General features: G+C 41.9%; 36 protein-coding genes and 1 pseudogene. 24 read left to right on the top strand and 13 right to left on the bottom strand.

Going from position 1 to position 40,472, the window contains the following annotated elements:
• Positions 1 to 176 precede the first annotated feature (176 nt).
• Positions 177 to 1,202 carry an NAD(P)H-dependent flavin oxidoreductase gene (locus Q1J64_RS05770; protein WP_301108129.1) on the bottom strand — a complete coding sequence of 342 codons (1,026 nt, stop codon included), beginning with the start codon at positions 1,200 to 1,202 and terminating at the stop codon, positions 177 to 179.
• 73 nt (positions 1,203 to 1,275) lie between these two features.
• Between Q1J64_RS05770 and Q1J64_RS05765 the strand changes: the two genes are divergently transcribed.
• Both Q1J64_RS05765 and Q1J64_RS05760 read left to right on the top strand, forming a co-directional pair.
• Positions 1,276 to 1,605 (top strand): CHY zinc finger protein, encoded by a 330-nt coding sequence (locus tag Q1J64_RS05765; protein ID WP_367183397.1) that lies wholly within the window; start codon positions 1,276 to 1,278, stop codon positions 1,603 to 1,605.
• Positions 1,606 to 2,065: 460 nt separating this feature from the next.
• Positions 2,066 to 2,740 carry a VanZ family protein gene (locus Q1J64_RS05760; protein ID WP_301108128.1) on the top strand — a complete coding sequence of 225 codons (675 nt, stop codon included), beginning with the start codon at positions 2,066 to 2,068 and terminating at the stop codon, positions 2,738 to 2,740.
• 315 nt (positions 2,741 to 3,055) lie between these two features.
• Here Q1J64_RS05760 and Q1J64_RS05755 read toward each other — a convergent pair whose 3' ends face one another.
• A complete protein-coding gene (locus Q1J64_RS05755; protein ID WP_301108127.1) occupies positions 3,056 to 3,739 on the bottom strand; it encodes a hypothetical protein in 684 nt (227 codons plus the stop codon).
• 123 nt (positions 3,740 to 3,862) lie between these two features.
• On the opposite strand from Q1J64_RS05755, the gene Q1J64_RS05750 reads away from it, so the two are divergent.
• Both Q1J64_RS05750 and Q1J64_RS05745 read left to right on the top strand, forming a co-directional pair.
• The gene (locus Q1J64_RS05750; protein ID WP_301108126.1) at positions 3,863 to 6,070 is read left to right on the top strand and encodes a YhgE/Pip family protein; all 2,208 of its coding nucleotides are present in this window, start codon (positions 3,863 to 3,865) and stop codon (positions 6,068 to 6,070) included.
• A gap of 47 nt (positions 6,071 to 6,117) precedes the next feature.
• Positions 6,118 to 6,474, top strand: a complete 357-nt coding sequence (locus tag Q1J64_RS05745; RefSeq protein ID WP_301108125.1) for a hypothetical protein — start codon at positions 6,118 to 6,120, stop codon at positions 6,472 to 6,474.
• 13 nt (positions 6,475 to 6,487) lie between these two features.
• Here the strand turns inward: Q1J64_RS05745 and Q1J64_RS05740 are convergent, their stop codons facing one another.
• Positions 6,488 to 6,895 (bottom strand): YugN family protein, encoded by a 408-nt coding sequence (locus tag Q1J64_RS05740; protein ID WP_301108124.1) that lies wholly within the window; start codon positions 6,893 to 6,895, stop codon positions 6,488 to 6,490.
• 128 nt (positions 6,896 to 7,023) lie between these two features.
• Here Q1J64_RS05740 and Q1J64_RS05735 point away from each other — a divergent pair, with 128 nt between their 5' ends.
• Both Q1J64_RS05735 and Q1J64_RS05730 read left to right on the top strand, forming a co-directional pair.
• On the top strand, positions 7,024 to 7,779 hold the full coding sequence (locus tag Q1J64_RS05735) for a YflT domain-containing protein (protein ID WP_301108123.1): 756 nt from the start codon (positions 7,024 to 7,026) through the stop codon (positions 7,777 to 7,779).
• An 89-nt stretch (positions 7,780 to 7,868) separates the two neighbouring features.
• Positions 7,869 to 8,090 (top strand): hypothetical protein, encoded by a 222-nt coding sequence (locus Q1J64_RS05730; protein ID WP_301108122.1) that lies wholly within the window; start codon positions 7,869 to 7,871, stop codon positions 8,088 to 8,090.
• A 51-nt stretch (positions 8,091 to 8,141) separates the two neighbouring features.
• Here the strand turns inward: Q1J64_RS05730 and Q1J64_RS05725 are convergent, their stop codons facing one another.
• From Q1J64_RS05725 to Q1J64_RS05710, 4 genes are all read right to left on the bottom strand, one after another.
• On the bottom strand, positions 8,142 to 8,639 hold the full coding sequence (locus tag Q1J64_RS05725; protein ID WP_301108121.1) for a TspO/MBR family protein: 498 nt from the start codon (positions 8,637 to 8,639) through the stop codon (positions 8,142 to 8,144).
• 51 nt (positions 8,640 to 8,690) lie between these two features.
• The gene (locus Q1J64_RS05720; RefSeq protein WP_301108120.1) at positions 8,691 to 10,265 is read right to left on the bottom strand and encodes an amidohydrolase; all 1,575 of its coding nucleotides are present in this window, start codon (positions 10,263 to 10,265) and stop codon (positions 8,691 to 8,693) included.
• Positions 10,266 to 10,367: 102 nt separating this feature from the next.
• Entirely contained in the window at positions 10,368 to 11,702 is a 1,335-nt protein-coding gene (glnA, locus tag Q1J64_RS05715) for a type I glutamate--ammonia ligase (RefSeq protein ID WP_301108131.1), read from the bottom strand.
• A gap of 251 nt (positions 11,703 to 11,953) precedes the next feature.
• The gene (locus Q1J64_RS05710; protein WP_301108119.1) at positions 11,954 to 12,112 is read right to left on the bottom strand and encodes a DUF3307 domain-containing protein; all 159 of its coding nucleotides are present in this window, start codon (positions 12,110 to 12,112) and stop codon (positions 11,954 to 11,956) included.
• 117 nt (positions 12,113 to 12,229) lie between these two features.
• Between Q1J64_RS05710 and Q1J64_RS05705 the strand changes: the two genes are divergently transcribed.
• The 3 genes from Q1J64_RS05705 (at position 12,230) to Q1J64_RS05695 (ending at position 15,580) form a co-directional block, all read left to right on the top strand.
• Positions 12,230 to 13,381, top strand: a complete 1,152-nt coding sequence (locus Q1J64_RS05705; RefSeq protein ID WP_301108118.1) for an HD domain-containing phosphohydrolase — start codon at positions 12,230 to 12,232, stop codon at positions 13,379 to 13,381.
• The gene (locus Q1J64_RS05700) at positions 13,365 to 15,188 is read left to right on the top strand and encodes an adenylate/guanylate cyclase domain-containing protein (RefSeq protein ID WP_301108117.1); all 1,824 of its coding nucleotides are present in this window, start codon (positions 13,365 to 13,367) and stop codon (positions 15,186 to 15,188) included. Before Q1J64_RS05705 ends, Q1J64_RS05700 begins: the two co-directional genes overlap by 17 nt.
• An 86-nt stretch (positions 15,189 to 15,274) precedes the next feature.
• Positions 15,275 to 15,580, top strand: a complete 306-nt coding sequence (locus Q1J64_RS05695; RefSeq protein WP_301108116.1) for a YunC family protein — start codon at positions 15,275 to 15,277, stop codon at positions 15,578 to 15,580.
• A gap of 111 nt (positions 15,581 to 15,691) precedes the next feature.
• Here the strand turns inward: Q1J64_RS05695 and Q1J64_RS05690 are convergent, their stop codons facing one another.
• The gene (locus Q1J64_RS05690) at positions 15,692 to 16,939 is read right to left on the bottom strand and encodes a peptidase U32 family protein (RefSeq protein WP_301108115.1); all 1,248 of its coding nucleotides are present in this window, start codon (positions 16,937 to 16,939) and stop codon (positions 15,692 to 15,694) included.
• Between the two features lie 12 nt (positions 16,940 to 16,951).
• Positions 16,952 to 17,866, bottom strand: coding sequence for a peptidase U32 family protein (locus Q1J64_RS05685; RefSeq protein ID WP_367183398.1), 915 nt, complete (start codon positions 17,864 to 17,866; stop codon positions 16,952 to 16,954).
• A 294-nt stretch (positions 17,867 to 18,160) separates the two neighbouring features.
• On the opposite strand from Q1J64_RS05685, the gene Q1J64_RS05680 reads away from it, so the two are divergent.
• Positions 18,161 to 19,096, top strand: coding sequence for a DUF5692 family protein (locus Q1J64_RS05680; RefSeq protein WP_301108113.1), 936 nt, complete (start codon positions 18,161 to 18,163; stop codon positions 19,094 to 19,096).
• Positions 19,097 to 19,252: 156 nt separating this feature from the next.
• Entirely contained in the window at positions 19,253 to 20,149 is an 897-nt protein-coding gene (locus Q1J64_RS05675) for a putative glycoside hydrolase (protein ID WP_301108112.1), read from the top strand.
• 126 nt (positions 20,150 to 20,275) lie between these two features.
• Here Q1J64_RS05675 and Q1J64_RS05670 read toward each other — a convergent pair whose 3' ends face one another.
• Complete coding sequence (locus tag Q1J64_RS05670; RefSeq protein ID WP_301108111.1) at positions 20,276 to 20,512, bottom strand: YczO family protein; 237 nt, start codon at positions 20,510 to 20,512, stop codon at positions 20,276 to 20,278.
• 30 nt (positions 20,513 to 20,542) lie between these two features.
• Complete coding sequence (locus Q1J64_RS05665; RefSeq protein ID WP_301108110.1) at positions 20,543 to 20,740, bottom strand: hypothetical protein; 198 nt, start codon at positions 20,738 to 20,740, stop codon at positions 20,543 to 20,545.
• Between the two features lie 820 nt (positions 20,741 to 21,560).
• Here Q1J64_RS05665 and Q1J64_RS05660 point away from each other — a divergent pair.
• Both Q1J64_RS05660 and Q1J64_RS05655 read left to right on the top strand, forming a co-directional pair.
• Entirely contained in the window at positions 21,561 to 25,397 is a 3,837-nt protein-coding gene (locus Q1J64_RS05660; protein WP_301108109.1) for an AAA domain-containing protein, read from the top strand.
• 18 nt (positions 25,398 to 25,415) lie between these two features.
• Positions 25,416 to 26,147 (top strand): hypothetical protein, encoded by a 732-nt coding sequence (locus tag Q1J64_RS05655; protein ID WP_301108108.1) that lies wholly within the window; start codon positions 25,416 to 25,418, stop codon positions 26,145 to 26,147.
• A gap of 87 nt (positions 26,148 to 26,234) precedes the next feature.
• Here the strand turns inward: Q1J64_RS05655 and Q1J64_RS05650 are convergent, their stop codons facing one another.
• Positions 26,235 to 26,408: a hypothetical protein gene (locus tag Q1J64_RS05650; protein WP_301108107.1), complete on the bottom strand. Its 174-nt coding sequence runs from the start codon at positions 26,406 to 26,408 to the stop codon at positions 26,235 to 26,237.
• Positions 26,409 to 26,720: 312 nt separating this feature from the next.
• Here Q1J64_RS05650 and Q1J64_RS05645 point away from each other — a divergent pair.
• The 4 genes and pseudogenes from Q1J64_RS05645 to Q1J64_RS05630 form a co-directional block, all read left to right on the top strand.
• A pseudogene (locus tag Q1J64_RS05645) lies at positions 26,721 to 27,008 on the top strand (KGG domain-containing protein); the annotation flags it as partial.
• A gap of 194 nt (positions 27,009 to 27,202) precedes the next feature.
• Positions 27,203 to 27,760, top strand: a complete 558-nt coding sequence (locus Q1J64_RS05640) for an integrase (protein WP_301108106.1) — start codon at positions 27,203 to 27,205, stop codon at positions 27,758 to 27,760.
• Between the two features lie 201 nt (positions 27,761 to 27,961).
• Positions 27,962 to 29,335, top strand: coding sequence for a sodium-dependent transporter (locus Q1J64_RS05635; protein ID WP_301108105.1), 1,374 nt, complete (start codon positions 27,962 to 27,964; stop codon positions 29,333 to 29,335).
• Between the two features lie 165 nt (positions 29,336 to 29,500).
• The gene (locus Q1J64_RS05630) at positions 29,501 to 30,145 is read left to right on the top strand and encodes a 3D domain-containing protein (RefSeq protein WP_301108104.1); all 645 of its coding nucleotides are present in this window, start codon (positions 29,501 to 29,503) and stop codon (positions 30,143 to 30,145) included.
• Between the two features lie 87 nt (positions 30,146 to 30,232).
• On the opposite strand, the gene Q1J64_RS05625 is transcribed toward Q1J64_RS05630, so the two are convergent.
• On the bottom strand, positions 30,233 to 30,859 hold the full coding sequence (locus Q1J64_RS05625; protein ID WP_301108103.1) for a superoxide dismutase: 627 nt from the start codon (positions 30,857 to 30,859) through the stop codon (positions 30,233 to 30,235).
• A 255-nt stretch (positions 30,860 to 31,114) separates the two neighbouring features.
• Here Q1J64_RS05625 and Q1J64_RS05620 point away from each other — a divergent pair, with 255 nt between their 5' ends.
• The 7 genes from Q1J64_RS05620 to cax all read left to right on the top strand — a co-directional run bounded on the left by Q1J64_RS05620 (position 31,115) and on the right by cax (position 40,127).
• Positions 31,115 to 33,055, top strand: a complete 1,941-nt coding sequence (locus Q1J64_RS05620; protein WP_301108102.1) for an alkaline phosphatase family protein — start codon at positions 31,115 to 31,117, stop codon at positions 33,053 to 33,055.
• Positions 33,056 to 33,267: 212 nt separating this feature from the next.
• Entirely contained in the window at positions 33,268 to 34,293 is a 1,026-nt protein-coding gene (locus Q1J64_RS05615; protein ID WP_301108101.1) for an ABC transporter ATP-binding protein, read from the top strand.
• Positions 34,268 to 35,287, top strand: a complete 1,020-nt coding sequence (locus Q1J64_RS05610) for an ABC transporter ATP-binding protein (protein ID WP_301108100.1) — start codon at positions 34,268 to 34,270, stop codon at positions 35,285 to 35,287. The genes Q1J64_RS05615 and Q1J64_RS05610 overlap by 26 nt, the downstream gene beginning before the upstream one ends.
• Complete coding sequence (locus Q1J64_RS05605) at positions 35,284 to 36,912, top strand: ABC transporter substrate-binding protein (RefSeq protein WP_301108099.1); 1,629 nt, start codon at positions 35,284 to 35,286, stop codon at positions 36,910 to 36,912. The genes Q1J64_RS05610 and Q1J64_RS05605 overlap by 4 nt, the downstream gene beginning before the upstream one ends.
• 100 nt (positions 36,913 to 37,012) lie before the next feature.
• Positions 37,013 to 38,017 (top strand): ABC transporter permease, encoded by a 1,005-nt coding sequence (locus Q1J64_RS05600; protein ID WP_301108098.1) that lies wholly within the window; start codon positions 37,013 to 37,015, stop codon positions 38,015 to 38,017.
• 17 nt (positions 38,018 to 38,034) lie between these two features.
• Positions 38,035 to 38,931, top strand: a complete 897-nt coding sequence (gene nikC, locus Q1J64_RS05595; protein ID WP_301108097.1) for a nickel transporter permease — start codon at positions 38,035 to 38,037, stop codon at positions 38,929 to 38,931.
• Positions 38,932 to 39,101: 170 nt separating this feature from the next.
• Positions 39,102 to 40,127 carry a calcium/proton exchanger gene (gene cax / locus Q1J64_RS05590; protein ID WP_301108130.1) on the top strand — a complete coding sequence of 342 codons (1,026 nt, stop codon included), beginning with the start codon at positions 39,102 to 39,104 and terminating at the stop codon, positions 40,125 to 40,127.
• Positions 40,128 to 40,472: the final 345 nt, after the last annotated feature.

Genomic DNA, 40,472 nt, shown 5'->3' with positions numbered 1-40,472 from the left:
TTGACTGCTTGTTTCAGAAGTTCTTGTTCAAAAGCTTCTTTATGCTGAGCTAAAAATTCTTCTGCTGTATGTTGGTTAAAAGAGCTGCTTAACATCCTGCTCACCTCGAAATATTGTTTAAGATATGAGTATTTACCCCTAATATACTAAAAGATAAACATAAAATTAATAAATGTTTAGGAAAATGTTTTAATGTCAGCTAATGCTTCAATTATTTCCTTTACACTGCCCGCTTTGCACAGATGCACATTCTCACCCGCCCATAATGACAAATACTCTGATTTACCTTGTTTAGCAGCAGCGCTTCTAAGCGGTTTAGTTAGATCGTTTTGGTATGGATAAGGCGCAATCGGTAAGTTCTCCATTTGTTCAATGAAAGAATTTTTTATGCCGCGAGCTAATTTGCCGGAAAATACTTTTGTCAGAACGGTAGACTGTTTTTCGGCTTGAAGCAGTGCTTCTTTGTAATGTTGATTGGCACCACTTTCATTTGTCGCGAGCAAAACGGTACCGATCTGAACTGCTGTAACTCCTAATTTCAGCAAGCGGTCAACGTGCTCCTTTGTTGCAATGCCTCCCGCAGCGATTATCGGGATTTGAATAGTTTCCAAAGCTTCATTTAGTAGCTGATTCAATGGAATTAATTCCAGCTCTTCACCGAATGAACCTCGATGTCCGCCTGCCTCGCTACCTTGAATAACAACTGCATCCAACCCTGCTTGTTCTACCAGCATTGCTTCGTTCAAAGTTGTCGCAGTTCCGATCAGGTAGATTTGATGTTGTTTTAATCTGTCAATGATTTCTTGACTTGGCAGACCAAACGTGAATGAACACACCGGAACATTTTCTTCGATAATCACATCGATCTGTCCTTCAAACTCACTGGATGAAAATGCAGGTTTGCTGTCTGAAAGCCCCAGCTGATTGGCGATAGGCTGCAATGCATGGGTTGCTTTTTCAATTTGATCTTCACTTGCTGCGGTCTCTTCTGGAACAAAAAGATTCACTTGAAAAGGTCTGGAAGTCAGTTGTTTCACTCCCTGAATAAATTGTCGTGTATCTTCTGCAGAAAGGTATCCGGCACCGATAGAACCGAGAGCACCCGCTTCTGAACAAGCAGCCACAAACTCAGGTGTCGTGACGCCTGCCATAGGTGCTTGTACGAGTGGATATTTTGATAGAGTAGTTACTGTTTGCTGCAAGTAATTCTCCTCCTAAGAAGTCGCAATTTTCATGTTATAATTAAGTGTATCAAATGAGAGGGGCGGAAACCAAGTGAGAGAGCCCGAAATTGAGGTTTATGGTCTGATAATAGACGACGAAACTAGATGTGTACACTACTATACAAAGGCGGATCGCATAGCAATTAGGTTTTACTGCTGCCAAAACTATTATCCTTGCTATGAGTGTCATGAAGCAACGGGCTGTGGCAAACACGCTGTCTGGCCCTCTGATCAATTTGATGAAAAAGCAGTGCTTTGCGGAAGTTGCGGGTATGAACTGACGGTGAATGAATATTTTAGCAGCCATTATCGATGCCCGACCTGTCATTCAGGATTTAATCCTGGGTGCAGTGTACATAGAAATCTATATTTTGCCGGATAAAAATAGGTCTTTATTGTATTAATATTTGAAGTTCATTAATTCTCTCAAAGATGGTGAAGGAATCTTTGGTAAAATTAGTAAAAGATTTGCATTCTTCTACGTAAAAGAAGGGAGAGTAATCTTTATTAAATAAACTGGCCATTCAGTCGAAGAGTGGTACTTAATATTTAAGCCATTTTTACAAAACAATCGATTGCTGTGGAAAGAGAGTTTCACCGATGATGATAATCAAACAAAAATAAATAGGAATAAGATTAGACAGAATCTATTTGTTCAAGCGAATTCCTATTTCCTAAGCAATATCAATAAATGAATAATAGTTAATTATCGGGAGAAATAGCACCGATTGCTAGGAGACTAGCACGTTCGGTGTGGAGCAGGGGAAAAGCTGGAGATAACTCAAATGCTTACCTATTGCCAACATTTGCTTAAAACTTGGAAAGAATAGAGGGTAATGAACATGAGGATCAACAAGTGGTACAGCTTGATTGCTGCGTCTTTGCTTTATTTTATTTACTCATACAAAAGGGAAATCTACGTCGGAGCTGGTTTCTTAGATTATTTAAATCTAATAGTGAATTACGGAATTATCCTTGCTTTAGCTGTCGGGCTTATTAGAAAATCAGCAGTTAATAACATCATAGAGCAAATCATTTCATTCGGTTTTGTGCTATATCTGTTTGTTTTGCATCGCTTTGTAACTATCATTTACATCCCTTATTATTTTACTCAAGAATATATAGGGAATCCCTATATAAATTTTGACCGAATTAATTTAATCCCTTTTAAAACTATATATAATGATTTATTTGGAACGATAGTTGCCCCTGTAACAGTTATGCAGACTTTTGGGAATTTATTTTTGTTATTGCCACTTGCATTTTCTTTATTGGTACTACAAATTGTAACAAAGAAGAGAAAGGTAGCTATTATTGTATTCTTCACGACATTGTTTATCGAGACATTTCAACTGGTCGAAAATTTAATTGAATCAGGGTATCTGTATTCAGAAGGTGGAGGACGTGCAGTAGACATTGACGATCTTATATTAAATACACTCGGTGGCATAATTGGAATATTCCTATTTATATTTTATCAAAAAGTGTTTATGAAAAATAAGCTTCTAAGACATTAACAAAGAGTGTAAATTAGATTTCTTGAATTACAACAAAAGGTGCGATTATGGCAAAAGATTCACTTCTGGATACTTAGTTGATTGGAGCGGAAGCCAGCGAAAGGCAAAGATATGCTCCCAACGCTGCGCTTATGCTTGGAAGAGCCGTTCTTCGTAACGGCCCTTCCTGCGGGAACAGCAAATTTATTTGCGAATAAAAGCCAAGCGACTGAGGCCGTGCCCGCGGAAAGTGTCCGGCTGCAGCGCAGATCAACAGTTTCAAGCCGCTATCTAGCTAATCAGGCGCGATTGTGGGCAAGTAATACAAACCCTCTGTCAGTATTCCCACCTATTCATTTCCTCTTCAAGAATTGCTTTCATTCGGTCAGATGCTTTACCTCCATATGTCATGTAGCCTGTTTCCGGCCAATACAGCGATCTTGTCATGGAACCGTCCTCCAGTTCAATACTATAGAAAACGCGTTTACCTTCAGATAATTCATATTCCTCTTTATAAGGAAGAGCCAGTAATTCCTCGATAAATTCTGCAGTATGTTCTTCCGAGAATTCTCCGACCAAAGATAAATCTTCTTCACTCTGTAAAATCACACGTTTTACTTTCCCTTGTATATCCAGGAAGTCACCGATCGTTTCAAAGTTCCCTGCTTCCGATACTTCATACACTTTTCCGTCTGCAAAAATTCGGAGATCAGGATCATACCCTTTAATCTCATAAAGCTTGGTTCCTTTTGGCAAGTAAGCGGCATCTCCGTTTTTGGATCTATGATTTGCTCCCGCATGGCCGTCCAGCTTGTATTTTACTTTCCCGACTTCTGCTCCGGTTTCCCAATCCAAATCAAGCTCATTCGTCTCGTAGTTTGCACTGTACGTGTTGTCATTCCACTTTACAAAATCCACCCAGTCAATAGCAGAGTTCAGGGGAGAAGGCAGTGGATTGGAAATGTTACCAGAACAGCCTGCAAGCAATACTACACTGACGATCATTATCCATTTCTTCATTCGGCATCACTCCTTTGACAAGTGGACGCAGAATATTGAAAAAAGTTACACTAATTATCCTGGAATAGCTGAGTTATGGGTATAGTAGCAAGTAATAGGCTATATAAGGAAGAGGGAGCGCCAATGAAAGTAAGCTGGACTATTTTCAAAATGGATTTGAAACATATAAGCAAGAACTGGGTAGCGGCGATTCTAATCGGCGGTCTGACAATTTTACCGTCTTTATATGCCTGGCTGAATATTTATGCGGCATGGGATCCTTATTCCCACACCGATGCGCTGCCCGTTGCGGTTGTTAATGAAGATACGGGCGCGATGATCCGTGATGAAGAAATTGATGTCGGCGACCAGCTGATACAAAATTTGAAAGATAATCAAGATATGGACTGGACATTTACCACCAGAGAAGAAGCAATGGTCGGGGTAGAGTACGGTGATTATTTTGCAGCCATTTTTATTCCGAAAGACTTCTCAGAGAAACTTGGTACGGTCGTCACAGGGGATCCTGAAAAAGCAGAAATCGAGTATTACGTCAATGAAAAACTCAATTCCATTGCACCGAAGATTACCGAAAAAGGGGCCTCTGTTATCGTCGATAAAGTGAGCAGCCGTTTCATTTCGACAGTTAACGGTGTGGTGCTTGATTTATTCAATGAACTTGGTCTTGAAATTGAAAAAGACTTGCCGGATATTAAAAAGTTTGAGGACTATGTATTTGAGATTCAAAAAGAATTGCCTGGCATTCATCAGACGTTGGAAGGGATTGCGGCGGATGCAGGTTCTGCCCAGAAAGTCATTCATCGGGCGCAGAAGATGATGCCTGAAGTGCAGAAGACCACTTCGGAAGGTATGCAAACGGTAAATGAGACAATTAGCCAGCTGACAGCCGCTCAGCAGCAATTAAATGCAGCGGCGCCTAGAATTAAAGCGGATCTTGAGAAAATAACTGCAATCACCAAAGATACCAATGCGTTCTTGAAAAAAATCCAGCAGACTGAGCTTGATTTCACAGAGTGGGACCAAGCGAAGAAAAGTCTGGATGAGCGGGTGACGGGAAGTATAGGAAAGCTTGGGGGACTTGAGGCAGATCTTAATCAGGTGAAGGATCTGGCGTCAAAACTGAAAGAAGCAAAAGATCAGCAGACAGGCGTGATTGATCCTGAAGCACCTACTATTAACACACCGATCAATGCAGCTTTAGAGAAAATTGGGAACTTGAAAAATCAAATGGTGGAAATCCAGACGAATGCACGGACAATTGATACCTTGGTGCAGGACGAGCAGAAACGTGTGAAAAATGGTGTGAATGATCTGCAGAAAATTGCAGTGGATACATCGTTGAAAGCTGATTCATTCTTACAAGAGTATACGGAAACGATTGAGCCTTTTGTTCGGCAGGAAATTACGCAGGCGTTGAAGACATTAGGCAGTGCAAAAACTTTGCTGACAGAAGTGCAGCAGACGATTCCTGAAGTGCAGCGAATACTCGTTGATACGGAAGGGAATCTGACTGACGGTAAACAGCAAGTGGAGAAAGCGCTCAATGAGTATCCATATGTGTTTGGGAAAGTAAACCAACTGGCTGACCGAATTGAAAGCATTCAAGGCGAGACGGATCTCAATGAAATTATCCACCTTCTTCAGAACAATCCGCAGGCTGAAAGAAGTTTCTTTGAAGAGCCGATTATCCTTAATGAAAATAAATTATTCCCGATTAAAAACTATGGAACAGGTATGACGCCATTCTATACCGTGCTTGCCATTTGGGTAGGGTGTCTTCTATTGATTTCATTATTATCGACAGACATTCACCGGGAAGGACAATTTACAGCGAAGCAAGTTTATATAGGAAGATTGTTTACGTTCGGCCTGATCGGTCTGATTCAGACGCTTATTGTGACAGTGGGAGATATTTTATTGCTGGGGGTTACTGTGAAAGCACCGTTGCTGTTTATTCTATTCGGCCTGTTGATCAGCATAGTTTTCATGTCGATCGTCTATACGTTAGTTTCGGTGTTTGGTGATATAGGAAAAGCGATGGCTATTGTGATGCTCGTCTTGCAGATTGCAGGATCGGGCGGTACGTATCCAGTGATGCTGTTGCCGGAGTTCTTTCAGTGGATCAATCCAATTCTTCCGTTTACATATGCGATCGATTTAATGCGTGAAGCAGTAGGAGGAATTGTTTGGGCACGTGCTATAAAGGATTTAATTTTTCTCATTGTCGTTGGAATTATTATGTTAACATTTGGCTTCTTATTGAAGCAGAAAGTGAATAAAGCGACGAATCAGCTGCTTGCTAAGTCGCGGGAAACAGATTTGTTTCATTGAGATTCAAGAGGGAAAGATAAGTAAAAAGCCGAAAGTGAGGTATGTTGATGAAGCAGACAGATAATATAAACGATTTGCTGGCATTTACAGAATCAGTGCAAGATGGGACAGTATGGATCTATCAGGGGAATTATGAGTTGGAGGAGCCGATTATGTCCGATGAAGATACAGCGGGAAGAGAACCCCTGCAAGTGATACAGGTGCTGGTCGAATCGGGCAAAGAGAATAATCTCTATGAGTTTGTATTTAATTCTGCAGCTGAACTGGAAGAGCTGACGAATGAACTACAGCCGGTTTATGAAAAGTTTTCAAAACAAGTGCTTGATTTGGATTCCATGAATGAAAAAATTGTGGAACTGAAAGAGGGAGCAATTAAAATAGGGAAACGCCGCATTCAAAATTGAATGCGGCGTTTTCTTACTCCAGAAATTCCAGAAACTCTTCAATCGCGAATTCGCCTGCGGTTTCCCATCGACTTTTATCGCGTATTTGCGCGTCGCGGTCAAGCGGTTCCTGAAATTGATTGAACGAGCCGCTGACTAGCGAGCTGCTGTCTTTATCCAATCCGGTATTGACGACATGTTTGATGACATAGGGCTTTTTAAATTTGATTGACGTTTGATAGTCATCTAACTCACCCTCGTAGACATCAAAAGGTACTCGTAAATAAATTGTTTCTCCGCCTTCTCTGTGCAAGATCGAGTCAAATGAACCTTGATGATAGTCCCAGCCTCCGCCAAAATGGTAGCCATGGTTCACAGCTTTATCCCGCAAAACTCCAAAGGAGGCAAGCTTACCTTCAATATTTGTATCCAATTCCAGCATCTTATCACCTCTACTATTCAGAATTCCTATATTGGCTCAAGATTATACATTTCATTCGAAAGGTTTCTAAATTTGTCAAGCGGGTAAATTACAAACACAACAGTTAACGAACTTAGGAGGAGATTTACATGGCTACTAAACGATATATGGGTATGTACTTTGATGAAACAGAACTGGTGCGACGTATGGATGAATTGAAGAGGGAAGGCTGGCCAGAAGATCATATATACGTGGTGGTAAAAGACGAAGATCAGCTGACAATGGTTAGAAGCCGGACAGATGCTGAGATTAAATCGGCTACTGATTCATGGTGGGATCGATTCATGGGCTTCATTTCAGGAGAAGATCATGTACACCGAATGGTTGACGGACTGGACTTCGGACCTGCCGAAACAGAACAGTATTATCGCGAGATCGATCAGGGTGGAATGCTTCTGTACGTTGACCAAGGACAAGTCAGTCAGCGTTTTATGAAGAATACAGATTACTACAGAGTCAACCGCAATGGAACTGACGTGAATTTGGGAGCCAACGGGCTAAGTGTGACGGATCAAGAATTGAATGGCGGGGATCCCGCATTTCGGTTAAATGAAACGCTTCCCAATCAAAGCATCAGAAGTGATAATGAATATGGACGTGTTGGCGGCGAAGCAGTAATGGAACGTCCTGTCGACCAGATAGTTTATTCGGGTGAACTGGATAATCTGCCTGAGACGGAATTAGAGCAGGAGCGCGGTCTATCGGAGAATGAAATGTTGTTTGAGCGTGAGCAACGTCTTGCTGAAGACGAAGTGAAGATGCACCAAAGACGAATGGAAGAGATGGAAGCCGAGCGCGTCAGAGAAGAAACATTAAAGCAAAGACTGGATGAAGATCGGATCTAAATTAAGTAATCATTTATCGTGGTTTATTGTACACTTTCTGCTTATGCTGTAAAATAAGAGATAAGGAACAGCCAGGAAGGAGAGAGTGTATGTTAAAGCATCCGGGGATCGCCGCAGTGCTGAGTTTTTTCTGGACTGGTGTCGGACAAATTTATAACGGACAGATCTTAAAAGGGATTTTGCTTATTATACTGCAGAGTATCAATGCATTGTTAATGTTTGTTCTCATCGGTTTCGTTACGTATCCGATCGTTTGGATTTGGGGTATGTATGATGCCTATAAAACAGCAGAGCGTATGAATAGAGGTTAGTAGAAATAACAAAAAGCGTCCCGCCGATGATTTCATGGCTGGGACGCTTTTTCATTTATTCAATTTCCAGGTAGAGTAATTCAAAGTTAAAGCGTACAGTACCCAGCCTATATACGGCACCATCAAAGCGCCTGCCGTGCGGTCTGTCTTATTGAACTCATAAGCCGTCAGTGCGATAGCGCCCAATAAGATTGTCATCTCTACTAATGCGGTTCCACGAAGATTCCACTTGAAGAAGAGAAAGGACCACAGGAAATTAAGGCCAAGCTGGACGTCATACAGCTGGGTCGCATCATCCTGTTGCCGCAGCTGCGCCTGTTTTTCCTCCACGCGATAATTCGCAACACCCATCATCGTATAAAGCACCGTCCACGCAATCGGGAATACTGATCCTGGAGGAGAAACAGAGGGTTTTTCCAGTTTGGCGTATTGCTCCTGTGTATTGCGGTTTGCCAGCCATCCGACGATCGATCCGCCTACTACAGGAATCAGCACATTGCGCGTCAGTTTTTTCCAATCAGTTTTACCATTTACATTCAGCAGTTCCACAGTAAAAACTCCTTTTTGGAGAGTTTTCCCTAACTTCTTTGTAATAAACTATCAGCCACGCGATTTGTACATAATTTCCCCGGCAACGACTGTCATATAAACAGGAATATCCGGTATTCTATCCACGTCCGCTGCAAATAAATCTTCAGAAAGTATCGTAAAATCAGCGTCAAAGCCTTCTGCTAAACGACCGCGTGAAGCAGCTTTGCCGATTGTGGCGGCAGCTCCTGAAGTGAACAGCTGAACGGCTTGATAGCGGCTGAGTTTTTCATCCGGTAAATAGCCTTCGTGCTTTTCATCGGGCTGACGTCTCGTGATTGCGGCATGCATGCCAAGCAAGGGGTTTGCGTCCTCAATCGGCGCGTCTGAACCCCCACCGACAATGAATTTTCTGTCAATCAGCCGCTTCCATGCATATGCCCAGTCCATTCGTTCCATTCCGAGACGATCTTTGATCCATGGGAAATCAGAAGGGACGAAAGCGGGCTGGATATCCAAGACGATTGGAAGCTTTTCCATCCGCTCAACCAAGTCGTCACGAAGCAGACAGACATGGATAAAACGATCACGCTTGCCGGCAGGCGCAGGATATTTTTCAATCACATCCAGTGCTTTTTCAACTGCCAGGTCACCGATCATATGTATCGCGACTGCTTCACCGTAACTGCGCGCCAGTTTCACTAGCTCTTCCATTTCTACATCCGTCAAAACAGTAGTGCCCGTATTATTAGGTTCATCCGTATAAGGCTCGCTCAGCAAAGCTGTACTGCCGCCGAAAGCTCCGTCAATGAAAAACTTCATTTCACCCGGTTCTGCCCACGGTTCATTGTACGTTGTCCCATCATCCATTAACTGCTGGAAGACGCTGAAATGCCGCAATAGATGCGCGCGGAATTTACGTGGTCCTCCCAATACATTTGTAAATGCCTGTAAAGGAGTATGGTAATTGCCGTAATAGCCCAAGTCATCTGTCACGACGCCTGTTAATCCAACAGACAGCAAATGATCAACCGATGTCTGTAGCGCTTTTGTAACATAAGCTTCACTCGGATCAGGTAATAACTCCAGAACCCGATGCATTGCGCCTTCTTTCAACAGTCCTGTCGGTTCACCTTTTTCATCACGCTCAATCACGCCGTCTTCTGGATCTGGCGTGTCTTTTGTGATGCCGGCAAGTTCCAGCGCTCTCGAATTAACAATCGCCGCATGCCAGCATGTTCGCTTCAGCAACATAGGTGACTTTGTGACAAGATCGAGCTCATAACGTGTGAAGATTTTTTGATCAGGAAAATTATTTTCATCCCAACCTTCTCCAATGAACCACTCATCTTCTGGCAAATCTTTGTAGGCTCCTAGCAGCATCTCCATTAATTCATCAGAAGAAGCATCGTTAGAAAGATCCAGCCTCAGTAGCTTCTCTCCCTGACCAATAATGTGCATATGATTGTCGATGAAACCGGGGAAGACGACTGCACCCTGTAAGTTGATTTCCTGCTCAGCATTTATTTTTAATTGTTCATAGGAACCGGTTGCAATGATTTTTTCATTTTCTGTTACAAGTGCTTCTATTGTATGTCCTTCATTTTGCATCGTATAAAACAGCGCGTTATGCCAAATCGTCTTCATGCCGATTCCTCCTCGTATCTACTATAGTAAACTGCAGACGTTGAATGAACAATAGAAGCGATTACACATAGAAAAAAGCGACCGCCGCAGCAGTCGCTTTGCTTAATACATTTTCATATATCTTTCAATTTCCCATGGGTGTACAGTAATTCTGTAGCTTTCCCACTCTCTGTGTTTTGCTTCAGTGAAGTTCGCGCAGATATGTTTGCCTAGGGCATCCTGTATGACCGCATCTTCTGACAAAGCAATTAACGCATGATCTAAGTCAGTCGGCAGCATACCAATATTATTTTCAGCAAGCTCTGCCGGTTTCATTTCATAAATATTACGATCTACCGGAGCAGGCGGCTGCAGCTCGCGCTTAATTCCGTCGAGACCAGCCTTTAAGATGGCTGCCATCGCTAAATACGGATTGGCAGAAGAGTCAACCGAACGAACTTCGACACGAGTGCTCATGCCGCGTGATGCAGGAATCCGTATGAGTGGACTGCGGTTCTGTGCGGACCAGGCAACATAGCAGGGTGCTTCATAGCCAGGAACTAAGCGTTTGTAAGAGTTGACGGTTGGATTGGTGATTGCCGTGAACCCGCGTACATGTTCTAGTACGCCCGCCATAAACTGATAGGCGGTTTCGCTCAATTGACGTTCGCCTGCTTCCTCAAAAAAGACATTTTCTCCGTCTTTGAATAACGATACATTACAATGCATCCCTGAACCGCTAACGCCGTACAACGGTTTCGGCATAAAGGTTGCATGCAGCCCATGTTTGCGAGCCATCGTTTTGACAACTAATTTAAACGTCTGAATATTATCGCAGGCCGTTAAGACATCGGCATATTTAAAATCAATTTCATGCTGGCCAGGTGCAGCTTCGTGATGTGACGCTTCTACTTCGAAACCGAGTTCTTCCAATTCCAGTACAATATCCCGACGGCAATTTTCACCTAAGTCCATCGGTGCTAAATCAAAATAATCCCCATGATCGTTCAGTTCCATTGTAGGCTGTTTATTTTCATCCAGTTTAAATAGAAAAAATTCCGGCTCAGGCCCTAAATTGAAATCTGTGAATCCGAGCTCTTTCATTTCTTGAATGACGCGCTTCAAATTACCCCGTGGATCCCCTGGGAACGGCTGACCGTTTGCCAAGTAGACATCACAGATTAAACGCGCAACCCGTCCTTTACCTGAAGGCCAGGGAAATACCATCCAAGTATTCAAGTCAGGAACCAAATACATGTCTGATTCCTCAATCCGTACAAATCCTTCGATAGACGATCCGTCAAACATCATCTTGTTGTCCAGGGCTTTTTCGAGCTGGCTGATCGGGATCTCTACGTTTTTAATTATGCCAAAAATATCGGTAAACTGAAGACGAATGAAATTCACATTCTGCTCTTCCACTAACTTATAAATGTTTTCTTTTGTAATGCTTCCCATCATGCCACTCTCCTTATGAATTGTTTGAAACGAATCATCTTCGTAACATTTTTCTATAATACGGCAAACACCCAAGAAAATACAAGTGTTTTATTCTATTTTTTGAAAGAAAACTAAGACTTAAGTTCTTGTTTATACAAAAATAAAAAGTTCTCGAAAAGAGAACTTGTATTTTAGTACTATTCACCGATAAAAGAAATGTGCAATGAATCCCAAAATTAGCAAATGAAATACTTGATCAGTCATAATAATTAGCCAATTACCATCGCTGCACACACTGAAAGAGTATAAATAAAGCAGTGAGTCAATAATGGGAGCCATTTATATGCCTTATTCATAGCCATCCAAGAGGTCTGTAATAAATAATCACCTACTAAATGACCGAGCAGTACATATGTGAAAAGGTTCATTAGGCGCTCCTCCAAACGAAGAATTATAACCAAGTAACTGTGTTTTGAATACGTATCATGATAACATTAACATATATAGAAAAGTTAAAAAGCTATTATAAATGGGGGGCACCAACGATGCCAACTACATCAAAATTATTTTCTACTAACGAACCTTTGAATACTAAATCAGACCGGCTTCTTTCTGTCATATTTGAATATATGACAAAAATATCAGTCGAAACAGATATGAAAAAGCTTGTCATGAATTTAGCTGATTTAGGCAGAGAGCTAGTGTCTGCTGACCGATGTTCCGTCTGGCTTCATGAACCAAATGAAAAAACGCTCTGGACAGTCGGTGGACATGGGGTAAAGACTATAACGATACCTGAAGACAGTGGCTTTGTTGGCCATTCCATTCAAACAGGGGAAGAACTGATTATTGAAGATGCATATGCAGATTCCCGTTTTAATTGGACAGTCGATGAAGAAACAGGCTATCAAACTACTTCTGTTCTCTGTATTCCATTTCGGAATGCAGATGGAGAGATAATCGGTGCATATCAGGCTATTAATAAATTAACAGAAACGAAAGCTTTTACTAATCGGGATTTGGATGTGCTGAAAATCGCTTCCAATTTTACAGGGAAATCACTGGAAGCCATCATTTTGCGCAATGAACTCGTAGAAACACAGAAGGAAATTATTGTCACGATGGGGGAAATCGGTGAGAGTCGGTCACAAGAAACCGGATTCCACGTCAAACGTGTAGCGAAGTATTCGTATCTACTGGCATGTCTGGCCGGCATCCCGGATCACGAAGCGCTGAAGTTCAAATATGCTTCTCCTATGCATGACATCGGAAAAGTCGCGATCCCCGACAGCATTCTATTAAAGCCCGGTAAACTGACAGAAGAAGAGTTTTCCCTAATGAAACAGCATACGACCATCGGACATAATGTCTTTAAAAATTCCAAACGCGAACTGCTGCAAATTGCTGCAATTATCGCCAATGAACATCATGAACGCTATGACGGCAATGGCTATCCGGCAGGTAAAAAGGGTGAAGATATTCATCTGTACGGTCGGATTACCGCTGTAGCAGATGTCTTTGATGCACTCGGCAGTGACCGTGTTTATAAGAAAGCCTGGCCCCTAGAGAAAATTACCGCGTACATGAAGGAAGAACGAGGCAAACAATTTGATCCAGGGCTTGTTGATTTGTTTCTGGAAAATTTAGATCGATTCATTGAAATACGGGATGAATTTGTAGATGGATGTGATAGGTAATATGGCGAAAACGCTTCATTTTCGTGATGAAAAAGTGCTGGATCTGGAACTGACAGCTCTGTGGGATCTTTTAGCTGACACAAATGAATTGAACAGATATGCAGGATTGTTTCCCGTTAATTTTAAGCAGTTCACAGAAGATGACCAGCAGCTTATTCGCTGGGCTGATGCATCCGTTATGGGGATCATAAAAATGAAGTGGAAAGAGCATGTGTATGAATGGGTGCGCCACTCTCATTATTCAGTGGAACGTGAGTATGTCGAGGGACCATACAAGTCCGTCTTATGGAGCGTGAGTGTAGAGGCTCTGCCGGAGGGGAAGACGAAAATGCTTTTGACCGGAGATTTTACATGCCGCAGCATAGTAGGAGTCATTGCCTTGCGCACAATCGTCTATCCACAGCTGAGAAATATGATTACCTATGCTTCGGAATTTGAAAATACACAGGGAAAAAAAGTTCCTCTCGGAAAAATGAAGGTGGAAGTAGAGATTTCACGCTTGGAAAATGCCTTGACACTGTTGAGGGAATCATTTCCGAATGAAGAATTGATCGACGCACTTGCCGATACAATTCGCTATGGCTCGGATGATGAAGTAACGGATATCCAGCCTTATCGATGGGCGGACAGCCACAGTTTCGACCGCTTTGAAACGGTCGAGCTTTTTTTATTCGCCAACGCCGCCGGTCTGCTTGATTATGACTGGAATCTTATGTGCCCGAACTGCCGGGTGCCTAAAGGAAAAGCGTCCGTGCTGAAACAGATGACCAATACAGTACACTGTGAATTATGCGGTGTTGATTATGAACTGGATTTTGATCGCTATGTACAGATGAAGTTTCACGTCAATGCAGCTATCCGTGAGACTTCCCAAGAGATATTTTGCATCAATGGACCAATTGAGTCACCACACATTCTTGGCCAATTCAGAATTCCGGCGCACAGCAAGAAAACGATTCATTGGCCAATTGTCAAGGAATCACTCAGATGCCGTGTGCTGAAATACAATGTAATTGCAGATATTGACGAAACGATTTGTGAATCCGCAGCTATCACGTATACATCAGAAGGATTTGTGCAGCCGCTCATTCAGCAGGCAAAGCAATACGAAATTGCCAATGAAACGGATGTGGAAATCGTATTGGTCATTGAAAAACAAGACTGGGATTCCTATGCACTTACAGCGAGGGAAGTTACATCCTTGCAACTGTTCCGCGACTTGCTTGGCACAGAAGTCCTCGCGCCCGGGTTGCAAATTGGCGTCGGTCATATGGCAATATTATTTACTGACTTAAAAAACTCTACCCAATTGTATGAAAGAATCGGTGATGCGATGGCGTATACTGATGTCCAGAAACACTTTGATTACTTGTTGAAGCATATTAAAGAACATAAAGGTACAGTGGTGAAAACCATCGGTGACTCGGTAATGGCTGCATTTGCGAGTGATTTGGATGCCTTTGAAGCAGCTATTGCGATTCAGCGTAGCATGGACCAGCTGAATGAAAAGCTAACCCAGTCAGTTCAAGTAAAAATCGGCTTCCATACAGGTGCTGTCATCGCGGTCAACGCCAATGATCTTCTTGATTATTTCGGAAGAACTGTAAACAAAGCGGCCCGAATCCAGAATCAGAGCACAGGTGGGGACTTGGTAATCCACAGGGATGTCTATGAACGGCTGGCCGAAGAACAGCCCGCAATCATTGAACTGGGCAAAGAATTTTATACCGCATATTTACAGGGGGTTGAAGATGAGATCGATTTAGTACGCTTTACAATGAATGAAAAAGCTTCTCACGCTGTTTAAAGTGTCTGAGAGGCTTTTTACTACTTCAGATGCAGTAGGCAACAATATGCTTTCGCTTTCATATACTGAAAGCGAAAGGGGCGGGTATGTTGATCGAAAATCAAACGATAATAATTAATGGAGAGACATTCCAGGCGGTAACAGTAAAATTACCGAAAACGACGTTGCTGACCGTTTCAAATGACACCGGTTATATTATGTGCGGAGCGCTTGATGTGGGCTTGCTGAACAGTGTGCTGGCAGACAGAAAAATTATCGCCGGGCGTGCAGTCGGAGTGAAAACGATCGAACAGTTGCTGGCGGCACCGCTGGAATCGGTTACGCTGGAAGCAGAACAGCTCGGAATCACTGCAGGAATGAAGGGGACAGACGCGTTATTGAAGATGATTTAGGAAAAGGCGCCCATCGAGGCGCCTTTTCTGTGTCATTGGTTGAGTAGAACTGTTTTCATTAGAAAAAGCTGTCTTGAATAGATACAGGCTCCTTTCAAGACAGTGAACTATTTATCGTTGTTTTCTCATCATATCAAAAGGCTTTACAGGCTGGCTGACGCGCATCTTCACTGTCATCATCGCGTTCGGCGCACGGTCGATCGACTCATCTTTTTCATTCCACAGTTCTTCGATTGTCTGCTCGAAATGAGAGAAATTCGGACCGTAGAATTCAATCTGATCCCCGATGCCGAAGTTGTTGCGCTGTTGAATGACAGCGATCTTCGTTTCGTCATCATAATCGAGTACTTGACCGATAAAGCTGTAAGCAGGAATTTTTCGGGGTTTTCCGAATAGTTGCTCCTGTTCACTTGGAACGCCGTAATAAAAGCCGCTGGATAATTCACGCTGTGCAACTTTCCACAATTCATCTTCCCATTCCGGATTAAATACATAATTATCGGGATCCGCGCAATAGGTGTCAATCGCACGGCGATAGACATTCGCAACAGTTGAAACGTAATGAATGGATTTCATCCGACCTTCAATTTTTAGACTATCAACTCCATTTTCGACTAAATCAGGAATTGATCGGATCATTGCCATATCGACTGCACTCATAGAGAAAGCTTCTTCCTCTTCTCCACCCAGCATTGAAGAACGTCCTGCTGCTTCATCGATTTCAAATAATCCATATTTCCAGCGGCATGACTGCGTACATCCGCCACGGTTGGCGTCACGGTCTGCCATGTGATTGGACAACGTACAGCGTCCAGAATAGGAAATACACATCGCTCCGTGAATGAAAGCTTCAATTTCCAAATCTGTTTTTTGACGGATTTCTTTAATCTCATCCATACTCACTTCACGTGCCAGTACGACGCGCTCCAGTCCTTCTTCTTTCCAGAAGTTTAATGTTTCATAATTGGTAGCAGAAGCCTGCGTAGACAAGTGAATAGGCAGTCCTTCCGCTTCCATTGCACAGATTTCAATCAATGCCGGATCAGAAACGATGACCGCGTCAATTCCGATATCACGCAATGTACGGAAGAAATCGCCTGCTCCTTCTGCGTCTCCTTCATGCGCTACCATATTCGCTGCCACGTAAACTTTGGCATTGAAATGTTTGGCGAATTCTACGCCTTCTTCCATTTGTTCGTACGTGAAGTTACCTGCACGGCTGCGCAGCCCATAAGCATTTCCCCCGATAAATACAGCATCTGCTCCATAGCGGATGGCAGTCTTTAATTTCTCCAGTGTACCTGCAGGCGCTAGTACTTCCGGTTTCTTAGTGATTACACGTTTTTCAATTGTTGTCATCATGCATTCTCCTTATTGAATGTCCTCTGGATTTTTCACAAAAAAGCCTTCGTCCAATGCTCTTTCAGCCGGATGAAGTTGTTGTACGCGTTCATTTAGGTGGTCAGTATATTCAGCCGACCAGTTTCCTTCCATGATTGCAACGCGTGCTTCATTGAACAATGCAGCCATCTCTACAAAGACATCACCTTTTGTAAATAATCCATCGAGTTTCCATTGTGTGAGGCCAGCCTGCGACAGCGTTTCTAAATGAGCGGCTAAATTCACATCATTGGTAGCGAAAATATGTGTGCCATTGCGGTCTTCATAAATGGAGTAATGGGTTTCTTCTTTTTTAGGTTCAGATAAAAACAATGAACGGTCGTTTTCTACGTTTGATTCGCCTACATAATTAAAGTAGTTGCGGACAAGCGGACGTTTTGACTGGTGGATGCAAGTAGCGCCGTAAACGAGCACTTCTATAGGAACTACGGTTTGTCCACTGATCAGTTCCAATTCATCTCTAGTTAATTCTCTCGCAAGTACAGCGCCAGTTGCCCCACGTTTTGCCCAGAAGTTTACCTGGTTCGCACTTGTGACCATCGTCTGTGCATCATAAATATAAGGGATGTCGATCGCGTGCTGTTTTAGCAGATGAATTACGCCCGGGTCACCTACCGTGATGGCATCGACTTGAATCTCCTTTAGAAATTGCAGATAGGGGATGACGGTCGCTATTCTGTCGTTATGCATAAGCGCATTGACGGCGACGGTTATTTTATTTCCTTTTTCATGTGCCAGCTGTACCAGTTCTTTTTGTTCTTCACGTGAGAAGGAGGTGGGCAGGCGCAGTCCAAACTCATCTTCTCCTATGTATAGAGTGTTGATCCCAGCTTCCAGCAACTTTCTTGCCTGTCCAATGGATTCAGCTGTTGCAATCAGTTCAATCATCGGTTCGCTTCCTTTCGTCTGCTCTAATAGAGAGCGTAATGTCTTTTATTATAGAGAGAAAACAGGTCGAAGGTCGTGTCTAAGTAATGAACTTTTTGAATATTTATAGTATAAACATATCGCTACCTTTTAATTGCGTCTAAAGTATGGCATAGAAATATCGTGATGGTAAATTATTTCAGAAAAGTAATTGTCATTCCTGTTTACATTATATACAATTAAATTAAATAGATTGTGCACGGTCTATCACATTAGGTTTGATCGTTTCTATATGAGATAGGGGATAGTGTAATGGGTATTTTATATGAACAACTTTCAATGATTGAATGGGGAATTGCGCTTCTGGCTCTGCTTGGTTTGATGGCGTTTAACGAAATCGGTCGTAGAACTAAATGGGGAGGACTGACTCTTTTCTTACTCATTCCCATCATTTTAACGATTTTTGTATGGCCGACAACAGCAGCTCCAGGGAATGAATATGGAACGGGTACATGGTTTAACTGGGTGAAAGTTTATTCAGCACTTGCCGGAGCATTAGGGTTTATGGCTATGCGTTATATTCCAGCAGTGATGAATAAAAAATGGATACTACTTTTCCCGCCGCTTATCTTAGCTATTAATATTTTAGAAGCAGTAATCCGTGACTTCCAAGTGTACAGTTATGGCGCTTGGGAAGGTGAAGTGATTAATAATCTATGGGTGATGTCAGGACCATGGAATATTATGAACGGTATTGCAGGATTGCTCAATATTATCGTGATTTGTGGTTGGGCAGGTATTTATATTTCGAAATCCAAATCAAAAGACATGATCTGGCCGGATATGATCTGGCCGTGGATTATTGCATATGATTTATGGAACTTTGCCTATGTCTACAACTGTATTGCAGACCACTCATTTTTCACAGGACTGATTTTGTTGCTGTCTTGTACAATCCCGGCCTTCTTTATCAAAAAAGGAGCTTGGTTACAGCACCGTGCACATACATTGGCACTTTGGGCGATGTTCGTTTTGACAGTACCACAATTCGTTGATGTGATCGCACCAATTCCAACAACACATGATCCAAAAGCATTTTTTACGTTAAGTTTATTAGCTTTAATTTCGAACATTGTACTTGTGATCTATCAATTTATAAAGATCGGCAAACTGAAATTAAATCCGTTAAAAGATGAAATCTATACAGATACAAAAGCGTACCAAAGAGTTATGTCAGAAAATATGTAATGTGACAATTGAATTAGAACAGGCCAAAGCATCGCGTTTAGCGGTGCTTTTTCTTATTACGAAAAAGGATTGGATATGTTTGGTATAATAGAGTATGGAATAAATAACTTTTTATTCTACAAACGTGATGAATCTCTAAGAGAGAGGGAGTAAAATATGAAAAATCGAAACGCCATGTTACTGATTGGCACCTTACTAATTATCATTATCTGCTTTTATTTAATTGGAACGAATGAAGACCCTTCAGAAGATGTTGTAACTGATGTGCAATCTTCTCTACATGGAATTAAAGAAAGACTTGCTGACGTTGAAAGATATACCTATTACCTGGACAAAGGAAATCATGAAATCGGACAAAAGATGAAAGCAATGGACTTGGTGATTGTAGAACCCATTGAGATGCAAGCGCGGTATAGTAATGAGGCGCAAGAAAATGGAACTCTCCTGTACGGATATGTGAATGCGATGGAAGGAGATAAATGGAACAAAGAATTGTTTGAGCAGTTTGTCGAAAATGATTTTTATAAAGATGAAAAAGGGGAACGTGTATATTTTGAGCAGTGGGATTCTTATATGATGGACATGACCTCTGCTCACTATCAGGAATTATTGTTGAAAGAAGTAGATAAACGAATCGTTCAACGAAAGTTAGATGGTGTATTTTTTGATACAGTTGGAAATATAGATTCATACATAGCTGAATCAGACAAAAATGCCCAAAGAGAAGCATTAGTACAAGTCATGCTGAAAATAAAACAGCAATACAAAGACCTGTCGATCGCACAAAATTGGGGTTTCGATACACTGGTCGATTACACAGCTCCCTATGTGGACTTTATCATGTGGGAAGATTTTTCATATGATCACGTAGGTCATGAAGATTGGTCACAGGAGAAAATGAAGGAATTGAAAAAAGTTAGGGATGAATTCGGCACACAGATTATGGTTGTAGCATTTAGTGAAAACGGCAAAAGTAAAAGTCTGGCGAAGAAGCATAACTTTAAATATATGTACAATCCTGATGGTTCTTATTATAATAAATGGCATGAATAATGACTGAGTACTCATAGTTATAAAATCGTAGTATCTCTGTCGGGAGTACATTCAAGTTTTAGAATTCAAAGATTTCACTGACAAATAAAAATAGACAGCCAACATAATTGGCTGTCTATTTTGCATTTATTCTTTTTTGTACTTTTCTTCGCTGGAAGAACGGTCTTTGGTTCGTCTTTGGTGGCGTTCCTCTTCCGCTTCCATTCGCACATCTTCTAAGGGAATGGCGTCTACAGTCTGCATATCTTCGTGCATGTCATAAATGCTTTCTTTATCTGTTTTTAAATTCTCGGGGTTGTCCATGTAAGCACCCTTTGCATCTGGGCGGTCCTTTTCAGTAAACACTTTTTGATCTTCGCTCATGAACATCTGCTCCTTCATAAAGATTTTCGATTAGTTAAATAAACTGCCAAGCAATCCTTTTTTACGTTCGTGCTGCGTATCTGAATGATTTGTACGGGAACGTTCGCCCCGCATCGGAGTTTCATTGAACTCATCAAACTGGCGGGATAATTTATCACGGGATTCTTTATTTCGCATTAGATTGGCTGCACCCAATCCGATTGCTGCTAAAGCGGCTCTTTTCTTCAATTAAAATTCCTCCTCTGTAATAATTTCTTACTGAGTGTTTTCCCGAAATCATCCAAACTAAACAATACAGTTATGTGACAGAGAAAAAGAAAAGATCAATCATCCGCCGAACGTACCGGCTTCTGATTGACCTTTTCTTCTTACTATGCGGAAAATTTACTGTTTCGTCATACACATACTGACGTAGTACCCTCGCCGTATGCTTCTTGCACTGCTCATACTGCTTGGAGCAGTTCCTTCAATTGCACTTACATCTTACACAAAAAACCTCTTACATACTGCTGGTAAACCTGTCTACTTACCGGAACTGTAAAACAAGTTCCCAATCCGAGCGTACCTCTTGCCAGTAAAGAAAATTTTCCGCCAAGGCTGTGCATCTCTGACAGAATCCAAGGTTTTATTACTCCACAACCTTATTCAACTGTCAATTCGCCTTGTTATATATACTGTACCCTGCAATAAAAGATCCTAAACATCTTTTTTAAATTTAATTAAATATTTTTTGCACGATTAATTTCTGTAAAGTGCACAGAAATACGGCAAAGCGAACCCTTCGCTGTTCGCTTGGCTTACCGCGGGCCCTCCGGAAAGCGTTCCATCTGCAGCGCAAATCCCAGACTACACAATAAATATGTTTTCATATACATATTCTGATATATAAACAGATTTTATGTTAAAGATCTTTTCTTACTCGCGGTTCGTGCATTTATGATCTATAATATAGGACTGAGGTGAGAGCTTTGAACAATGAAACGACAGGGATAAGCACGAACATCCATCTTACTGTCAAACAGCCATTTAATAGAAAGAATTTTATCTAATGACGACCACAAAGAAGATTGAAACCATATCTTGCGGTCTCGAAATTACGAAAAATGCACGTAAAGGGATTGAGCAATGGTTCTTAAATGAACAAGCCTTGGTCTCAACTGAGACGGCATTCGATTTATATATTGAGAAAAAACCTGCTAACCGGCAGGGCAACCAATCCTATTCACTTTACTTTGATCCGAAAACAAATAAAAAGTTCGCCAGAGAAGTTTCGGAACGTGTAGCTGTCATGGAATGTGTGTTGAAACCGGACGGCTTTGTCGCAACAGGCTTTCATGTGCGGGGAGCAAAAGAACCCGTACAGACGAATAGAAGACTGCACACGCTGGTGAAATTTCGTCTGAATAAATCCGGACTGGCGCTGCCCATCCAGTTCTATACAAGTATGCGTGAGCTTCCTATAGCAGAAGAACGTTCGGAATATGTGAAAAAGCGGATTGAAAGCTGGGAAGGCTATCTGCAGATTGCTGAGAAAAATGCAGATGTTGAAGATCTTTCCTGCACTTTTAGCCAGGCTACTTTTAATAGCGACTTTACAAAACTGCATCTCCATTGCAAGGATTTGCAGGCAAAGAACTGGCGGCAGTTGAGAGGCTTCAGCGTAAAAGTTCTGGAGCTTTCTGCAGAAATCGGCAAAGTCATTGATATCCAAAAGTCACAGCGAATCATTGTGATTGAACTGAATCAACGTTTCCAGAAGCGGTCAAGAAAAGAACAATGGCTCCCGGTACATAATAAAAAACTCGTTCTAACAAACTTTGCGGAATTAAGTCAAATCAGGCGGTTGCGCAGAGGTTTTAAAGACTTACAAGACGGACTGGCGACAAATGCCAACCTGGAGAAGATTTTATTTGAAGAGCGTCCTGTCGTACAGATTAATAATAAGCAGCCGGTATTGGAGTTTCATAATAATCTCAATGAATTTCAAAGAGAAGCTGTTACAGGAGCAATGAAAGCCCATGATCTGTATGTTATTCAAGGACCGCCGGGAACAGGTAAAACAACTGTTATTTCGGAGATTTGCTATCAGAACGTCAAAGCTGGGTTGCGGACACTTGTTGCGTCTCAGTCGAATCTCGCGGTAGATAATGCACTCGGTCGATTGCTGACAGATCCGAAGACCAGAATTTTGCGTTATGGACGGTCTGAAAGTATTGAAGAAGAAGGCAAGCGTTTCATTGCAGAGAATGTTGCCTTACATTGGCGCAATGAAACATTGGAAACCGTTCAGGCGACACGCGAGATATATAAGAAGAAAGAGTCTGAAATGTCAGAGGCTATTCAGCAGCTTGAACAAAGGAATACTGAATACATCGAAGAACAAACGATGCTTTCGGAACAGCTTGAATTGCAAAAGTTGCTGAAACAGCAGCTGAAAACACAAACTGCAGAACATGCAGCAAAACAGTATACGCTAAATCAATTGTCCAAAAAGCTAACGGATCAGCAAACTATAACGGGACAGACTGAAAAAATGCTGGAGCAGCAACAACAGGAAATTCGGCAGCATCAACTAAAACTTTCAGGCATGCCAACGGAAAGCAGTTTAACTGAACGGTTGGCGATTTTGCAAAATGAACTTGGAAAGCTAAAACAGATACGTGTGTATGCAGAGTTGACGACAAACCTGCAGCAACTTTCAGGACAGTTGAACAAGGTACAGGATGAGTTATCAACTATCCCGGATCGTGTACACAGGCTGCAAGTTGCAAATGAGCAAATCAGTCCGATCAGTAAATTGGACAGGTTGCAAACAGCACTTTCCGAGCTGCTAGTTGAAGTACCGATTCAATTTGTGTTGCAAATGAATGAACTGCAGCGTTTGATCAAATCAATTGAAACAGGGCAATTCACATATGAGTTTCAGGAGTGGAAAGAGCTTTATGAAAGGTTTCAGACGGCAATTGGAAAAACCGAGCAGCTTTTGCAGAAGCATCGTTTTCCAATCAATTCGATTGAAAAAAAACCTACAAATGACTTTAAGACCATTCAGGACATGCATGGGATGATTGATCGGCTTGGGAGATTCCTGATAAAGCCAGCGGTGAAAAATGCGTTGCAAGTTCAGGGAGAATCTCCTGTAAAAACAGAAATCTTACAAACGATTGCGCAGGGCATGTCCTTTTTTTACAACAAGGAAGAAATAGTTCGCATGAAAGGCGCAGAAATTCAGCAACGACAAAAACAGCTGGCTATCCAACGTTTTGCGGAAATTAAGCAGGAAGTTTTGCAGTTTATTAATTCGGAGCTGAAACACGTTCAACGTGATCAACAGCTTTTTCAGCAACAGTCAGAACATATTCAACAGCAGCTTGTTGAAAAACGTCAGTTGCTGGATGAGTGGCTGACTGAACACGAACAGCCCGACATTGATTGGGAAGAGCAGCAGTTGCTAAAGGAAATAAGCACGATGGAGACAGCTGTTTTAGAGTGTCAGGAGCAGAGGAAACAACTGACGTTACTAATCGAGACGAAAGTTGATTGTGAACAACATACTGCCGCGACACAACAGACACTGGGAGAGCAGCGACAGCAAATCAGTGAAATGGAAAAACAGCTTCAGATACGGCAAGTCGAAAATACGCAGTTGAAATCCCGAATTGATGAATTACATGAACAGCTCGATCCCGAAATCGAACAGAAGCTGAAAAAAGTTACAGTTGTGCTGGAAACAACTGTACGTGAGCTTGAAGAATTTAGAACAGAACGTGAGCAACTGCCCATTCTGCAGGAATTACAGGCACAGTGGGAGCAGCTGCTGCAGGAAGCCAATGATTATGATCTGGATGAAATCCGTAAGCTCTATGTCGAGCATGCGAATGTCATCGGTACTACATGTGTGGCGTCCGCATCGAAGCAGTTCATGGAAGAGTATCCGGAGTTTGATGTTGTGATTATTGATGAAGTTTCAAAAGCGACGCCTCCTGAATTATTACTGCCGATGCTGAAAGGTAAGAAAGTAATTCTCGTCGGAGACCATCACCAACTGCCGCCACTTGTAGGGCAGGAAACGATGGATGAGCTGGTCGATCAACAAAAAGATCCTGATGTGCAGCGTGAGATGAAAAAGCTGCTGAATGAATCTTTATTTGAACGATTATTCCGTACGCTGCCGAAACAAAATAAAACAATGCTCAGCATTCAATACCGGATGCACGAAAAAATTATGCAGACCATATCACCTTTCTATAAAGAAGGTAATTATGAGCTTCAGTGCGGCTTACCTGATTCGGATAAACTTCGGGATCACTTGCTGGAAAGCGAGCTAATCACGCGCAACGATCATTTACTGTGGTTTGATACACCGAATGAACCTGCTTTCTACGAAGATAAAGCCAAAGGCGGCACTAGCCGGTTCAACGAATCAGAGTTGACGCTTGTCCGGAAACTGTTAATAGATGCAGAACAGTCAACAGAAGAAGCGAAACGTGCCGGCCGAATGAAGAGTGATGAGCTTAAAAGCGTTGGCGTGATCAGCTTCTATGGCGAGCAAGTAAAACAAATTGACCGGATGCTTCAGCAGGAACTGCGGCCGACTCATCTTCATTGCAGAACAGGCTCTGTCGATAAGTTTCAAGGAATGGAAATGGACATCATCATTTTGAGCTTTGTCAGGAATCATGGTGAATCGGGTGGAGATATCGGGTTTGCGAAAGACTACCGGCGATTGAATGTCGCATTGTCACGAGCACGGGAACTGCTGATCATCGTAGGAAGTTCGGAAATGTTCGCTGTCCGTACGAAAAACCAATCCGCACGAGATATGTACAGTCAGTTACGAGGAATTGTTGAACAGCAAGGCGGTTTGAGGAGTGTACAGCCATAAAGGAAGAAAGGTGAAAGCATGGATTCACTTCAAAAGAAATTACAGAGAGAAATCCAGCAACAGCCGAATCTGCAGATAGAAAAGTCTGCCAGCTGGGGATTGCCAGTAGAGGTGGTGAACATCTCTTATACAACAATCAAACGGACGACGATGGATATTCTGATGAAAATGATGCTGATGACTATAGATAAATTACCCATAGCTGATCCAAAGAGGATAGCTGAGTTCCTGGCTGTCGATTCTTTATTCGCAGAGGATTTATTGGGGAAAATGAAACGGGCAGACATGGTCAAGGAACGTAAAGATGTCCTTGAACTGACTGCAAAGGGTATAGAGCAATTACAGTCAGGAATTTATGAGCAGCCGCCAGAACAAAAGGAAATCATTATGTATTATAGTTCGTGCCATGAAAATATTCTGTGTGAAGAAAAAGAGGAACTTCTTCAGAAAAAAATAGAGCCATTTCATCTGGCAAAGAAACAGACTCATAAGTTAAAAGATCTCGATGAAGAAACTTTGCGCAATGCTCTACTGTCGGCAGAAGTGGAAATGTCGGAAGGTACACTACAGATTGTACTCGACAAAATTGATGCAGCCGCCCATATTTCTAAGCAGCTAATTCCATGTATAGAGTTCTCAGTGTATAACCATGTAGAAGATATGCGGTTTACACGAGTTTGGAATACGCTGCTGGACCAGTGGGATGAACAATTGGAAAAGCTGATAGACCAAGAAAAACCAACAAAATAATCAAAAGAACCGCTCGAATGATCACATCACTTTCGAGCGGTTCTTTCTTATTGATCCCAAAATAAAAAAGTGTAGCTCCAAGAAGGATTAGGGCCAGCGTTTTTGATCGCTGTCTGTGGATTTCTTTGGATTGCTGCGAAGCTCCGCCAGTTCTTTCGCCATTTCTTCTTTCATATCCTTCGCTGCAATCTTTTGTTTTTTTGGCGTTTGCGGTAAAGACCCTGAATTATTGCTGCCTTTCGTGTGCTCGTCTCTTCCCAATTCCTCACAACTCCTTTCAAAAAACATTTCATTGTAATTTGGCTGTTAGTTGAAAAGTTATGCTATACATTTTTTGAAAACTGCAGTTCTTGAAAAATGAGTGTAACCGCGAGTCAATGCCAAGAGAGGAATTTAGGATGTTAGTTGTAATGATAATTAGGCTATACATTCCATTTCATCCGACTTTTATACGAAAAGGAGTGAAAAATTATGTAACTTGTTTAGCTTTGTGTTACCTGGGAATACATCTACTAAGCTTGTCAACTTGTTAGTAGGCTTTAAAAATATGAAAAACTAGGAGGAAGATTATACATGGCTAACCAAAAGAATCCCGAAAGCATCGAGAAGAAAATGAGTTTGGAAGAAGCAGGGCGTAAAGGCGGTCAGGCGACTTCTAAAAAACATGACCGTGAATTTTATGAGCAAATTGGCCGTAAAGGCGGGGAAGCTACTGCTCAAAAGCATAATAGCGAATTTTATCGGGAGATTGGCCGCAAAGGCGGTCAAGCTACTGCGAAGAATCATGACAAAGATTTCTACGAAAAAATTGGCCGTAAAGGTGGAGAAGCAAGAGCAGCTATTACAAACACTGATAAAGACTGATGCAGGTGTCGGCATATCATCTGCTATATATTATAAATAGAAAGATGTTCTCGAATCGATAAGATTTGAGGACATTTTTTTATTATCCAACGATTTCCCTGATCATATTGTAATCGGATGTTTCAGGATATATACTACAATTATAGAATATTAGTAAAGAAGTTAAAGTACAAAAACAGGGATGAATGAGAATGAATACAGAGATGCAGACGACTGATCTGTCTCAATATATAAAATATGTGATGGAGTCGGTCGAGATGTCCGTACCGCTTCGTGAGGTACATGATGGGATAAATATGAGCTATAATTTCATAGGTAAATACATCGGCTTTGATCCTGAAAGATTACCAGACTCACATACTGAACTGGCGCCTTTCTGTTCATTTGAAACCTATGTTCAGGTGATGACGCTACATGAGCTTGGCCATGTGATTGATCATGCTGCTCTGCAGGATTCATTGACAAAAACGATCAGTATTTTCACAATGAAAAAAAGTCATGAACTACATGAGATTTTATCAAAACCGGAACTTTTTAAGCTGCTGATTGAGGAAAATGAAATGAATATGGCTTTCGAGATTACCGCGTGGGATAACGCGACACTACTTAATGAACGCTTTCAATTAGTCGAAGCGGAGTGTTTTAACGCAATCCGAAAGAATAGTTTAGCTACGTATGAAAGATTATATGAAACAGATCTGACTCGTTATCATAGTTTGTTGTCTAAAAAATCCATGCCTACAGCTTAAAACGATTGTGCCATTGTAGAGGGTGCAGTTGTTTTTTTATTGTAGATGAATGTCAGTATTTTCGGCCTACTTAGATGCATTTTGATGCAAAATGATAGATTATTCAGGACAATCAGCATTTTTGATTGAATTTGCTCTTGTTTCTGCTGATACAGTACAGTATAACTGTAATAGGTAGAAGTAAGGGGGAATGAAAATTCTATGGAGCAACGAAAAGAACAATGGTCATCAAAGTTAGGTTTTATCATGTCGTCGGCAGGCGCGGCGATTGGTCTCGGGGCTATATGGAAATTCCCGTATGTAACCGGAATGAGCGGAGGAGGGGCATTCTTTTTACTGTTTGTCGTGTTCACATTATTAATCGGACTGCCTATGCTGATTTCAGAATTCATTATAGGAAGAGGCTCTGGCAAAGAAGCGATCAGTGCGTATAAAAAGTTGGCTCCGGAAAGTGCGTGGCCGTGGATCGGCAGATTGGGTGTTGCGGGTTGTTTTCTCTTACTCTCGTTCTACAGTGTAGTAGGTGGATGGGTATTCGTTTATAGTGGTCTATCTGTTGGCGGAAAGATTATCAGTGAAGGCGCATCCTATTCAGAACAGTTCGGATCGATTGTCGGTTCGCCAATGACTACATTGATCGGCTTACTTCTATTCACAATCATCAATGTGCTGGTCGTTTCTTCAGGCGTAGCGAACGGTATCGAGAAGGCGAATAAATATATGATGCCTCTGCTCTTTATCTTCTTTATTATTTTAGTTGTGCGGTCGTTGACACTCGAAGGTGCAATGGAAGGTGTCTCGTTCTTCCTGAAACCTGATTTCTCAAGTATTACGGGAGAATCCGTACTGTATGCACTCGGTCAGTCGTTCTTTTCATTGGCAGTCGGATTTTCATGTATGGTGACGTACAGTTCGTATTTGAAAAGAGATGTCAGCCTAACATCTTCTGCAAGTTCAGTAGTCGGAATGAATCTGTTCGTTTCACTGTTGGCAGGATTGGCGATTTTTCCGGCAGTCTTCGCATTTGGACAGGAACCGGCAGCGGGTCCTGAGTTATTATTCATGGTTTTGCCTGCGGTCTTTTCACAGCTTCCTTTAGGTCAAGTATTTTTGGCGTTATTCTTAATACTATTCCTGTTTGCGACGCTGACATCTTCATTCAGCCTCTATGAAATCATCGTGGCGGCAATGACAGCAAGCGGTAAACGGTCACGTAAAGCAGTGACCTGGATCATAGGTGTTGTTGTATTCTGCGCAGCTATTCCGTCCGCTCTTTCCTCAAGTACATTGTCTGGCGTGTTGATTTTTGATAAAAGTATTTTTGACGCAACAGACTATCTAGTTAGTAATATTATGCTTCCGGCAGGCTGTCTGCTGATTGCAATCTTCATCATGCACCGGATGGACCGGGTGCTTGTGCAAGAAGAATTTACATTAATAAGCCCGCAGTCAAAGAGTTTTTATCCGCTCTGGCTGTTCCTGATGAAATTTGTTGTACCACTGACAATCATCATCGTATTCTTGGATACACTAGGTTTCTTACAAAAAATAAAAATGCTGTTTGGACTGTCATGAAAATGACACTCCAAACAGTTTTTTTTGTGGAGGCAACAAAATATCATCGTTAATTCGGAAAGAAAAAACTAAGGGGAATACAAGCTTGGGGATTTTCTATTGTATGAGAGTACTGCATTTTGGTAAGACTATGGAAAATCTTAGAAAGAAAGAAGGAGAAGCTTGTTGAAATTACCTATTAAATTGCTGGCTGCTATTCTACTGTTCTGTATTCCATTTCATGTAAATAGTGCGGAACTTGGTTTATCGCCAGAGGGAGAACTCTTAATTAAGAAGTCTATCGAAACGGAAAAGAAAGTTCCATCCGAGGCTGTATCCTATACGGTCAAAAAAGGAGACACTTTATATGGGATTGCGAATACCCATGGAATGAACGTGGAAGACTTAATGCAATGGAATGAATTAAACTCCAATTTGATTCGTCCGGGGGATCAATTGCAAGTGATTATGAATTCAGAACGTGCGCAACAAAATGAGCAGGCAAAGAAAAATGCTGCTGTTGCTGTTGCAGCTTCGCCGGTGAAAGAATTGACAGTAACAGCCACCGCTTACACAGCATATTGCGAGGGCTGCTCAGGAACCACATACAGCGGTCAGGATCTGCGGGCCAATCCGAATCAAAAAGTCATTGCAGTGGATCCTAGAGTAGTGCCGATTGGTTCGAGGGTGTGGGTCGAGAATTATGGTGAAGCAATTGCAGGAGATATTGGCGGCGCCATTAAAGGCCATAAAATAGATGTATTCATTCCTTCATATGAGCGTGCGATGGAATGGGGAGTAAAAAAAATAAAAATTAGAATACTGGATTAAAAAAAGGGGCTGCCCGATCTGTTTCCGCAGATCAGGCAGCCTAAATTGGAATGTAGGATAAAACTGGAAATAAAGAGAGAAGGAAAATTAATTTACCGTTGATCTACCGGCTTGTAGGAATCGCTCATTGACGACGTCCCAGTCGACTGTATGCCACCAGTTTTGTACGAACTCGGGGCGACGGTTTTGGTAAGCCAGATAATAAGCATGTTCCCAGACATCGATAACGAGCAATGGCGTTTTTCCATCTTTCAAAGGCGTATCCTGGTTGGGAGTGCTCATCACAGATAACTCACCGTTATCGAATACGAGCCAGCCATAACCGCTTCCAAAGCGGCTGATTGCTGCTTTTGATAAAACATCCTGGAAGTTATCGAACGTATGAAAATACTTTTCGATTTCCCGTTTAATGTCAGCAGTTGGTTCGCCCTTACTTTTTGGCGTCATGGATTCCCAGAATAAGCTGTGGCAATAATGGCCGCCGCCATTATTTTGGACAGCTGTCCGAATCTCTTCAGGCACTTGACTGAGATCAGTCAATAAGTCTTCAAGAGATTGTGACTGCAGATCGGAATGATTTTCTAGAGCTGCATTCAGGTTATTCACATACGTCTGATGGTGTTTGCCGTGATGAATTTCCAAAGTACGTGCATCGATGTACGGCTCAAGACCGTCAACAGCGTACGGCAAATCAGGTAGAACAAATGGCTTCAAATTTTCACCTCCAAAGAAACGATGGGAAACAATTAAATTAAACTAAAAGTTTCCTTAAGGAAATAATGTTTCCTTAGTGCAACTTTAATAAAGGTTGAAAAGAATTGCAAGAGTTTTTATGCAAAATAACTGAAATGAGTATTAAGGACCTATGAATTTTTTGTCTGTTTTCTACGAGTGCAGACAGGCTTACCAGTTAGCGAGTTTACCTTTTTCTCGCAGGGGAATAGTGAAGTAAAGCGAGGGGATACCGGTATGACAGGAAGAATCAAACTCTATATGGCAGCTATGATAGTAACACTTAGTACGACTGCCAATATGAATCAATATACTTATGCTGCAGAATCAAAAGGAACGATCAGTGTAGTTTCATTCGACGGGATGGGCTATGAAGATACGCAGCGATACATAAATAAAGGAATGATGAAAAATCTGGAGGAATTCTCCAAGCAATCGGCGTATGCCAACAACTTTGTAACAGTTACACCTTCATTGACTGCGCCTTCTCATGCAGCAATGTCGACAGGAGCGGGACCTTCTAAAACAGGTATTGTTAGCAACCAGTTTCATTCGGAGGGAGAAACCGTAAAAAATGTTCAAAGTGGTTTTTCTCAAACATTAGGTGTTACACCTATTTGGAAAGAAGCCAGAAACCAAGGGAAAATTACGGCGACTGTAGCCTTTCCAGACTCTAATCCTGATAATGCATCTGCCGCCACCTATGCTGTGTACTCAGGAGGAACTCTTTCGGAATCAAAATTACATAATCTGAAATTCGAAACGATAGATGATGAGCGGATCGATCAGTTATCAGCGGGTCACATAAAAGCACAGGAAGCAGTTGTTAAGTTAGATATTAAAGATCAGCCAAGTAAGGATATGTATGTGCTGGCGGTGGAAGAAGGCAACGAGGAATCACCCGCCATATACCTTTCACTAAATAGAAAGAAGATTGGAGAAGCGGTAAATCTGAAAGAGTGGACTTCTGTTCAGCTGGACCTATCGCCACTAGACAGTGCGGGTTTTTATGTGAAATTTAAAGGAAACCCCGCTGAACTGGATAATTTCCAACTGTTTCAAGGGACAATGATGGAGGGCATATACAGAGGCCGGGGAAAGTTTGCACAAGAAATGACTGACAGATTCAACTTTTATCCTGCCCCAGATGAAACAGAAGCATTTAGAAACGGAGATATTACCCGCAAAGAGTATGAAGAGACTGGAGAACGTTTTATAGATTGGATCACTGATGTCAGTCTGCATATAAAAGAACGCTATGCTCCTGACTTATTATTTTACTATTATCCACATGTTGATCATGAGCTGCATGAATTTCTTCTAAGAGACCCCGCGCAGCCGGGGTATACGATGCAAAATGTACAGGAAAAAGAATCATATATTGACTGGGCTTTCGAACAGGCAGACAGGGTTATTGGAAGGTTAAAAAATGATCTCAATAAAGAAGACTATATATTGCTGGTGTCTGATCATGGATTGGAGCCAATTCACACCAGAATTTCACCTAATAAAGAGCTCGAAAAAGTCGGTCTGCTGGTGACTAATGACAAAGGGAAAATTGATGTATCCAAAACAAAGGCTTATGCGGAAGCAAGCGGTACAATTGCGCATGTATATGTGAATTTGAAAGGCCGTGAGAAGAAAGGAATTGTTTCACAAGAGGAGTATGACGATGTAAAGCAGCAGATTGTCGATGTCTTTCAAGAACAGGACATGTTTACAGGTATTACATACGATCCTTCTAAAGCCAACAACCCATTTTTACAGTGGCTCGCAGGCAATAAACTCATAACTTACAAGTATGCAGGTGAGTCGCTGTTGCTCAATCAAAAAACGAAAGACATCCATCCATATGAAAAAGTTTTAACTGAAGGGATGCAGGAATTTGACAGTATAAGCAGTGAAAATAGTGGAGATGTCTTTCTGTCTGCTGCCCCCGGCTATCTAATGGGGAAAGATGCGAAAGTTGCAATCGAACCGACTGAGGAATTTGGCAGTCACGGCGGTGATCCTGAGCGTAAAAGTTTGCGACCAATCTTATATATGGCGGGGCCAACAATAGAAAATGGAAAGATGGAAAACAGAATTCAAATGATTGATATTGCACCGACTTTATACGAATTACTGGACATTCATCAACCGGACTTCGTGGAAGGAAAACCTATTGTAAACAAATAATAATTATGCACAGGTTGTAATAAATATACTATTTAACTATATTTCTATTTTTAGGAAATGCGTAGGTAGAGCTTTTACTTTCGCATTTCTTTTAATTTCGTCAATTTTCGATAGTATAATATTTTATCAAGAAAGTATCTTGTGTTTAATCAGAAAAAAAGTATAATAGTGATTAATGAACCAGTTCAGAAAATAAGAAAAAAGGTGAGCAAATGAGCGAAAGGCAGAAATTACTTCAGGTAAAAGATTTGCAAACGACCTTTTTTACAGACTCTGGAGAAATCCCGGCTGTAGATCATGTAGACTTTTACGTGAGAGAAGGAGAAATCCTGGGAATCGTTGGAGAATCCGGCTGTGGAAAGAGTGTGACGTCCTTGTCGATCATGCAATTGGTACCGAACCCGCCGGGGAAAATTACAGGTGGTGAAATCCTGTTTGGTGATGTAGATCTCCTGAAAAAGTCAGAAAAAGAAATGAGAGATATTCGCGGCAAAGATGTCGCCATGATTTTCCAAGAACCGATGACCTCTTTGAATCCTCTCTTTACGATAGGCAATCAAATGAAAGAGGCAATTTCGCTTCATGAAAAGAAATGGACTAAAAAGCAAATTAAGGACCGTGCAGTCGAAATGCTGAAGCTTGTAGGTCTGCCACGTGCTGAAGAAGTCATGAAAGAATATCCACATCAGCTTTCAGGTGGGATGCGCCAGCGGGTGATGATTGCTATGGCACTAGTTTGTGACCCGAAAGTTCTGATTGCAGATGAACCAACAACAGCACTCGATGTGACTATTCAAGCGCAGATACTGAAATTGATGCGGGAATTGAATGAGCGCATGAATACAGCTATTCTATTAATCACTCATGATTTAGGAGTCGTTGCTGAAACTTGTGAACGTGTGGTGGTCATGTATGCAGGACAAGTAATCGAGGAGGCACCTACTCAAGTCATATTTGAAAATCCGTGTCATCCGTATACTCGCGGTCTGATTCAATCAGTGCCGGATATGCGCGATAAAAAGGATCGATTGTACTCGATTCCCGGTAATGTACCAAAGCCTGGTTCCATTAAAAAAGGCTGTAGATTCGCAGCTAGATGTGAAAGCGCTTTCGCTAGGTGCTGGGAAGAAACACCTCAATTATACAAGAACTCCAATGTCCACCAGACGAGATGTTTCTTATACGATGAGCAGGAAGGGGTGACTGTATCGAATGAGCAAACCACTGTTGAAAGTTGAAGGTCTAAAAAAATACTTTCCTATCCACAAAGGTTTAATCGGCAAGACAGTCGGTCACGTCAAAGCAATCGATGACATTTCATTTCACGTGAATGAAGGCGAGACGCTTGGAATTGTTGGAGAGAGTGGCTGTGGTAAATCTACAACTGGACGGACCATCATGCGTTTATTGGAACCGACAGAAGGTGTTGTGGAATTTCAGGGGCGTGATTTGGCTTCTATGTCTGCAAATGAAATCCGCAAAGTGCGGCGGGATATCCAAATGGTGTTCCAGGATCCATATGCATCATTAAATCCGCGTCATACAATTGGTAAGATCCTGGAAGAGCCACTGATTGTCCATGGTGTCAGCAATGCAAAAGAACGTCGTGCAAAAGTAATTGAGTTTCTTAAGGTTGTGGGACTCAGTGAGTATCATGCAAAACGTTATCCGCATCAATTCAGCGGCGGACAGCGTCAGCGGATTGGAATTGCCAGAGCCTTAATGACGAATCCAAAATTGATTATCGCAGATGAACCTGTTTCTGCACTGGATGTATCGATTCAGGCGCAAATGCTGAATTTGATGCAGGATTTACAGAAAGAATTTAATCTGACCTATATTTTTATTGCGCATGACCTGGGGGTAGTGCGTCATATAAGCGATCGTGTAGCTGTCATGTACTTAGGGAAAATCGTGGAGATCACAGAAAGTGAAGAGCTCTATGCGAACCCTTTGCATCCATATACGCAGGCATTGCTTTCCGCAGTACCGGTCCCAGATCCGAACTATAAAAAACAGCAGATTATTATTGAAGGAGATATGCCAAGTCCGGCTAACCCTCCGAGCGGCTGCGCGTTTCATACACGCTGTCCGTACAAAATGGATGTATGTACGAAAATCACCCCTGTATTAGCAGAGGAGAAAACTGGTCATTCTGTTGCCTGCCATCTTTATACGGCGGAAGGCAACGATGATATAGAAAGACAAAAACAATTGGAGGGATCTGTATGAAGAAAGGGAAATTGTGGTCGTTTGCTTTGATCATGCTATTGGCTCTGTCAACAGCGTTGGCGGCTTGTTCAGGCGGAGACGACACAAAGGGGAGCAGCGATAAAGATAAAGAGGCTGTTGATAAAGGCGGAAGCGAGAATAAGACATTAGTATTTGGTAGAGGCAATGATTCGACATCTCTTGACCCTTCTCGTGTAACAGAAGGGGAAACGTTTAAAGTTACAATAAATATTTTTGAAACACTATTGAATTTTGGGGAAAAAGATACTACAGTGCAGCCTGGACTTGCTAAAGAGCACGATACAAGTGAGGACGGTTTGACGTATACATTCCAATTGCAAGAAGGAGTTAAGTTCCATGACGGAACAGATTTCAATGCAGATGCTGTCGTAGCGAATTTCGAACGCTGGGCAAATGGTGATGCGGATACATTCCCATACTATAACTCTATGTTTGGTGGATTCAAAGATGATGAAGGTCATGTGATTGAATCTGTGACTGCTGACGGAGATTCCACAGTTGTCATTAAATTGAAGCGTCCACAGGCACCATTCTTGAAAAACATCGCGATGAGCATGTTTGCGATTTCAAGCCCTGAGGCATTTGCAAAAGGCAATGATGAATATGAGCGTAACCCTGTTGGTACGGGTCCATTCAAGTTTGTGGAATGGAAGCCAAATGAAACAATTACTATTGAAAAAAATGAAGACTACTGGCAAGATGGACTTCCAAAATTGGATCGCGTTATTTTTAAATCCATCCCGGATAACTCTGCTCGTTTGAACGAATTACTATCAGGATCAATTGATTTAGCAGACGGAATCAATCCTGCAGATGGTTTGAAAATTGAAGACAATGAAAAGCTGCAGTTATTTGAGCGTCCTTCCATGAACGTTGGATATTTAGGATTAACAGTAACTCGTGAACCTTTTGATAAGAAAGAAGTTCGTCAAGCTATGAATTATGCAATTGACAAGCAGACAATCGTCGATTCGTTCTTTGAGGGACGTGCGGAAGTTGCGAAGAACGCAATGCCATCATCAATTTCTGGATACAATGATGACATTGAAGCTTATGAATATAATCCTGAAAAAGCGAAAGAGCTATTGAAGGAAGCAGGTCTTGAAGATGGTTTTGAAATGGAACTATGGGCAATGCCGGTTCCACGTCCGTACATGCCAGATGGCACAAAAGTAGCAGAAGTGATTCAAAGCAACTTGGCGGATGTTGGAATTAAAGCGAAGATTGTTTCCTATGAATGGGCAACATACCTTGACAAGGCGAGCAAAGGTGAAGCAGATGCATTTATGCTTGGTTGGACAGGGGACAATGGAGACGCGGATAACTTCCTATATGTTCTTTTAGATGAAGACAATATCGGAAGTAATAACTACACGTACTTCAAGAATGATGAAACACACAAATTATTTATAGAAGCACAAACAGAAGTTGATGAAGACAAGCGTAACGAGCTTTACAAGCAGGCACAAGAAATTCTTCATGAAGAAGCTCCTTGGGTACCGCTTGCACACTCCATTCCATTACTGGGCGGAGCTAAAAATTTAACTGGGTTTGTTCCACATCCTACAGGTTCTGATCTATTATCGAACGTAGAATTCCAATAACCCAATGACAAAGTAAGATGTATGAATGAAGTGGGGGAGAAGCTTGTATTCTCCCTTTCTTTGATTCATTTCCAAGATAAGAGCCGGAGGAGTGAAAGAGTTGTTCAACTATACGACTAAAAGACTGCTACAGCTAATTCCTGTCCTGCTAGGTATGACATTCTTAGTCTTTATGTTAATTCGTGCAATTCCCGGCAATCCAGCACAAGTAATTTTAGGACAGCAGGCGACTAAAGAAGCGGTCGAAGCATTGACTGTCAAATTAGGATTGGATCAACCGTGGTACACGCAGTATTTCAGTTATTTAGGTGGTATTTTAAAAGGTGATTTAGGAGAATCCATGCGTACGCGTCTTCCAGTGGCGGATGAAATCTGGCCATACTTGGCAGCAACTTTAGAATTGGCATTATTTGCTATGATTATAGCGATTATTGTGGGGATTAACGCTGGTATTATATCTGCTTGGTTCCAGAATTCTTGGTTTGACTATGCAGCGATGATTTTTGCATTAGTTGGCGTTTCCATGCCGATTTTCTGGTTAGGTTTGATGGGGCAGTGGGTGTTTGCGGTTGAATTTAATTGGTTGCCGACAACGGGACGTGAAAATGTCCGGGATCCCGTGACGGCCATCACCCATTTATACATAATTGACACGCTCATTCAAGGCAGGTTTGATCAGTTATGGGAAGTTCTGCGGCATTTAATTTTGCCAGGAATCGCACTCGCGACAATTCCTATGGCAATTATTGCTAGAATGACCCGTTCAAGTATGTTGGAAGTCATGCGTTCCGATTATATTCGGACAGCACGCGCAAAAGGCCAGAAAATGTTCTGGGTTGTCTATAAGCATGCATTGAAAAATGCTGTGATTCCTGTATTGACAGTTATCGGCTTGCAAATGGGGCTGCTTCTGGGCGGAGCGATTTTGACCGAAACAATTTTCGCGTGGCCGGGTATCGGCCGATATATTTATGATGCTATCAACTTTAGAGATTATCCGGTGATTCAGTCCGGTATTCTGGTCGTTGCATTTATTTTCGTCATGATTAATCTGTTTGTCGATTTACTATATGGACTGATCGATCCGAGGATTAAATATGATTGAGGAAGGAGGAACAGTTCATGTCAGAATTAACGCCTAAGGTAGACGGAGTAGCAGAAGCACAATTAGAGAAGACAACAGGACCTTGGCGGGAAGCTTGGATAGGCTTTCGAAAGAGTAAAGTGGCAATTGTTGGTGCTGTTATTGTATTGCTCTTCATCCTGCTTGCCATCTTCGGCCCTTTAATGACGAAGGAAGGCATCAACGAACAATTGATGACAGACCGGCTGCAGCCTCCTTCCTCGGAGTATTGGTTCGGAACCGATGACTTTGGGCGGGATATCTTTTCACGGATCGTATACGGTGCACGGATTTCTTTATCAGTCGGATTCTTTTCTGTGGTTGGATCGATTATTGTAGGAAGTATTTTGGGCATCGTAGCAGGATATTACGGCCGTTGGGTAGATACAATTATTTCGAGAATATTTGATATCATGCTTGCTTTTCCTTCCATTCTATTGGCAATCGCAATAGTTTCTGTATTGGGACCAAGTCTTCGTAATGCATTGATTGCCATTGCGATCATCAATATTCCAAACTTCGGACGATTGATCAGGTCGAAGGTTCTCAGTATTAAGGAAGATGAATATATTATGGCGGCGAAAGCCATTGGAATGAAAGATTTTAGGATTTTGTTTTCGCATATCTTGCCGAATTCCATGGCGCCTGTCATTGTACAGGGAACGCTAGCAATCGCTACAGCAATCTTGGAAGCAGCTGCGCTCGGTTTCCTTGGACTCGGAGCATCTGCACCGGATCCGGAGTGGGGAAAGATGCTGGCTGACTCGAAAGATTACTTGCAGAATGCACCGTGGACAATGATTTTCCCCGGGCTTGCAATTATGCTGACTGTACTTGGATTTAACTTAATGGGTGACGGTTTACGAGATGCCCTGGATCCGAAGATGAAAAGTTAATACTTAAACTAAATGGTTGAAAAATCAGTTAGTAGGACTGCGCCTTACAGGTGCAGTCTTTTTTATACGAAAAATATGGTTTAATTGGTTTGTATTTTTTCAAACAAGGGAAAGATAGAAGAAATTGAGTTAGCGAAGAGGTGGAGAAATTGAATAGAGTATTTACCGCTATGGCTTTTATAGGGGTACCATTAGTATTGATCGCCTCCTATTTACACTGGTCGGATCTATGGATATTCGCGCTATGCTGTTTGAGTATCGTCGCGCTTGCAGCATTCATTGGAAGAGCGACGGAAAGTCTGGCCATCGTTAGTGGGCCGCGTATCGGCGGATTGCTCAATGCAACGTTCGGTAATGCGGTTGAACTTATTATCTCTATCTTTACATTGAAAGCAGGATTAATCGGCATTGTGCTGGCTTCATTGACGGGTTCTGTGCTGGGTAACTTATTGCTGGTCCTCGGGCTTTCGTTCTTTGCCGGTGGGTTGAAACATAAGCGGCAGAATTTCAGTATTTATGATGCACGTTATAATTCAGCGCTGTTGATTTTCGCAGTCGTTGTAGCATTTGTTATTCCGGAAGTTTTTACAGTATCGATGGATGAACGGACAACGTTGAATCTCAGTGTCGGGATTTCTATCATTCTTATTCTGCTGTATCTTGCAGGATTGGTTTTCAAGTTATTTACTCATCGCGGAGTATTCGGTTCAGATACGCATGAATCAGATGAAGTGCCTGAATGGACAAAAAAGAAAGCAATTATCGTGTTAATGCTTTCAACTGTTGCCGTGGCTTTCGTATCGGAAAAGCTTGTTCACACATTCGGTACGCTCGGTGAAAAGTTTGGATGGACTGAGCTGTTTATTGGTGTCATTATCGTAGCGATTGTAGGAAACGCAGCAGAACACTCATCAGCCATTACAATGGCAATGAAGAATAAAATGGATGTTTCCGTGGAAATTGCAATCGGTTCCACTTTACAGGTGGCGATGTTCGTCGCACCCGTACTGGTATTAATTTCATTAATGATGCCGACAGCGATGCCTCTTGTATTTACATGGCCGGAGCTCGTAGCCATGATTACGGCGACATTGTTGGTTGTGAATATCTGCCATGACGGAGAATCGAACTGGTTTGAAGGGCTAACGCTGTTTGCTGCCTATGTAATTATGGGCATTGGGTTTTTCTTATTATAAAACTGAAAAACCGGTTAGCCGAGTGTAGTAACCCGTTCAGATGTATGGTACAAAAGCTGAAATAACAAGCGAAATAACATCGAAACAGCATCGCAATTAGCGGTGCTGTTTCATTTTTATAACTGATTTTAGTGGTGAACCTGTTATAATATCAGTGGAATAAGTATATATTCAGTATTCAAGAAACGGGCCAGATTCAGAAAAAGTAATGATTATGAGGAGTTGAATGAATTGGTTAAAACAGTAACTTTTTCATTTATCAGCGATACATTTGAAGGTACTGAGGCAAGAGAGACATTTACTTTTGAAGAATTAGAGATTGATGAATGTCTGGATGAAAAAGAA

The organism is Sporosarcina sp. (assembly GCF_029257255.1).
Taxonomy (GTDB): Bacteria; Bacillota; Bacilli; order Bacillales_A; family Planococcaceae; genus Sporosarcina.
The sequence above is the reverse complement of the archived record's forward strand: the minus strand, read 5'-3'. Positions and strand labels throughout refer to the sequence as shown.

Bases quoted from the DNA above. Each gene is read 5' to 3' on its own strand.
- Q1J64_RS05605 (WP_301108099.1), top strand. From the start codon at position 35,284: ATGAAGAAAGGGAAATTGTGGTCGTTTGCTTTGATCATGCTATTGGCT.
- cax (WP_301108130.1), top strand. From the start codon at position 39,102: ATGGCTTTTATAGGGGTACCATTAGTATTGATCGCCTCCTATTTACAC.
- Q1J64_RS05690 (WP_301108115.1), bottom strand. From the start codon at position 16,939: ATGACAACAATTGAAAAACGTGTAATCACTAAGAAACCGGAAGTACTA.
- Q1J64_RS05730 (WP_301108122.1), top strand. From the start codon at position 7,869: ATGTTAAAGCATCCGGGGATCGCCGCAGTGCTGAGTTTTTTCTGGACT.
- Q1J64_RS05680 (WP_301108113.1), top strand. From the start codon at position 18,161: ATGGGTATTTTATATGAACAACTTTCAATGATTGAATGGGGAATTGCG.
- Q1J64_RS05670 (WP_301108111.1), bottom strand. From the start codon at position 20,512: ATGAGCGAAGATCAAAAAGTGTTTACTGAAAAGGACCGCCCAGATGCA.
- Q1J64_RS05655 (WP_301108108.1), top strand. From the start codon at position 25,416: ATGGATTCACTTCAAAAGAAATTACAGAGAGAAATCCAGCAACAGCCG.
- glnA (WP_301108131.1), bottom strand. From the start codon at position 11,702: ATGGGAAGCATTACAAAAGAAAACATTTATAAGTTAGTGGAAGAGCAG.
- Q1J64_RS05710 (WP_301108119.1), bottom strand. From the start codon at position 12,112: ATGAACCTTTTCACATATGTACTGCTCGGTCATTTAGTAGGTGATTAT.
- nikC (WP_301108097.1), top strand. From the start codon at position 38,035: ATGTCAGAATTAACGCCTAAGGTAGACGGAGTAGCAGAAGCACAATTA.
- Q1J64_RS05640 (WP_301108106.1), top strand. From the start codon at position 27,203: ATGAATACAGAGATGCAGACGACTGATCTGTCTCAATATATAAAATAT.
- Q1J64_RS05635 (WP_301108105.1), top strand. From the start codon at position 27,962: ATGGAGCAACGAAAAGAACAATGGTCATCAAAGTTAGGTTTTATCATG.
- Q1J64_RS05660 (WP_301108109.1), top strand. From the start codon at position 21,561: ATGACGACCACAAAGAAGATTGAAACCATATCTTGCGGTCTCGAAATT.
- Q1J64_RS05745 (WP_301108125.1), top strand. From the start codon at position 6,118: ATGAAGCAGACAGATAATATAAACGATTTGCTGGCATTTACAGAATCA.
- Q1J64_RS05705 (WP_301108118.1), top strand. From the start codon at position 12,230: ATGCCAACTACATCAAAATTATTTTCTACTAACGAACCTTTGAATACT.
- Q1J64_RS05750 (WP_301108126.1), top strand. From the start codon at position 3,863: ATGAAAGTAAGCTGGACTATTTTCAAAATGGATTTGAAACATATAAGC.
- Q1J64_RS05735 (WP_301108123.1), top strand. From the start codon at position 7,024: ATGGCTACTAAACGATATATGGGTATGTACTTTGATGAAACAGAACTG.
- Q1J64_RS05695 (WP_301108116.1), top strand. From the start codon at position 15,275: ATGTTGATCGAAAATCAAACGATAATAATTAATGGAGAGACATTCCAG.
- Q1J64_RS05700 (WP_301108117.1), top strand. From the start codon at position 13,365: ATGGATGTGATAGGTAATATGGCGAAAACGCTTCATTTTCGTGATGAA.
- Q1J64_RS05720 (WP_301108120.1), bottom strand. From the start codon at position 10,265: ATGAAGACGATTTGGCATAACGCGCTGTTTTATACGATGCAAAATGAA.
- Q1J64_RS05610 (WP_301108100.1), top strand. From the start codon at position 34,268: ATGAGCAAACCACTGTTGAAAGTTGAAGGTCTAAAAAAATACTTTCCT.
- Q1J64_RS05615 (WP_301108101.1), top strand. From the start codon at position 33,268: ATGAGCGAAAGGCAGAAATTACTTCAGGTAAAAGATTTGCAAACGACC.
- Q1J64_RS05760 (WP_301108128.1), top strand. From the start codon at position 2,066: ATGAGGATCAACAAGTGGTACAGCTTGATTGCTGCGTCTTTGCTTTAT.
- Q1J64_RS05675 (WP_301108112.1), top strand. From the start codon at position 19,253: ATGAAAAATCGAAACGCCATGTTACTGATTGGCACCTTACTAATTATC.
- Q1J64_RS05620 (WP_301108102.1), top strand. From the start codon at position 31,115: ATGACAGGAAGAATCAAACTCTATATGGCAGCTATGATAGTAACACTT.
- Q1J64_RS05755 (WP_301108127.1), bottom strand. From the start codon at position 3,739: ATGAAGAAATGGATAATGATCGTCAGTGTAGTATTGCTTGCAGGCTGT.
- Q1J64_RS05740 (WP_301108124.1), bottom strand. From the start codon at position 6,895: ATGCTGGAATTGGATACAAATATTGAAGGTAAGCTTGCCTCCTTTGGA.